The following is a 57,671-nucleotide window of genomic DNA, read 5'->3' as shown; positions in this document are numbered from 1 at the left end:
AGGAAGCCGCTCAATGAATGCGCCGCTGCTGATCGCTCAACCCATGCTCGCGCACGCTCGCGTGCCCGACAGCCCGCAGCTTGCGCATTGGGGCGAGGACATCAAGCGGATTCTGTGCGTGCGGCTCGACAACCTCGGCGACGTGCTGATGACGACGCCGGCGCTGCACGCGTTGCGCGAGTCCGGTCCCGGGCGCCATATCACGCTGCTGGGATCGCGCAGCGGCGCCGCGCTCGCGCCGCATCTGGACGATGTCGACGACGTGATCGAATACGAAGCACCGTGGGTCGCGAACCCGTCAGCGGGTTCGCGCTCTCTCGCCGACGATCAACGCATGGTAGAGCGCTTGCGGCGCGGCAATTTTGATGCGGCGGTCATCTTCACCGTCTACAGTCAGAGCCCTTTGCCCGCGGCCATGCTGTGTTATCTCGCGGGCATTCCGCGGCGGCTCGCGCATTGCCGCGAGAATCCCTATGCCTTGCTCACCGACTGGTTGCGCGAACCCGAGCCGCAGCAGCGCACACGTCACGAGGTGGAACGGCAACTGGACCTGGTCCGCCAGGTCGGTGCACATGCGCCCGACACCAGCATGCGCTTCGCGGTGCACGAGTCGGACCGGCGCACGCTGACGAAGCAACTCGCGGCGCGTGGGCTGCAGGTCGAGGCGAATGGGAGCGCGCCGTGGATCGTGTTGCACCCCGGTGCAACCGCGGCCTCCCGCCGCTACCCGCCGGAGCGTTTCGGTCAGGTGGCTACGCGGCTCGCGCACGAAACCAGCGCGCCCATTCTGATCACCGGCGGCGCAAGCGAGCGGGACCTCGTCGAGGCCGTGATTGCCGCCGCCGCCCCGCGCGTGCGCGCGCAACTACACGATATGAGCGGCGCGCTGACGCTGGGCGAACTGGCGGCGTTGATCGAACGTACGAGCGTGCTGGTATCGAACAACAGCGGACCGGTGCATCTTGCATCTGCGCTCGGCACGCCGGTCGTCGACCTGTATGCGTTGACCAACCCACAGCACACGCCGTGGCAGACGCCGCATCGCGTGCTGTTTCGCGATGTCGAATGTCGCTGGTGTTATCGCAGCGTGTGTCCGCAACATCACCACGCATGCCTGCTCGGCGTGACGCCAGGCGAGGTGGTGACAGCCGCGCTCGAGTTGCACGCAGAAGCCCAATCGCGCGCCGCGTCCCCACGTTGCGCTTCCAATAACGAATCCGCTGCCGATCACACCGACGCGGCGCCGCCGTGCGCCGGTGAACCGGTGGTGCCCTGACAACCCACTCCTACAGCGAACGCTCATGTACACACTCGGAATCAATGCCGTCTACCACGACAGCGCCGCAGCCCTGCTGCGCGACGGTGTGGTGCTCGCCGCCGCCGAAGACGAACGCTTTACGCACGTCAAGCATGCAAAGCGCCCCGTGCCCTTCTCGACTTGGCAACTGCCGTTCGACGCGATCGACTATTGCCTGAAAGCCGCCGGCATCACGCTTGCCGACGTCGACCACGTGGCGTACTCGTACGACCCGAGCCTCTTCAGCGGCATGCCGAAGCGCCCCGGCGCGACCATCGAACTGCCGTTCGATCCGGCCAACACGCGCCTGTCCGATCCCTCTGCATCACCGTGGGACCCGCTATTTCTCAGCTACATTGCGAATGCCAAGGGTCAGTTGCTCGACGGCGCGCCGCATCATCTGCGCAAGCGCTTTCAGGGCGTGGATCGCGATAACGGTTTCAAGTGGCATTTTGTCGAGCATCACCTCGCGCACGAAGCCAGCGCGTTTCTCGCCGCGCCCTATGACAACACCGCCGTGCTCACGATGGACGGCCGCGGCGAAGGCGTGACGACCAGCATGGGCCAGTTCGTCGACGGAGAATACACGCGGCTCAAGCAGGTGGAACTGCCGCATTCGCTCGGTCTTCTTTATGAAGCCGTGACCGACTGGCTCGGCTTTCTGCATTCGTCGGACGAGTACAAGGTGATGGCGCTGGCGTCGTACGGCAAGCCGGAATATGTGGACGTGTTCCGCGACATCGTGCGCTATCGCGGCGACGGCAGCTATACCGTGGACGCCCCGCGCCTCGTCAAGCGCTTTGGCCCGGCACGCGAACGCGGTGGTCCACTCGAGCAGCGTCACTTCGACATTGCGCATTCGTTGCAGCGCGTGCTTGAAGAAACGGTGCTGCAACTCGCAGGCTGGCTGCATGACAAGACCGGCTTGCGAAAGCTCAGCATGGCTGGCGGTGTCGCATTGAACTGCGTGATGAATTCGAAACTGCGCGACGCCGGCCCTTTCGACGAAGTGTGGGTTCAGCCGGCAGCGGGCGACGCGGGCACCGCGCTTGGGGCCGCTCTGTGGATCGACTACCGTCAACGCTGTGAAGCCGGCGACCGCAAGCGTCATTGGACGATGGATCACGCGTACCTGGGTCCCGAGTATCCGGAAGAAGAAATCGAACAGTTCCTGAAATGGTCGAAAGTGCCGTACCGGAGGCTCGACGATATTGCCGGCGAAACGGCAGACCTGCTCGCGAGCGGCAAGGTGATCGGCTGGTACCAGGGGCGCACCGAATTTGGTCCGCGTGCGCTCGGCGCGCGTTCGATTCTCGCCTCGCCGGTCGACCCGCACATGCAGGCGAAGCTCAACGAGATCAAGGATCGCGAGGACTTCCGCCCGGTTGCGCCAGTCGTCATGGAAGAGCATGCGAGCGAATGGTTTGTGAACGGCAACGTTGCACCCTTCATGCTGTTCGTGTTCGACGTTCGCGCGGACAAGGCCGAGCGCATTCCCGCCGTGCGGCATGTGGACGGTACGGCGCGCGTGCAGACCGTCAACCGTTCGCAGCATCCGCTCTACTACGATCTGCTCGCCGCATTCAACCAGCGTACCGGCGTGCCGATTCTCGTGAATACGTCGTTCAACACGCGCGGGGAGCCGATGGTCAACTCGCCGCGCGACGCGGTCGAGTCGTTCTGGACCTCGCCGCTCGACGCACTGGTGATCGGTCCGTTCCTCATCGACAAAACGCGGGGCAGCGCATGAGTTCATCCGCTACGGGACCCCTCGACGTACGAGGCAGCTTCGGCCAGCCGCACAGCGCGGCAGAGCCCCTTGTGGCGGGCTATCCCGGCGTGCTGCTCGCGCACCTCGACATCTCCGTGGTGGTGCCGACTTACCGGCGGCCCGACATGCTTGCCGCGTGCCTGCGCGCGCTCACTGAACAGGAGTTTGCCCCCGGCCGCTATGAGATCGTGGTGTGCGACGACGGTCCGGACGAAGCGACGCGCGCCTGCGTCGCCCGCGTCGCAGCGGAACAGGCGGAGCGCGGCCTCGCGGTGCGCTATGTGCCGGTCACTCGCACGCAGGGCCCGGCGGGCGCGCGCAACGCGGGTTGGCAGCAGGCGCGCTCGCCGGTCATTGCCTTCACCGACGACGACACGCTGCCGGATCCGCACTGGCTGCAAGAAGGGCTCGCAGCGATTCGCCAGGGCGCGGCCGCCGCGGCGGGCCGCATCGTCGTGCCGCTGCCCGCGTCACCGACCGATTATGAGGCCGATGCGAGCGGCCTCGAGCGCGCCGAATTCGCCACCGCCAATGTGTTCGTAGCCCGAAGCTTTCTCACGATGACAGGCGGCTTCGACGAACGCTTCACAGCGGCATGGCGCGAAGACTCGGACCTGCAGTTCACGTTGCTGCAAGCCGGCGGCAAGATCGTGCGCGCCAACGAGGCGCTTGTCGTGCATCCGGTGCGCCCGGCACGCTGGGGCGTGAGCATTTCGCAGCAGAAGAAGAGTCAGTTCGACGCACTGCTCTATAAAAAGCACCCTGAACTGTTCAGGACGCGAATTCGCTCGTCCCCGCCCGTGCTCTATTACCTGATTTTGTGCGCCACGTGCGCTGCGCTGATCGGCGCGCTGGTGGGCGACGCCACCACGTTCATGGTCGGCCTGCTTGCATGGTTTGCGCTGACCGCCTATTTCTGCGTGATGCGTTTGCGCGGGCGCGACCGCAGTTGGCGGCACATTGCCGAAATGGCGTGGACGTCCATTCCCATTCCGTTCCTGTCGATCTACTGGCGGCTTTACGGCGCTGTACGTTACAAGGTGCTCTTTCTATGAATGCAGGCTCATTGCTCGCATCGCTCGCACCCCGGCGCATAGCGGTTTTTCGCGCGCTGCAACTCGGCGACATGCTGTGCTCGGTGCCCGCATTGCGCGCGCTGCGCGAGGCCGCGCCGCAAGCGCATATTGCATTGATCGGCTTGCCGTGGGCGCAGTCGTTTGTCGAGCGTTATGCGGATCTCGTCGACGAGCTGATCGTGTTTCCCGGTGCAGAGGGCTTTCCTGAGCAGCCGGAATCCAACGGCGGCCTGCCCGCGTTTCATGAGCAGATGCGGGCACGACGTTTCGATCTCGCGATCCAGTTGCACGGCAGCGGCGGCGTGGCGAACGACCTGCTGCTGCAGTTCGGCGCAAGGTCTAACGCTGGCTTCGTTCAGCCACAAGAGCAAACGCGCGATGGCGTGTTCATCCGCTGGCCGGACGATCTGCCCGAACCCGAGCGCTATCTCGCGTTGATGAGCGCGCTTGGCGCCGAAACCGCCGAGCGGCAGTTGTGGTTTCCGCTCAGCGAGCGCGACGGCGAAGAATATGCGTCGCTTGTGGCCGCCCACGGTATCGAGGCGCAGCGCCTCGTGCTGATCCATCCGGGCGCGCAGTTGCCCTCGCGCCGCTGGCCGGCCGCGCGTTTCGCGGAAGTCGCGGATCGTCTCGCCGCCGGCGGCTGGCAGATTGCAATCACAGGCACGGCGGCAGAGGCATCGCTGACCGGCGAGGTGCTCGGCGCAATGACCGCGCCCGCGTTGCATCTGGCGGGCGCGACGTCGCTCGGCGGACTGGCTGCGCTCGTCGCACATGCGCGACTGGTGGTCTGCAACGACACCGGCATTTCGCACATCGCCGCAGCGACCGCGACCGCCTCGGTCGTCATCGCTTCGGGTAGCGATACACAACGCTGGGCGCCGCTCGATCACGCGCTACACCGCGTGCTTGCGGATTATCCGCCGTGCCGTCCGTGCATGTTCCGGGAATGCCCATATGGCCATCCTTGCGCGCTGAACATTGGCGTCGATCTGGTGGTGGAGACGGCGCGCGCTCAACTCGCCGACGTTCATGGCGCGCGTCCAGCCGCACCGTACGCATTGCACGCCCAGGCCGAAACGGGGCCCTTAAAGGAGTTGAATCATGCTGCGTAATTGCCGCCGTCTGCGTGTGCTGACATGGCACGTCCACGGCAACTATCTGTATTACCTGACCCAGGCGCCGCACGACTTCTATCTGGTCACCAAGCCGGGCAATCCGCCGGGCTATGCAGGCAAGGTCGGCGTGCTGCCCTGGGGCGACAACGTCCACGAAATCAATGCGGACGACGTGCCCGATCAGGAGTTCGACGTCGTGCTGTATCAACACAGAACTCACTGGGAACACGACCGCGAGCATGTGCTGAGCGAAGCGCAACGGCGCCTGCCGCGCATTTATATCGAACACGATCCGCCGCAGGAAAACCCGTTCCAGCAGTGGCATTGGGTCGACGATCCGGACACGCTGCTGGTGCACGTCACGCACTTTAACCAGTTGATGTGGGATTGCGGCGTGACGCCCACGCAGGTGATCGAGCACGGCGTGGTGGTGCCCGAAGGTGTGCGCTACAGCGGCGAACTGGAGCGCGGCATTGTCGTCGTGAATCATCTTGCGCAACGCGGGCGGCGGCTCGGCGCCGACGTATTCGCCGATTTGCGCACACGTGTGCCGCTCGATCTGGTCGGCATGGATGCGCAGCGGCTCGACGGCATCGGGGAAATCGGCAACCTGGAGCTCGCCGCGTTCACCGCGCGCTACCGCTTCTTTTTCAATCCGATTCGCTGGACGAGCCTCGGCCTCGCAATTGTCGAGGCGATGACGATCGGCATGCCGATTGTCGGCCTCGCGACCACCGAACTCGCCACCGTCATCCGTAATGGCGAAAACGGCTTCGTGCATACCGACATCAACGCGCTGGTCGACGCGATGCACGAGTTGCTGCGTGACCCCGCGCAAGCGCGACGCCTCGGCGAAGGCGCCCGGCGCACCGCGCTAGAACGATTCCATATAGACCGCTTCGCGCAGGACTGGCACGACGCCCTGCTGCAAGTCACCGCATGAGCCGCGAGTCGAACCACCACAAGGACGACGCAACATGAAAGAACTCACCCGCAAGCGGATTCTGGTCACCGGCGGCGCCGGCTTTCTCGGCTCGCACCTGTGCGAGCGGCTCGTCACGCAGGGTCATGACGTGCTGTGCGTGGACAACTTCTACACGGGCACGAAAGACAATATTGCGCATCTGCTGGACTGCGCGAACTTCGAGCTGATGCGTCACGACGTGACATTTCCGTTGTACGTGGAGGTGGACGAAATCTACAACCTCGCGTGTCCCGCGTCGCCGATCCATTATCAGCACGACCCCGTGCAAACCACCAAGACGAGCGTGCACGGCGCGATTAACATGCTCGGCCTCGCCAAACGCGTGAAGGCGAAGATTTTCCAGGCCTCGACGAGCGAAGTGTACGGCGACGCACTCGTGCATCCGCAGAAAGAAGACTACTGGGGCCACGTCAATCCGATCGGCCCGCGTTCCTGCTACGACGAAGGCAAGCGCTGCGCGGAAACGCTCTTCATGGACTACCGCCGCCAGCATGGCTTGTCCATTCGCATCGCGCGGATCTTCAACACGTATGGCCCGCGCATGCACCCGGCCGATGGCCGCGTGGTCTCGAACTTCATGATGCAGGCGCTGCGCGGCGAGCCGCTCACGCTTTACGGCGACGGCTCGCAAACGCGTTCGTTCTGCTACGTGGACGACATGATCGACGCCTTCATCCGCCTGATGAACTCCGCCGACGATCCGGGCGGCCCGGTCAACCTGGGCAATCCGCACGAAGTGAGCATGCGCGAAATTGCGGAGCGGATCGTGGCCATTACCGGCTCGAACTCGCCACTCGAACTGCATCCGTTGCCGACCGACGATCCGTGGCATCGGCAGCCGGACATTTCGCGCGCGCGCGAGCTGCTTGGCTGGCAGCCGCAAACCTCGCTCGATGATGGTCTCGAGCAGACCACGCGCTACTTCCGCGCGCGGATCGAGGCAGGCTTCGCCACAAGTTCCGAAGCGGGCGCCGGAGGCGGTTCGGGGACACACTCCGGAACGGGCTCCAACGCGGGCACCGTCACTGCACCCGCATCTCAGCGCCCCGCTCTTACGTAGCTCGCAAGAAAGGTGCGCGTGCTGCCGTCCGGGAATTGCACAGCCACCTGTTCGCCGCTCGCGAGCGCGACTTCGCCCGCGCCGTAGCGCGGCACTCGCACTGCATCGCCGGGAGCCCAGGCGCGCGGTGTGGGCGGCGCATTCTTCCTGCGCGCGACCTCGTTCTCGGTCGTTGCGCCTGCAACAATATCCTGCTGCGTCACATCGATCTGCGGCGGACGCACACAGTTATCGCATACGCCGCAGCGCTCCACGGCAGGCGTATCGCCGTAATACTCGAGAATCGCGCGCCAGCGGCACTGGCCGGTTTGCGCGTAGTCGATCATCGCCTGCAGCGTTTCGCGGTCGTGTGCGCTCATCTGCTCGAATTGCGCCGCAGCTTGCGCGACGGTGTCGCGTGCCGGCTGCGGTGCGTCGTCACGATCGCGCAGGCGATAACGACGCTGACGATCGCGGCCAGCCACGCGCGCATCGATCAGCATGTTCAACGCGACTTCCAGCTTGCCCGCGCCGACGTCGGGCAACGCGTCTTTGAGCGCCTTCAGCGTAGCGCCCTTCGGGTCTTCGTCGATCCGCGCCGCCAATGTGTCGTACACGCGCTGTGCAAGTTCGACACTCGGATAGCGCCCGGCAAGGAAGAACTGCTGGATGCGCTTGTCGTTCAGATCGAACAGCAGCACGCAGTCGGCAGGCTCGCCATCACGACCCGCGCGGCCTGTCTCCTGATAGTACGCATCGAGGCTGCCCGGAATCTGGTAGTGAATGACGAAGCGAATGTCCGCCTTGTCGATGCCCATTCCGAACGCATTGGTCGCAACCATCAAGCGCGTCGCACCTGACATGAACTGCTCCTGCGCCTCTTCGCGCGCGGCCGCCGCCATCCGACCGTGGTAGCGCGAGACCGATTCGCCGGCTTCCGCCAGCCAGCCGTAGATGCGGTCGACGTCGCGCACGGTGGCGGCATAGACGATGCCGGTGCCCGCAAGCGACGCGAGCAGCGTCGACAGTTGCTCTCGCTTTGCGGCCATCGCGCGCGCGGCACCGTCCTTGCCGCCTGCCGTGCTGACCTGCACTACCCGGTAGCGCAGATTCTCCCGATACGTGCCGGTGCGAACCACGCGCGGCTCACGCAACGCGAGCGAGCGCACAATGTCGTCGATCACGCGCGGTGTCGCGGTGGCAGTCAGCGCGAGTATGGGCGGCTGTCCCAGCAACTTCACCGCCGCCGCGATCTGGAGAAACGCGGGTCGGAAATCGTGTCCCCAATGCGACACGCAGTGCGCTTCGTCCACGACCACAAGGCCGACGCGATTTTCCGGACGCGAGCGCAACGTTTCGATGAACGCCGGCTGCGCGAGACGCTCCGGCGTCACGAACACAATGCCGCTCTCGCCCGCTGCGATGCGTTGCAGCGCTTCGCGCTCGGCACGGCTCTTGAGCGTGCTGTTCACGAGCGTGCAGCCAATGCCCGCCGCGAGCAGCTTGTCGGCCTGGTCCTTCATCAGCGCGATCAACGGAGAAACGACAAGCGTGGTGCCCTCCAGATGCAGCGCGGGCAACTGGTAGCACAGCGACTTGCCCGCGCCGGTCGGCATCGTGGCAAGGGTGTCGCGATGCTCCAACACGCTGCGGATGATGTCCTCCTGGCCGGCTCGCAAACGCGCGATACCGAACATGTCGCGCATGGTCTTGCGCATGCTGCGAAGCCGTTGGTCGAGTGTCATGGTTGGAAGCAGATGTCCTTGCGGGCACGCTTGCCCGCCGTGAGATGAAAGTTGACAGCAATCCGCGTGCAGCGCAGCGCGGGTATCGCGTTTGCTCGATCCATGATGTGCATGAACGAATGCGTGAACCAACCAGAAGGAGGAAGCGATGAATCAGGAACCGTCCGATCCCGTCGAACGCGCGGACCAACGGCGCGAACAGCTTCGCGATGGCGACGTGAAGGTGAAGTCCGACGGCAAAGTCGAACAGCGCCCGCACGGAAACATGGACGCCACGCTCATTCCAAAAGGGAAAGATCATCCGGAAGAAGGGCCCTACACGCCCGAGCACGATCACGTCGATCCGGATCTGGAGCCCGGCGGCGCGAAGGGGCATCCCACCAGTAAAGACGACCTGGAGGCGTAAACCGGCCCGCGCTGCGATACGCGCGGAGCGCCGCAGTCCGTTTAGGAACCCAAACGAAGCGTACCCGTCACAGGCACCGGTACGCTTCGTACCCTTCATACCCCGTCGGTCGCGTTGCCGGCTCGCCCGGCTCCTGCCTGCAACGCTGAAGCGTCGCTCCGCGTGTACGGCGCGAGCGCCTCGGGCGCACGCATGTCACGCGGTATCTCAAAGTCCGCAAGCGCGGCACCGCGCATCTGCTCTGGCGATTGGGCAAAACCCGAACGATCGCCATAGTCGACCGACGGCGCGCGCGGCGTATTGCCGGCGCATTTCGCGGCATACACGTCGAGCGCCGTCACGCACGCAACGTTGAGCGCCGCAACGCTGGCGCGTTGCCGTTCGCGCGCACTCAACCTGTTCGACGACAGCGCCAGCGTGCCGAGGTCGAGCGCATCGCCACCCACGCGTGCCCATAAGAACGGCCGCGGATTGCGCGACGCCAGAATGCCGACACCGCAGGCGAGCTCGCGCAAACCATAGAAACGCATGGCACCAGCGCCCGTCTCCACACCGGCCGCGCGGGCCATCATGCGCGGCGCGAGGAGCTCGGCGACGCCCAGTGCAATGCTGAACCAGCCGAGTCCGCGCGCAACCGAATCGGCTTGCGGCAGCCTTTCTTTCAGCGCGCGAGCGCCCTGCGTAGAGTCACTACGAGAATCCATTTGCATCACCTTCATTCTGGTGAGCCGCGATCAACGCGGCTCCTGTGGCTAGAAACGCTGCGCTTTGCATCTTCGACGATCGGCAAGCCAGCGTGCTCCGCTATCGCCCGCACGCACCGTCAAGGCTTCAGCACGACCTTGATGCAGCCGTCTTCCTTGTCGCGAAACGTCTTGTACATGCGTGGACCTTCATCCAGCGAAACTGTGTGCGTGATCACGAAAGACGGATCGATCTGCCCTTGCTCGATTCGCCGCAACAGGTCGTCGGTCCAGCGATTCACGTGCGTTTGTCCCATGCGCCATGTGAGCCCCTTGTTCATGGACGCACCGAACGGAATCTTGTCCACCAGCCCGCCGTAGACGCCAGGCACGGACAACGTTCCAGCAGGACGGCACACGTAGATCATTTCGCGCAGCACATGCGGCCGGTCCGTTTCGAGCATCACAGCCTGCTTGGCGCGGTCGTACATCGCGTCGAGCGAGCGCGTGGCGTGCGACTCCATGCCCACCGCGTCGATGCATTTCTCCGGGCCCTTGCCGCCCGTTAGTTCTTTCAGGCGCTCAAGCACGCTTTCTTCCTTGAAGTCGATCGTGACGGCGCCGCCTGCGCGCGCCATTGAAAGACGCTCGGGCACGCAGTCGATCACGATCACCTGCCTGGCACCAAGCAGCACGGCGCTGCGGATCGCCATTTGCCCGACAGGGCCCGCGCCCCATATTGCAACCGTGTCGGTTGGCTCGATATCGCATTGCACCGCGGCTTGCCAGCCGGTCGGGAAGATGTCGCCGAGAAAGAGCACCTGTTCGTCGGTGAGACCGTCGGGAATTTTCACGTGCGTCTTATCCGCATACGGCACGCGCACGAACTCTGCTTGCCCGCCGGGATAGCCGCCCGTCAGATGCGTATAGCCGAAGAGACCCGCAGTTGTATGGCCGAACATCTTGTCGGCGACATCCTTATTGCGGTTACTGCGCTCGCACACCGAGAAGTTGCCGCGCCTGCATTGGTCGCATTCGCCGCAAATAATCGTGAACGGCACGACAATGCGGTCGCCCACCTTGAGCGCCGTATTCTCCTTGCCGACTTCCACCACCTCGCCCATGAATTCGTGACCCATGATGTCGCCGGATTCCATGCCGGGCATAAAGCCGTCGTAGAGGTGGAGATCGGAGCCGCATATCGCGCAACTCGAGACCTTGATGATCGCGTCGCGCGGATGTTCGATCTTTGGATCGGGCACGGTGTCGCACCGTATGTCTTTCTTGCCATGCCACCTGAGAGCCTTCATAAATTCCTCCACACTGTACGTACGGTTCATCCGGCTCGCGGCTCAGTTGCACACATTGGACGCACTGCACCGGGCGCACCAATATGCATCGCGAACGGCGTCACGCGATAGTTGCTACATCGCGCGTGTAAATTCGCGGCGCGGCATCGCAGCGCCGCAGCCTGTTAGCGCTGGAATACGCTTCGCGCGGACCGCGTGAGCCACGCCATCACGCTGGTGCGTGCGAGCGTTCCGATCGCCTTGCGCGGCCCGAGCACAACCGCGGCAAGACCGGCCGCCAGCACGAGCGCGACGTATGGCGTATCGGCGAGCGAAGTCATCACGTTGACGGCTGGCACGCCGGCTCTGATCGCCCGATGGGGCGTGCGCAGCGCCAGATTCGCGGACAGCAACTGCGCCCGCGTCATGGCCATGCGCTCCAGAATGACCGCACGGTGTTCCTGATGCCTGCGTGGATCGTGTTTCATTTGAGGGCATCCTTCAGGGCTTCGAGGTCGCTCGACACTTCGTCGCGCAGCACGTGCAACGGCTCGACGGGCTTTTGCATCTTCATCATCGCGAAGGTGGCAAGCGATATGAGCAGCCACGCGCCCGCGACGCCCCACGCAACGGCCACGACGTAGGGCGTATTCCACGCCGTGACGATGATGGCCACGCAAAGAAAAGAGAGGGTGAACATGGCGGCGACCGCCAGCACGACCATCGCAATGACTTCGCGCACCAGCCGTGCTTTGGCCTCGTCCAGCTCCAGCGCCAGAAGCTCGGCGTAATCGACCGCCCGACTGGAACAGAAGCGCGCGACGTTGCGCCACTGGCTGACCTTGGTATGTATCGACATCGTGTATCTCCCGCCAGCAATTGCCGTCACAGACGCTCGCCGCCGGATGTGCGGGCCGGCGGCGAGCGCTTCATCGGAACGATGCAATCGGCTCTGTGCCAACCGTCTCTAACGGTAATCCCTGTCGCCGCGAACATCGCGCGCGGTCGCCGAACGCAGTGCGCCGAGTATGAAGCCGGCGGCCGCCGCAATCGCGAGCGCGGTAAACGGCCGCTCCGTGGTGGTTTCGCGCACCACGTCGGCAAGATCGGCCCACACCTGTTGAGCCTTGCCGCTCAGTTCGCGTGCGGTGCCGGCCATTTGCGTTCCGGTGTCGCCGAGCATTTCGCCAGCCGTCTGTTCCAGCTTGCCGCCGATTTCCTTCACCGTTCCTTCCACTTTGCCTGTTTCCATGTCTTTCTCCGTGGTTTGCGCGCACAAGAGTGCACTGCCTGGTCGCGCTGCCGGAGCTCCGGCATGCGTTGCCGTCACGCCGCAAGAAGCGCGCCTCGTGAGCACTTGTCAAAACCTTGTTGATGAGGACATGGCCGCTACTGGTCAGGCCAACGCGGGGAGACAACAACACAGAAGTGGATTGCGGATCGTCGAAAGGAAGCGGTCGGTTCAGGCGCACACTACGGCCGCGCTGCCGACTGGGAAAAGGACGCCCGTGAAAAATCAGATGCTTCGCGGCTCGCGAATACATCGAAGCATGCACTCGCGCAATCAGGTAATTCGCGACGTGCAACCGGGGAACGCCGGCCGCACCCGAGAACACGTGTGAACAGGGTTAACCCGGCGGCGGCGCGCCGTTGAGAATGCGCTGCAACGTGTCGATCTTGCGGAGATGCACGCCCCATAACTGGCCGCCATCCTTGATGCGCCGCAGACGGTCGTGCCAGTAGCTAAGAGGCAGAGCCGAGTTCTCGCGTGCACTGGCCGCGCAGGACAGCAGCACGTGCTCGATATGGGCAAGATCACGTTCAATCATTGCCTGCCGCATGGAGCCGAGTGCTCCGGTCGGAAAGGTCTGTCGCATGAAGATGGCACGCAGCGGTAAAAAGAACGCATACAGCAAGCCGCATGCCGCGCCGCGCCAATCCACCCGTCCAATAGCGCCGAAATCCATGCAGCGCGCGCAACCGCAGCATGCCAATGCATAAAAAAGCTCACCCGTGATCCCCCGAACGCGCCTTTTGACCGTCCAGAACGGCCTTCGTCCACGCCCTTTTTTACAATGCCCGCGTCCGCTGGCGCTCGCGTTACCGCAGCCTTGGTACTCAAGCTTCCCCGCTGCAAGCCGATAACAAAAAGGTAACGATCCAATTCGTAAGGAGCGTTCGTCACATTAATCGGCTGTCATGGCTCCAACTACGCGCGCTCCCTATTCCATTACGCACCGCCTCGTCGCTTACTCGGTCGCTGGACTGGCAACGCTGTGCTCGCCCGCGGCATTCGCCGGCAACGAGGAGAACGAGAGCGTCACGATGCCCTCGGACACTGCCGAGCTGGCCGCGATGCCGCTTGAGGCGCTGATGCAGGTCACGGTCAACACCGCGTCGCGGTTCGACCAGTCCGTTACCGACGCGCCGGCCGCAGTGGTCGTGCTGACTGCCGACGACATCCGTCAATTCGGCTGGCGCACGCTCTCCGACGCGCTTGCTTCGCTGCCCGGCCTCTATGTAACGAACGATCGCACATACGAATACCTCGGCTCACGCGGATTTCAGCGTCCGGGCGACTACAACAGCCGCTTCCTGCTGCTGATAGACGGTATTCGCACCAACGACGGCGTATACGGGCAGGCGCCCATCGGCTCGGACTTTCCGCTCGACATGGATCTGGTGAAGCGCATCGAGTACGTGCCAGGCCCCGGTTCGTCGATGTACGGCGCCAACGCGCTCTTTGGCGTCATCAACGTGATAACCAAGAGCGGCAGCGATCTGGCCGGCGCTGAAGCCGCGGTCGCGGCGGGCAGTTTCGGCGAAAAGAAGGCGCGTGCATCGTACGGCTGGCACGGCGCGCACGGAGCCGACATTCTGCTGTCTGCCACGGCGTATGGGCGAAATGGCCAGGACCTCTATTACCCCGAGTTCGACACGCCCGATCAGAATCGCGGCATCGCGAACCGGCTCGACTACGAGCGCGCGCAGGACTTTCTTGCGCGGGCCGCGTATGGGGACTTCCGGCTGAGCTTCATCTACGGAAACCGCACCAAGGGCATTCCCGACGCGCCGTACGGGGCAGTGTTCAATGCGCCGTTCAGCGTGTCGGATACCCACAGCTATCTCGACCTTTCGTACCAGCATGCGCTTTCCGACAGCGTCTTACTGGCGTCACAGGTCTACTGGGGCCGTTACGACTACCGGATGCCGGCGGTCATCGGTCCCGAACCGTACGTAACCAACATCGACGGAAGCCATGCGCTGTGGTACGGGGCCGATGTGCACGCAACCATCTCGTCCTTTGCGAGGCATCGCATCGTGATCGGCACGGACTTCGCGAGAGATGCGCGCCTCGACCAGTACAACTACAACGTCGCCCCCGCCTCGCAAATCCTGGACGACCATCACAGCGGCAATCGCGGCGGTGTGTATATCGAGGACGAAATCACGCTGCCCGCGCATTTCACGTTGAACGCGGGCTTGCGTTACGACCAGCAGACCGCCGCGGGCGGCAACCTGAGCCCGCGCATCGGGCTCATCTACAAACTGACGCCGCGCGACACCTTCAAGCTGCTGTATGGCGAGGCATACCGCGCGCCCAACGCCTATGAGATGTACTACGCGATAAACGGCCCGGACGGGCAAGTGGGAAACCGCTCATTGAAGGCCGAGCATATCGCGACGACCGAACTCGTCTATGAAAGAGCAGTGTCCACGACGGGGCGTGCAACGCTGTCACTGTTCCAGTACAACGCGCGCGATCTGATCAGCGAGACGCAGGACTCGTCCGGCCTCTTCATGTTTCGCAACGTGAGCCGCGCGACCGCACGCGGCGCGGAACTCGTTTATGAGCAGCGCTTCGCGCGCGCGCGTCTGCGCGCGAGTTACTCGTATCAGATCGCGCATGACTCCGACACCGGCGCGGCGCTGCAAAATTCGCCAAGGCATCTGGCAAAGCTCAACCTGGCCGCACCGTTCTTCGCCAATGCGTTGATGACCGGGCTCGAGGTGCAGTGCACGTCGTCGCGTCTCGCCCAGGCCGGCGAGGCGGGCGGCTTCTGTCTCGCGAACCTCACGCTCAGTTCACGCCGGTTGATTCGCGGCGCCGAACTGTCTTTCTCGATCTATAACCTGACCGACAAACGGTACGCCGACCCCGTGGGGCCCGGCTTTACACAGGAGACTGTTGCGCAGCAAAGCCGGACCTTCCTCTTCAAGGCCATTTACGGGTTCTGATATGGAGCGCGTTCGCATCCAGATCATTGCGGCGTATGTCCTGTTCGCGTCGCCGCTGATCGTGCACACATCTGTCGATGCCCAGGTCGACCTGCCTGCGCTCGAGGCCGCGTACATCTTCAACTTCGCGCAGTTCACCGACTGGCCCGCGGCACGCCCCACCGACAACATTCTTTCGGTGTGCGCCGATCCTGAAAGCCCGCTCGGCCAGGCTCTTGCGAGACTGGACGGCAAGCGCGGAGGCAAGCAGGCGTGGCGGGTTCGTCCATTGCCGCGCGCGGAAAAAGCAGCGGATTGCCAGCTCGCGGTGCTGACCGCGGGCACTGCCGCCAGTTCGGCGATCAAGGCGCTGCTCGCTTCCGACGCGCCGGTCGTGATCGTCAGCGAGGCGGACGTGATCGACCACGGCTGGGTGATTCGCCTCGTGCGCGAGGGCGATCATCTGAAATTCGACATCAACGTTACCGAGGCTTCACGCCGGCGCATCACGCTGAGTTCGAAACTCATGCGGCTGGCAAGGACGGTTCTATGAAAAGTATCCGGGTCTGGCGTAGATTTGCATGGCCGCGCGAACACGTGAACCTGGTCGGCGTGGCGATCGCGCTGCTTATTTCGAGTGTCGTGCTGCTCGTCTATCAGGCGCTTGCGCTGCGCACTTCGTTGACCAACGACGTCAGCATGCAGGCTTCCGTGCTCGCCGAAAATCTGACTGCCTCGGCAATGTTCGGCGATCGCGATGCCACCGCCGAAGTGCTCGGCTCCCTACGCAAAGTCCCGCACGTTGAAAGCGCCAGTGTGTATACCCCGGACGGCGACCTGTTCGTGCGCTACACGCGCCCGGGCTTGAACCGCATGGAGTCCGAGGAAGGCACGCTGGCGAACATCGGCAGCTCGCCGGGTCTTTCGCTGGAAGATATCTTCGTCGCGGCGCCGATCATTCATAACGACCGCTTGCTCGGCAGCATCGTGATCGTCGCAACGACGGACGCGATCCGGATGCAGCTCGTGCAGTATGGCTGCTTTCTCGTGAGCGCATCGTTGTGTTCCGTGTGGATCGCCTCGCTCGTCATGCGGCGCATGCGCGAGCGCGTCTCGCGCGCGGAGAAGGACCTCGAATATCTCGCCTCGACCGATCCGTTGACGGATCTGCCAAACCGTCGCGCGTTCTACGACGAACTGAAGGCGCGCCTGCACAGGGCGAGCGCGGCTGACAAACGGGTCGCGCTGATGATGGTCGACCTCGACAACTTCAAGACCGTCAACGACACGCTCGGTCATGGCGCAGGCGACGAACTGCTCAAGCAGGTTGCCGAGGCCTTGCGCAATGTAGTGCGGCCCAATGATCTCGTGAGCCGCATCGGCGGCGACGAATTCGCCGTGGTGATCGGCCCCGACGCCAGCCGCATTCGCGCGCGTGCCACGGCGGGGCGCATTGCGCGCAACCTGTCGCGCCCGTTCGTTCTGCACGGCAGCGACTCGGCCGTGACGGCGAGCGTGGGTTTTAGCGTCTACCCCGAGGACACCGGCGAAATGGCCGAACTGGTCAGCAACGCCGACATCGCACTCTACTCCGCGAAAAGCAGGGGTAAGAGCATTGCCGTGGAGTTTCAGAGCGAGATGACGGCGGAAGCCCAACGGCGCGCCCGCATCGAGGCCGAACTGCGCCGGGCCGTCGATCAGGACGGCCTGGATATCGTCTATCAGCCGCAATTCGACTGCCTGTCGGGCCGGCTAGTGGGCGCAGAAGCGCTGCTGCGCTGGACGCATCCTTCGGAAGGACCTATTTCGCCGGCTGAATTCGTGCCGATTGCGGAGAACAGCGACCTGATCGTGACGCTCGGCCGCTGGGTTTTGTGGCGCGCGTGCCGCGACGCGGCAAGCTGGAACGCGGGCCGCCAGGCTGGCGTGCATGTGGCCGTCAACATTTCGGCCCGGCAGTTGCGGGCCGAAGGCTTCACCAGGGAAGTGTGCGATGCGCTGCAAAAAAGCGGCCTGCCTGCTTCGCTGCTCGAACTGGAGCTCACCGAAAGTCAATTGATGTCCAACATGTCGGTAGGCATTCAGGCCATGCAGGAGTTGCGCACGGCAGGCGTGCGCCTCTCGCTCGACGACTTCGGCACCGGTTACTCGTCGCTGTCGTACCTGCAGTCTTTCCCGGTGCACAGCATCAAGATCGACCGCAGCTTTATCTGTCCATTGCCGAACGGCGGCCAGCCTATCGTCACGGCCATCATTTCGATGGCGCATAGTTTCGGGCTGCTGGTGGTCGCCGAAGGCGTCGAATACCCGGCGCAACTGGAATGGCTGTGCGATGCACGCTGCAATGTAGTGCAAGGCTTTCTCACTGGTCGCCCGATGTCGCTCCAGCAGCTCCTCACCATCATTCGCGCGGAAGAAGCGCCCGAAGAAAACAAGCCGGCGAGCCGCCGCGCGCCGCTCGAAGCCCGGCCACAACGCGCCCCGATCGCCTGAGCTCGCACTTGACCGCCGCGATATACAAAGGTACCCTACGCAGGTAACCTTCGTATATTGTTTCGGCACGCATGAGCAAGAACGATCCGCCGCTCGACCTCAACTCCCTGCATGTATTGGCTGAAGACCTGCGTGTACTGAACGGCAAGCTGCGCCGCCGTCTGCGCGAAGAGGCGCATCTTGGCGACTTCACCCCTTCGCAAATCCAGGTTCTCGGTCTGCTCGAGCGCGACGGCCCGGCAACGGTTACTGAACTCGCGCGTGCACAGGGCATGCGTTCGCAGTCCATGAGCGAGACGCTCTCGGTGCTGAAAGCCGCCGGCCTCGTGAGCGGCGCGCCCGATCCCAACGACGGCCGGCAAACCGTGCTGTCCCTCACCCCCGCCTTCCGCAAGAAAATCAAGGCGAGCCGCGCCGCGCGCGAAGACTGGCTTTTCCGCACTATTCAGACGCGCTTTTCGGCGGCCGAGCAAAAGCAGCTCGCCACCGGCGTCGCATTACTCAAACGCCTGATCGAGTCGTGACGCATCGGGCGGCAACCTCACCAGGAGCACGCATGGCACTGACGACACTCGATGCAAGAACCGCACTGGTCGTGATCGATTTGCAGCAAGGCATCGTGGCAATGCCCACGGCGCATCCCACCGCGGAGGTCGTGCAACGCGCGGCCGCGTTAGCCGACGCATTCCGGCACCACGGTCTTCCGGTGGTACTCGTCAATGTGGCGGGCGGCGCACCGGGGCGCGCGGAACAGGCGCGCCCGAGCGGCAACTTCCCGCCGGGATTCACGGATCTCGTGCCCGAACTGAACCGGCAAGCGTCGGATCACCTTGTGACCAAGCGCACATGGGGGGCGTTCACCAACACGGATCTCGAGGCGTATTTGCGCGAGCAAGGCGTGACACAAATCGTGCTGACGGGTGTGTCCACCAGCATCGGCATTGAATCCACGGCGCGTTTCGCGCACGAGCTCGGTCTGAACATCGCATTCGCCGTGGACGCAATGACAGACCTGCACCTCGACGCTCACACCAATAGCCTCACGCGCATTTTCCCGCGGCTCGGCGAAACGGGTACGACACAGGAAGTACTCGACATGCTGGAACAGACTCGCGCGTCAGCATGAGCATAAGCATTGGCAAGACGGTGCGCCTTCGCTGCGCACCGCATCGTACTCACGCGCATGCGCGCAACGGCTTGCCATGAGCAGCACGTTCCGTTCGCTGCGCAACTTCAATTACCGGATGTGGGCAAGCGGCGCCATCGTCTCGAACGTCGGCACGTGGATGCAGCGCACCGCGCAGGACTGGCTCGTGCTCACGGAACTCACGCAGCACAATGCGACTTCCGTGGGCATCGTCATGTCATTGCAGTTCGGCCCGCAAATGCTGCTGTTGCCGCTCACCGGCTATGCAGCGGATCACTTCGACCGCCGCAAGCTTCTGCTGGTCACGCAGGCAGCCATGGGCAGTCTCGCGCTGGGCCTCGGCCTGCTCACCATCACCGGCCTGGTGGAACTGTGGCATGTGTATGTTTTCGCGGGACTGCTCGGCTGCGTGACCGCGTTCGATTCGCCCGCGCGTCAAACCTTCGTGTCCGATCTCGTCGGCGAAAGCGATCTGTCGAATGCGGTCGCGCTCAATTCCACGTCGTTCAACGCAGCGCGGATGATCGGTCCGGCGGTGGCCGGCTTGCTGATTGCATCGGTCGGAACCGGCTGGGTGTTTCTGATCAATGCGCTGTCATTTATCGCGGTGCTCGGCGCATTGCGCATGCTGCGCGTGCGCGAACTGCACGCAAAGCCCCTTGCGGTACGCTCGCGCGGCAGTTTCGTGGAAGGCTTCAAGTATGTATGGAAGCGCCCCGATCTGAAAGCCGCATTGTTGATGCAATTCCTGATCGGCACGTTTGGGCTCAACTTCCCGATCTTCATTTCGACCATGTCGGTCAGCGCTTTTCATGCGGGTGCGGGCGAATACGGCGTGCTGAGTTCGACCATGGCGGTGGGTTCTGTCACCGGCGCACTGCTCGCCGCACGCCGCGCGCGGCCGCGGATGGCATTGCTGCTCGGCGCTGCAGCGATTTTCGGCGTGGGCTGCACGGCCGCTTCGCTAATGCCCAACTATGTGCTGTTCGGCATGGTCCTCGTCTTCATCGGCGTGTCGACGCAAACCTTCAACACGTCGACCAACAGTCTCGTGCAACTCTCCACGGAACCCGCGATGCGCGGCCGCGTGATCGCCATTCTGCTGGCCATTGCGCTTGGCGGCACGCCGCTCGGTGCGCCCGTGGTCGGCTGGGTCGCGGATCGTTTCGGCCCGCGCTGGGCGCTCGGCGTAGGCGCGGCGTCGGGGTTCGCAGCCGCGCTGGTAGGCCTGCTGTATCTCGTCAGATACCGCGGTCTGCGTGTGTTTGTCGACGCCGGACGGCTTCGCTACAGCATCGACGAGCCGCGTCAGGCGCCGCCCTACGTGAGCCCCGCAACGGCCGTACAGAACGCGGTCCTCGATGAGGCGGAAGAAGAGTCGTCGTCGGGTGTTTGAAGTTGAGATGAAAAAAAGCCGCGGCTTTGAGTTTCAGCCGCGGCGTTTCTGCTGCGAGGATTGCGCGTATCGCGCCGGTTGCGCGAATTGCATTGTTTGCACTGCTTGCGCTGCTTGCACTGCTTGGGCCAAAGCTGCGCCAATTGCATTTGTTGCGAGACTCGCTCGACTCCCTCGCCTCGCAAGTTACTTCGCTACAGGCATCGTAAACTCGGCGCCCTTGGCGATGCTGTCCGGCCAGCGCTGCATGATGCTCTTGTAACGCGTGTAAAAACGCACGCCCTCTTCGCCGTACGCATGATGGTCGCCAAACAGCGACTTCTTCCAGCCGCCGAACGAGTGCCATGCCATGGGCACCGGAATGGGCACATTGATGCCTACCATGCCCACCTGAATCTGCCGGCCGAATGCGCGCGCAACGCCGCCGTCCGAGGTAAAGAGCGACACGCCGTTACCGAACTCATGCGCGTTGATCAACTCTACCGCGCTCGCGAAATCGGGCACACGTACCACCGCCAGCACGGGACCAAAGATCTCTTCCTTGTAGATCTTCATCTGCGTGCCGACGTTGTCGAACAGCGTTCCGCCGATGAAGAACCCCTCTTCCTGCGCAACCGGATGGGCGCGGCCATCCACGATAAGCGTAGCGCCTTCTTCCACGCCGGAAGCGATATAGCCCGCCACTTTCGCCTTGTGCTCCGCGGTTACGAGCGGGCCCATCTCGGCGTCCAGGTTCTCTCCGTTCTTGATGACGAGCGACTTCACGCGCGGCACGAGCTTTTCGATCAACTTGTCGGCGACATTGCCCACGGCCACCGCCACCGAAATCGCCATGCAGCGCTCGCCGGCGGAGCCATAGGCGGCGCCGATCAGCGCGTCCACGGCCTGATCGAGATCGGCGTCCGGCATCACCACGAGGTGATTCTTCGCGCCGCCGAGCGCCTGCACGCGCTTGCCGCGCTTCGACGCCTCCGTGTGAATGTACTGCGCGATCGGCGTCGAGCCGACGAACGACAGCGCCGCGACGTCCGGATGTTCGATCAGTGCGTCCACGGCCACCTTGTCGCCGTTGACCACATTGAATACGCCGTCCGGCAAACCGGCTTCCTTCAGCAGTTCGGCAATGCGCAGCGACGCCGACGGATCGCGCTCTGACGGCTTCAGAACGAACGTATTTCCGCAGGCCAGCGCGACGGGGAACATCCACATCGGCACCATCACCGGGAAATTGAACGGCGTAATGCCCGCTACCACACCGAGCGGCTGACGCAGATTCCAGTTGTCGATGCCGCCGCCAATCTGGTCGGTAAAGTCGGTTTTCAGCAGGTTCGGAATGCCGCATGCGAACTCGACCACTTCGATACCGCGCACCACCTCGCCTTGCGCGTCGGTGAACACCTTGCCGTGCTCGCGCGTGATAAGCATGGCGAGTTCGTCGTGGTGCTGGTTGAGCAGTTCCTTGAACCTGAACAGAATGCGGGCGCGTTTGAGCGGCGCGGTTTCGCTCCATGCCGCAAACGCCGCCCTGGCTGCTTTCACTGCCGCATCCACTTCCTCGACGGAGGCGAGCGCAACCGCGCCCGTCACCTTGCCGGTGGCGGGATTGAACACGTCCTTGAAGCGGCCGCTGGCCGGCGCAACCATGGCGCCGCCGATATAGTGGCCTAACTGCTGCACGGACAGCTTGTCCTGCTCGCTTACTGCATTCATTGCGTACCTCACGTTCGGGAAGGGCCGGGCGCCGGGCGCCGGGCAGGCAGGCGGATTCGAGACCACCAACTGTATCGACGCTGCGCCGCTTATTCCCTATACAGCAAAACAGAACCGCACCTCACTGTATTGTTTTTTGTGTCGCAACTGTATTGGAGCGCCGCGCGGCTGCGCATCCACTGCGCCGCAGAGCAAGCCATGCAAGCGGGTTGAGCAGCATCGCGATGTGCCGTTGCATCGCCGTATAAGTCCTGGGTTGCATAGTCGGCGCGCCGGACGCCAAATGGAGCGGCCGCGCGGGCTTTTGTTAGCACCCGTCGAGGAGGCGCGACATGGCAACGAACACATCGGCGAGTGGCCGCAAGCATCGCGGACAGGCCGGCAAGGCAACTGCCAGCGGCTGGATCGGCTCAGCCCTCGAGTACTACGACTTCTTCATCTACGCCCAGGCAGCGGCGCTGATCTTCCCCCAACTGTTCTTTCCGTCGGGCAATCCGAAAATCGCGATCGTCGCCTCGCTTGCCACTTATGGCGTCGGCTATGTCGCGCGACCCATCGGCGCGTTCGTGCTCGGACACTGGGGCGACACGCACGGCCGCAAGAACGTCCTGCTGCTATGCATGTTCCTGATGGGCTTTTCGACGATGGCTGTCGGCCTCCTGCCCACGTATCAGCACGTCGGCCTGCTCGCGCCGACGCTGCTCGTCCTGCTTCGTTTGATTCAAGGCTTTGCGGTTGCAGGAGAAATTTCGGGCGCAAGCTCGATGATTCTCGAACATGCGCCATTCGGACGACGCGGCTATTACGCGAGCTTCACGCTGCAAGGCGTGCAGGCCGGACAGATTCTCGCCGCTGCCGTGTTCCTGCCGCTCGCGTATTACATGGAAGAAAGTTCGTTCAATTCGTGGGGCTGGCGCATTCCGTTTCTGCTGAGCGCGCTGGTGCTGGTGGCGGGCTACATTATCCGTCGCGAAGTCGACGAAACACCGGCTTTCACGCAAGAGGACACGAGCGGCGGCGTGCCGAGGTCGCCGATTGCCGAGGCCTTCCGCTATAACTGGCCCGACATGCTGCGCGTAGTCGGTTGCTCGTTGATGAATGTCATTCCTGTTGTTGCGACGATTTTCGGCGCTGCGTATGCAGTGCAGGCCTCTTACGGCATAGGCTTTTCGAAGAGCGTGTACTTGTGGATTCCCGTGATCGGCAACATTGTCGCGGTGCTCGTGATTCCGTATGTGGGTAATCTGTCCGACCGGATCGGGCGGCGCCTGCCGATCATTGTGGGCGCACTCGGTGCGGGACTGCTTTCTTTCGCATACCTGTACGCGATCAGCATTCACAACGTCGCGCTCGCCATGGTGATGTCGATCCTGATGTGGGGCGTAATCTATCAAGGCTATAACGCGACGTTCCCGAGCTTCTACCCGGAACTGTTTCCGACCCGCTCGCGCGTCTCCGCGATGGCGATCGGGCAGAACATCGGCACCACGATCACGGCGTTGCTGCCGGCGTTGTTCGCTTATGTCGCGCCACCGGGCTCGCACAACGTTCCGGTGACGATCGGAGCGATCACCTTCGGCATTACGATTATTGCGGCCGTCACCGCGTGGAGCGCGCGCGAAAACTATCGCGTGAGACTCGGCGATCTGGGCCAGCCCGATGCAGTGCCGCTCGACAAAACAAGCTACGACCAGTTAAGGGCCGAGACCCTGGCCCATGCGAAAAAACCCGCTGCTTCCTGATGCCTGGTGTAGCCAGCTTTCTGGCGCTCAGCGCCATTGCGCGGTCAGCTCGTTCGCAAGCACCATTTTTTCGCGCACCCGTTCGACAAAGGCCGCGTCCACGCCGCTTTGCATTTTGAGGAATTTGAGCGCCGCCGAATGAACGCCACGCATCGCCTGGCCGTCTATTCCGCTGACACGCGCGGCGCTGCGGCGCGTTTCCTCTACGAGATCGCGCGCGCTGCTGAAATCCGGCGACAGTGCGCTGTGCGCTTCAAAGCCGGCTCGCAGTCCGGCCGCGTATTCACGCGACTGTCCAAGCAGATCCATATCCACGACCAGGTCGACGCCTTGCCCCATTCGGTACGCACCGAGCACCCACAGCGCGACAAACGCACGATAAGCGTTGCTGCCTTCCGCGCTGCGTGCATAGTGTTCGCACGCTATCGCGTAGGCGTCGTCGGAAGCTGGCGCGGCGGGCGGCAATTTCACATCGCATAGCTCGATGATCTGCCTGGCCAGCGGTTCATTGCGGTTCAAGCCGAGCACGCGAAACGGCGCGGCCACGAAGAACGGATTGCGCCACTGCTGGTTCAGAAGCCAGCCGGACGCAAACTGCGATGCGGGATTGCGCAGCACGCCCACATGCATTGCGTCGGCAAACGCATGCCTGAGCCACTGCACTCTCCCGGACGAGCGACAGAACTTGAGGACTGGCACCCTGCCCTGTTGAGCCGAGTGCTCGCAAAGGCCGCGCAAATAGCTCTGTAGCGCGGGGAATTCGGCGTCTGGCTGCTCGCTGAAACGGTCGATACTGAAAGCTCTCCGATATCCGCTCACACCGCGCGTGCCTTCGTGCAAGAACGCCTTGTATTCGTCGAAGTAAGGCGCCTCGAGCGGCGGATGTCCCGATGTCAGCGTGGGGCGGCTGGCAGCAACCTCCGCGAAACCCAGATCGGCGAGCACGTTGCTGAGCGGCTCGTAAAACCCGGTCGCACCGTCGAGCGCACGAAGACGCGACCACACCCAGGTGCCCGCGCTGCGCCAGCCGGTATGCAGAAATATGGCCTTTTTCAGGGTACGTTTCGATGTGACGTCGGCCTCGAGTGACAAGGGCATCGGACTCTCTTCAATGAAAGCGGTAATGAACGATGTTGCGGTACGTTAGCGTGTCGCGGCATGGTCAATCATGTACTGCGCGCTCCTTCAGTCGTCTTCCTGCTCGAGACCCGCCAGCAGATCGTCTACGGCGCGATACACACGCTCGACAATCTCCGGTCCCACCTTGCGCTCGAGTTCGCGGTACTGCGCCTCCAGGTCTTTCGATAGCGCGTGCACCAGTTCCACGCTTGCATCGGTTAGCGAAACCAGCACGCGGCGCTGGTCTTCCGCGAAACGCTCCTTGGTTATCAACTCCATGCTTTCCATGCGTGCGAGCACGCCAGCCATACTCGGGCTCGAAATCGTGCAGATGTCGGAGATCTGGCGCGGCTCCATCGGGCCGTGCTCATTGAGTGCACGAATGACGCGCCATTGCTGCTCGGTCAACCCGTGCGCGGTAATCAATGGACGAAAGCGCTCCATCATTTTTTCCCTGGCGCGCAGCAGCAGCATAGGCAGGTTGCGATGCAAAACTCGTGTGGAAGCGGACGAAGACATATTGGACGATGATTGAAAGCAGCCGTCGAAACTTAAGGGAAAACCCGCGATCAGCCGACTGGCTATTGACCCTGGATCATATCAAGCGCAATACTACTAACATGTTAGTGTTTATGTCGAGTCCCCCTCAGAGGCATAGCCAGTCATGTTTGCACTTGCCGATCATCTGCTGCACCCGGAAGGCGACGCGTTGCCTCGCGATGTGGATGCGCACGCCGCCGCGGCGCTGCTCGCACGCGGCATCGCGTGCCGTGCGCCCGTCAGCGGTTCTGTCTACGCAACCTTGCTCAACGACCGTGCCGCGCTCGCGGCGCTCGGCGACGCCATGCACGCCGCGCCGTACAAGGCGCCGCCCAAAGCGCCGGTCCTGTATCTGAAGCCGCGCAATACGCTGGCCGGACATTGCGCGAAAGTGGCCGTGCCTGACAACGACGTGGGCGTCGAGGTCGGCGCGTCGCTCGGCATCGTAATCGGGCGCACGGCAACGCGCGTGAGCGCCACGCGCGCGTTGGACTACATTGCAGGCTATACGGTGGTGGCCGATCTGAGCGTACCGCACGCAAGCGTGTATCGCCCTTCGGTCCGATTCCGGGCACGCGACGGTTTCTGCGTGGTCGGCCCGGCCGTTGTCGCGGCGCGCCATGTTGCCGATCCGGATCAACTTGCCATCGCGGTGTCGCTCAACCGGGAGCAGACCTTCGCGGCGAGCACAGCCTCGTCGGTACGCAAGGTGGCGGTACTGCTCGCGGATGTCACCGACTTCATGACGCTTGCGCCCGGCGACGTCATTACGACAGGTGTGCCGCACGGCTCGCCCATCGCGCATATCGGCGACGATGCGACGCTTTCGATCGGCGGGTTGCCGCCGCTACGCATGTCGTTCGTCGGTGCAACGCAAGCGCGCGGAGATCAGCGATGATGCGCGGCCGCGTAGCGTATGCAGGTGCAATTCACGAAGCCTATCCGCACGCGCAAGGCGTGCAGCTTGCGGACGGACGCGTGTGCCGCGAAGACCAGGTGGTCTGGCTCGCGCCCGTCGAAGTCGGCACCGTGTTTGCACTGGGCCTGAATTACGCCGAACATGCGAAGGAACTGCAATTCAGCAAGCAGGAAGAGCCGCTCGTATTTCTTAAAGGACCGGGAACGGTGCTCGGTCATCGCGGCTTCACACGCCGTCCTGCCGATGTGACTTTCATGCACTACGAGTGCGAGCTTGCGGTCGTGATCGGGCGTACCGCGCGCAATGTTCAGCGCGACAATGCAATGGAGCACGTGGCCGGCTACATGATTGCGAACGACTACGCAATCCGCGACTACCTCGAGAACTATTACCGCCCGAACTTGCGCGTGAAGAATCGCGACGGCGCCACCGTGCTCGGCCCCTGGTTTGTCGACGCGGCGGATATTCACGACGTTACGCAACTGGAATTGCGCACCTTCGTGAACGGCACGCTGCGGCAACGCGGCAACACGCGCGATCTGGTAACCGATATTCCCGCGTTGATCGAATACCTGAGCGGCTTCATGACGCTCGCGCCGGGCGACGTCATTCTTACCGGCACGCCGGAAGGCGTTGTGAATGTGAATGCCGGCGACGAAGTGGTGTGCGAGATCGACGGCCTTGGCCGCCTCGTCAACACGGTCGCATCCGACGCGGATTTCGGCCGTACCTGAGCCGCCGTACCTGAGCCGTAGGCGCAGCGCAACAGCGAAGTACAAACGCAAGGACCACGCAATGCGAATAGACCATCTGATCAACGGCAAGACGGCCGGTGCGAAAGACTACTTTGAAACCGTCAACCCGGCGACGCAGGAAGTGCTCGCCGAAGTCGCACGCGGCGGCGCGGAAGAAGTCCACGCCGCAGTGCGGGCCGCCAAAGAGGCGTTTCCCGCCTGGGCAGCAAAGTCCGCCTCCGAGCGCGCGAAACTTGTTCGCAGGCTCGGTGAGCTGATTGCGAAAAGCGTGCCGGATATTTCGGAAACCGAAACGAAAGACACCGGCCAGACGATTTCGCAAACGCGCAAGCAACTGGTGCCGCGCGCAGCCGACAACTTCAGCTACTTCGCCGAAATGTGCACGCGTGTAGACGGCCACACCTATCCGACCGACACGCACCTGAACTACACGCTGTTTCAGCCGGTGGGCGTGTGTGCGCTGATTTCGCCGTGGAATGTGCCGTTCATGACGGCGACATGGAAAGTCGCGCCATGCCTCGCGTTCGGCAACACCGCGGTGCTGAAGATGAGCGAGCTGTCGCCGCTCACTGCGTCGATGCTCGGCACGCTTGCGCTTGAAGCCGGCATTCCGGCGGGCGTACTCAACGTGGTGCACGGCTTCGGCAAGGAAACCGGCGAGCCGCTCGTCGCCCATCCGGACGTGCGCGCTGTGTCGTTCACCGGCTCCACCGCCACGGGCAACCGGATAGTGCAAACCGCCGGGCTCAAGAAGTTCTCTATGGAACTGGGCGGCAAGTCGCCATTCGTGGTTTTCGACGACGCCGACTTCGAACGCGCGCTCGACGCCGCCGTATTCATGATCTTCTCGAACAACGGCGAACGCTGCACTGCCGGCTCGCGAATTCTCGTGCAGAAGTCTATCTACGCGAAGTTCGCGCAACGCTTCGTGGAGCGAGCGAAGCGCCTCGAGGTGGGTGATCCGCTGGCGCCGAGCACGATTATCGGGCCGATGATCAGCCAGGGGCATCTGGCCAAAGTGCGCAGCTATATCGAACTCGGTCCCAAAGAAGGCGCCACGCTTGCGTGCGGCGGCCTGGCCACACCCGAACTGCCCGACCCCCTGCGCAAGGGCAACTACGTCATGCCGACGGTTTTCGTGGACGTGGATAACCGCATGCGCATCGCGCAGGAAGAGATCTTCGGCCCGGTCGCGTGCCTGATTCCATTCGACGACGAAGCCGACGCTATCCGGCTCGCAAACGACATTTCCTATGGTCTGTCGAGCTACATCTGGACCGAGAACACCGGACGCGCGCATCGCGTCGCAGCCGCCGTCGAAGCCGGCATGTGTTTCGTCAACAGCCAGAACGTGCGGGATCTGCGCCAGCCGTTCGGCGGCACCAAGGCATCGGGCGTGGGACGCGAAGGCGGCACGTGGAGCTACGAAGTATTCCTCGAACCGAAAAACGTGTGCGTGTCGCTCGGCTCGCATCACATTCCGCGCTGGGGCGTGTGATTCGCCAGCCATATCGTGCCGGGCGCAGTGCGTCTCGCAGTACAGAAAGGAGGAGGCAAGGATGGGCAAGCTCGCGCTGGCAGCAAAAGTAACACACGTACCGTCGTTGTATCTGTCGGAGCTCGACGGTCCGCACAAGGGTTGCCGTCAGCCTGCTATCGACGGTCATCATGAAATCGGCCGGCGTTGCCGTGAGTTGGGCGTGGATACGATTGTCGTGTTCGACGTGCATTGGCTCGTCAATAGCGAGTACCACATCAATTGCGCGCCGAATTTCGAAGGTGTTTATACGAGCAACGAACTGCCGCATTTCATCAAGAACATGCCTTACGCGTATCCCGGCAATGTCGGGCTCGGACATCTGATCGCCGAAGTCGCCAACGAAATGGGCGTAAAAAGCCGCGCGCATAGCGAAACCACGCTCGAACTCGAATACGGCACGCTGGTACCCATGCGCTATATGAATAGCGATCAGCATTTCAAGGCCGTATCCGTTGCCGGCTGGTGCATGTGGCATCAGCTCGAAACGAGCGCGCGTTTTGGCCTCGCGGTGCGCAAGGCAATCGAAGAGCGATATGACGGCACGGTGGCGATTCTCGCGAGCGGCTCGCTGAGTCACCACTTTGCCGACAATGGCACGGCCGAGCAATTCATGCACAAGGTATGGAGTCCATTTCTCGAGCAGATGGACCGCCGCGTGGTCGAATTATGGCAAGCCGGCGACTGGAAAACCTTTTGCGCAATGCTGCCGCTTTACAACGAAAAGTGCTGGGGTGAAGGTGGCATGCACGACACAGCCATGCTGCTTGGCGCGCTAGGCTGGGACCGCTACGACGGCAAAGTGGAAGTCGTCACGCCGTATTTCGGCAGTTCGGGAACCGGCCAGATCAATGCGATCTTTCCGGTCACGCCGCTGCCCGCCTGAACCGAAACGCGAATCGACAACGGAGAACTTATCGTGCCGCATCTGACACTCGAGTACAGCGCCAATCTCGCTGACAATGAAAGTATTGGCCGCCTGTGCAATACGCTCGCTCAATGTCTTGCCGAACAGCGCGAGAACGGTCAGCGTGTCTATCCGCCCGGCGGCATTCGCGTGCGCGCACTGCGCTGCGAACACTATTGCATTGCGGACGGGCGCGCCGACGCAGCCTTTCTGCACGCGAACCTGAAGATCGCCGCTGGACGCTCTGACGTCGTGAAAAAAGCTACCGGCGACGCCTTGTTCACGCTCATCAAGGAGCACTTCGCCGCCGAGTTCGCACAGAGTGGGCTCGCTTTGTCGCTGGAACTCAACGAATTCAGCGAGGCCGGCACCTGGAAACACAACAACCTCCACGCGCGGCTCAACGCCCATTAGCGAGCCGATGCACACTCGTTGCGGCTCAATAGAGAATTCATTATGTTAGACATCCAAACCATTCGCGAGCTCGCTGCGCAACTCGACCACGCCGAGAAAACCCGCACGCAATTGCGCCACTTTTCCGCCGCCTATCCGCAGATGACGGTTGAGGACGGCTACGCGATCCAGCGCGAATGGGTCAAGCTCAAACTCGCCGAAGGCCATGCAATCAAAGGGCGCAAGATCGGACTCACGTCGCGCGCAATGCAGCGTTCGTCGCAAATCGACGAGCCGGACTACGCGCCGCTCCTCGATAGCATGTTTATCGAAAATGGTCAGGACATTCGCGCGGATCGCTTTATTGCGCCGCGCGTAGAAGTGGAACTGGCGTTCGTGTTGAACAGGCCGCTCAAAGGCCCCGGTGTCACGCTGTTCGATGTACTGGATGCGACTGCGTACGTCACGCCCGCCGTGGAGATCATCGACGCGCGCATCGAACAATTCGACCGCGAGACGCGCGCGCCGCGCAAGGTGTACGACACGATTTCCGACTTCGCGGCCAATGCCGGCGTCGTGCTGGGCGGACGCCCCGTGCGTCCGCTGGATGTCGATCTTCGCTGGGTCGGCGCGCTGCTGTACAGGAACGGCGCCGTCGAGGAAAGCGGGCTCGCGGCGGCCGTGCTGAATCATCCGGCCACGGGCGTAGCGTGGCTCGCGAACAAGATTGCCCCATACGACGAAATGCTCAACGCAAACGACGTCATTCTGAGCGGCTCGTTCACGAGTCCGATTGCCGCAAAGGCAGGCGACACATTCCATGTCGACTATGGTCCGCTCGGCGGCATTGCTTTGAACTTCATTTGAGTGCGCTGATGTCTTTACCGCAAAACACCTTCAAGCGCGCGCTGCGCGAAGGCAAGCCGCAATTCGGGCTGTGGGCCGCGCTTGCCGACGCGTACGTGACCGAGCTGCTCGCCACCGCCGGTTTCGACTGGTTGCTGATCGACAACGAACACGCGCCGAACGACGTACGCAGCACGCTCGCGCAATTGCAGGCCGTCGCGGCCTACGCATCGCATCCGGTCGTGCGGCCGGTGCGAAGCGACAGCGCATTGATCAAGCAACTGCTCGACATCGGCGCGCAGACGCTACTATTGCCGATGATCGACACCGCCGACGAGGCCGCCGCCGCGGTCGCGGCAACACGTTACCCGCCGCACGGCATTCGCGGGGTGGGCAGTGCGTTGGCGCGCGCGTCACGCTGGAACCGTGTGCCCGACTACCTCGATTGCGCTGCCGACGAACTGTGCGTGATCGTGCAAGCCGAGACGGTGCGGAGTATGCAGAACCTGCCGGCGATTGCGGCAGTGGAGGGCGTCGACGGCGTGTTTTTCGGGCCTTCGGATCTGAGCGCGTCGATGGGACTACTCGGCAAGCCAGGCGATGCAAGCGTGCGCGCGGCGATTCGCGACGGCATAGAAACCGTGCGGCATGCTGGCAAAGCAGCGGGCGTGCTGGCGCCGGACCGCGCGATCGCCGAGGAGTATCTGGCCGCGGGGGCTTTGTTTGTGGCAGTGGGAACCGATACTGGTTTGCTGAGCCGCGCGGCGGGGGAACTGGCGGCGTCGTATAAGCGGGGAGCGGGTTCCGATGGCGCCGTGGCGGGCGGCTACTGACTGAATGCCTCTGGCGAACACATGGTCAGATGCAGTTACCCCGAAGGCACAAACCGGTGTGATTGCACACTCCGCCATGTACGGCGGATAAAGCCCAACGCCCTTGCGCGCCTGGCTGCCCCTCACTCCCCCGCCGGCCACGGCAGCCCTTGCGCGGACCAGTCCAGCTCCACGCCGATCACCGAGCGCTCATCGGCGAACTGCACGGCGAGCGTGACCGCAATGCAAGGCCGGCCGCTCGCGAGAGAAAGGTAAGGATTACTAGCGACCGCCACGCCCGGGAGCAGCACCGCATTGCGATAATACGGCCGATGGTCCCAGCGCGCGTCGCGTGGGTTGGCCACTGGCTGCAGCGACGCGCCGTCCTTCACCCATGCCGGGCCCGGCACTTCCGGCCCGATCTGCCGCCCTGAATCGTCCAGCATGAAGCAGCTCACGGAACGCTCGAACGTCGCGAGAGTGGCGAACGCGCGCGTCATGTCGGCGCCCGCCTGCAATGCGGCTGCGGCCTCGCGCAATGCGACGCGATACGGCTCCACCTCGGATTCGAACAGCGCATGCTGATGCGCGCGGCCTTGCGCGATTACGTCGAAAGCATCGTCTATACGCACATGCACCGAACCCGGCGGTGTGATCTCGGGGGCTGGCCGCCCGAGCAGATAGCCTTGCGCGAAGTCCACGTTCGATTCGACCGCGAGTATCAGTTCCTCGGTTGTCTCTACGCCCTCCACCACCACCAGCATGCCGGCCTGATGCAACAGCGACACGAGCTTCGGCAGAATCGGTTGGCCTGTGCCGTGGCCGGTCGCGCGTATCAGTTCGCCGTCGAGCTTGACGATGTCCGGACGAATGCGCAGCAGCCTGTCGAGGTTCGATTGGCCCGCGCCGAAGTCGTCAACCGCGATCACGAAACCGTGCTCGCGGTACAAGGCCGCCGCGCGCGACATGTCGTCGACGCTGCCGCCGTGCGATTCGAGAATCTCCAGCACCAGTTGCTCCGGCGCGAGCCCCACTCTCTGCACGATGCCGGCCAGTTCATCGGCATAGCCTTCGGCGACGAAGGTGGCCGGCAGAATGTTGAGGAACAGCCAACCTTCGCCGGGCAACGAAGCGCGCGCATTGGCCAGATGCACGGCGTGGCTCGCGCGGTCGAGCACGCCCTCGTCGCTCGACGGCTTGGGTGCGAACAGCACGGCCGGCGGCAGCAGCGTGCCGTCTTCCAGTTCGCCGCGCAGCAGCGCCTCGAAACCAATCTGCTTCTGATGCGACAGGCTGAAGAGCGGCTGAAAGTGCGAGGTCAGGTAATAGTCCTCCCATTTATGCCGCAAGCCGGCGGTGCCCGCTGCGCCGCAAGCGTCTTCGATCAGCGTTTGCAGCGGGGCGTCGGGTAAAGGGCGCTCGGCGCACACGCGGTTGCGGCCGGAATGCTTGGCGCGCAGCAAGGCTTCGTCAGCGCGATCGAGCAGCACCATGATGTTCTCGCCGCTGCGGTGCTCGGCCACGCCGAAGCTGGCAGTCAGATTGCCGTCGGGTCGCTCGAGCGCCGCAATCGCGCCGCGCAATTGCTCGGCGAGCTCGAGCGCGCCGTCAAGTCCTTCGCTTGACAGCACCGCGAACTCCTCGCCGCCGATCCGGCTCACGCTGTCGGTGCGCGAGGTGCCATCGAGCAGAACCTGGGCGACCTGACGCAAAGCGAGATCGCCCACCGCATGTCCGAAGCGGTCGTTCAGCGACTTGAAGTTGTCGATGTCGAGAAAGATCGCGCTCACCTGCCCGCCCTGCGCGATGTCGGCAAGGCGGCGCTCAGCCTGGGTAACGAATGCACGGCGGTTTTGCAGGCCGGTCAGCGGATCGGTGGCGGCCAGTTGCGCGAGTCGGTCCTCGAGCAAAAAGTGATTGCGGCGGAACCAATAAAAGCCGAAGTGAAAAACGACAGCGGTCGGCATGCCGATCGCCGCGACCCACATCCACACCACGACATTCAATTCGGCCGTGCGCGGCGCACCGAGCAGCAAACCGGCCGCAGCCGCATAGAAAAACGCGCTGCCGACGAAGAAATGCGTGGGCGTAAGCCACAGCGGCGCGGCGCAGACCGGTATGACGACCAAAGCCGGCAAGCTCCACAGCAGCGGCTGTTGCACACCTGCCACGTTGAGCGCCAGGCCGACCACGAGCGTGAGCGAGAATGCCACGCCGATCGCGCCGAAGGTCCAGGTGGACCGCGTGCGCGGGATGGCGAGCACCAGCAGCGCCAGCACCAGTGCGCAGCCGAGCCGGTATGCCAGCGGCTTTGCCGGCTCGTCGGCAAGGCCGCGCGCCGCCACAAGACAAAGAAAGGCGACGACCGTGAACGCCATGGTCACCGTCGAAAGCGGACGCTGATGTTCGAGCGAGCGCTGGTGGAAGCGCTCGCGCAGTCCGGCATCGGCGGATTGCTGCGGCAAGGTCAGGAACATAGCGATGGCTAGGGGCGGGTCCGGTCACTTTACCTATGTATATCGGCAAACGTCTGACGAATGTTTAGCCTTTACGACATTATTCGGCAATTAATACAGGGAGGCTTTCAGCAGGCGAGGCGTTCGGGCTGTCACGCAGCGGACATCCGGTTATGCCGATTGGGGACCGCATTGTTAAAGATCATACATTCTGTGCCCGGAAATTAATTCCGACGGTATTATTGCGCGCTGCATTTTTACGACGGTTGTGGTGGCGCAAGCACAGCCTTAAAGAACCGGCGAGATGCCGACGTTGATGCCGCCTCGACGCTGCGAACTGCACAACGGCCGGCTCTGCAAGGCGTCGACGGGGCCACGCATGCTGGCGATGTGTTCGTCGGGCAACCGTTTCGCGTGTATCGGCCAGGTGACCGAAAGTGGCTAAAAGTTAATGTCTTAAGTAGACTGCTCCAAAGTGTGCGGAAGCGCCTGGTTATTTCGGCAAAAGTAACTTGGGCCCGCGTGCAATGCGCGATTTATACGAACACCTTTCTCCTGCACCCGGTCGTCGGCATCTGCGCTATGCAGTTTCCCGCGACGGCCATTCTCCAGACAACATGGCTGCAATCCTCGATTACCTGCTGGAACGTCAACTGTCACCGCAATGGCGAGGCATGCTTTCTGCACTGGCCTCAGAGTTCGAAGCGCAGATTGGTCGCGCCGAGTTGCGTCAGCTGATGCACCGGGTGGGCAGCCGCTTTGCGGCCGCGCATCCGCTGCCTGCCTGCGACTCGACGGCGGACCTCGCGCGCACGCTTAACGCGCGCTGGCAGGCGATCGATTGGGGCTATGTTGAACTGGCGGACGTACGCGAGTCGCTACGCATCGTCCATTACTGCGCGCCGCTGCCGGCATTCGGCGACAGCGCGCTCGCGTGGACGCCGGCCTTTCTCGAGGGCGCGTATCAAACGTGGTTGAGCGCGCTGGGCGCGCAGGGTCTGTCGGTCGTGCAGACCGGCGACTATGCGGACGATACCGCGCTGGAATTCCGGCTCGGCCGTCACCCGTTGTGACATAACAACAGCGGAAAAAATAACAGCGACAAGGGCTGGCGGCGTGCAGGACCGGTGCGCGCCGCCAGCCGGTTGGTAATCGGTTTGGGTCTGCGGCGGCTGCGCATAAAGACCGGGTAACGCGGGTCATGACAAGAATGGCGGCATCATGAGTTCATCAAGCGACATCGAAAAATTATTCGATCATTTCGGCGGCGACGCCAACGCGTACCAGGAAATCGGTCGCGAAAACGAAGCACATACGGCGCGCACGCGCTGGCCGCTGCTGGTCACGCTGGATCTGCGGCAACCGCCGATTCCCGCTATCGGGCCGCACGCGCAGACCAGCACGAGGCCGCAGCCCGCCGACGACGAGCCCGCCGCAGCAGCGCCTGCCGCCGCGCGTGAGGACGCCGCGCCGAAAGACGCCGTCTCGGTCATGCGCGCAAAAGCGCCGCTTTTCACGCGATCGCCGCGGCGCGACATTCCGCCGGTTGTCGCGGCGGCGGCGGCAGCGCCGGCCGGGCCGCGCGGCGCGGCGCGCTTCGGCGCGCTGGATACCAGCGGCACGACGGCGCGGGTGTCGCCTTTCGGATCGGCGGATGCAGTGCCGCCGGTGACGGGTGATCCGGCGGCCGCGCCGGCAGAAGCGCACGTTCAGGCGCAGACGCACTTGTTTGCCAGGGCTGGCACTCCGGCTCCCGGGACGGCGCAGACTGCGGCGCCGGCTGTTGCGCCGATGTCGGCGCCGATGTCTTCGTCGGTGTCCGCGCGGATGTCCGCGCCGATGTCGGCGTCGGTGTCTTCGTTGATGGACGCGCCGACAGCCAGGTCCGCGTTGCCGCCGGTGCCCACCTTCGCGTCGGCACTGGCTCCCGCGTCGGCGCCCGCCTTCGCGTCGGCGCCCGCGTCCGCACCTGTGGCAGCGGCAACCCCAAAGTTCGAACCCACGCCAGCCGCAACCCATACACCTCCACCGCCCCCAGCCTCCATCCTCGGCAAACTTTTCAGCCGCCAGGATGAGTCCGCGCCCACCCGCGCCGCTGCGCCCGCGGCGGAACCCGTCGCGCTGCAGTCGCTGTTCGACCGTCTGCGCGGCACGCCGCACGGCACCGCCGCCGCGTCCGCGCGCCCGCCCGAAGCCCCGGCGCCCAACTCGTGGCTCGTCAACGGCCCGCGTCGCTCATGAAGGTCATCGCGGTGGTGTCCGCCAAAGGCGGCGTCGGCAAGACCACGCTTGCCGCCAATCTCGCTTCCGTGCTGGCCGCGAGCGGCCGTCGCGTGATCGCGCTCGACCTCGATCCGCAGAACGCGCTGCGCCTGCACTTCGGCGTGCCGCTCGACAGCATCGACGGCCTGTCGCGCGCCACGTTGACCGGCGACGCGTGGCAGTCGGTAATGTTCGACGGCGTCGACGGCGTCACCGTCCTGCCCTACGGCGCCGTGCTCGAAGAAGACCGCCGCCGCTTCGAGGCACATGTCGACCAGGACCCGCTGTGGCTCGCGCACGCGCTGCGCAGCTTGCGGCTCGACGCGTCCGACGTGGTGATCGTCGACACGCCGCCGGGTTCCTCCACGTACGTGCGCGCCGCGTTGTGCGCGGCCACCTTCGCGCTGAACGTGGTGCTCGCCGACGCGGCGTCGTACGCGGCCATTCCGCAAATGGAGCGGCTGATCGACACCTACGCGGCGCCGCGCGCGGAGTTCGGCGGCGTCGGCTACGTGGTGAACCAGATCGACCAGTCGCGCCAGTTGACCAAGGACGTGCTGAAGGTTCTGCGCCAGATGCTCGGCGACAGACTGTTCCCGGGCGTGATTCATCTGGACGAAGGCGTGAGCGAAGCGCTTGCCTGCGACACCACGCTCATCCATTACGACCCGTTGAGCCAGGCCGCCGCCGACTTCCGCGCCTGCGGCACGTGGCTCATGGCGGCGGTCGACGCCATCGCGGTCTCGCCGAGGAACGTGGCATGAGCACGCCGCAATCGCAGCCCATCGAAGCGGTGGAACCGTCGCGGCTCGAACGCCTCGTCGACGCGCGCTTCTGGAACAGCCGCATCGTCACGGGGCTGGTCACGCTGTTCGCGCTCGTCACGCTGTACTTCGTCTTCACGGTGCCGCTCGCGTTTTACGAGCAACTCACGTTCGCCACCTGCTGCTTCATCACGGCGCTGCTGTTTCGCCGCCTGCAAGGCCGTTACGCGACGATGGTGATGATCATGCTCTCGGTGGTCACTTCGGGCCGCTATATGTACTGGCGGCTCACCGCAACGACCTACTGGGAGCATCCGCTCGACGCAGCATGGGGTCTGCTGCTCGTGTCCGCCGAAGTTTATTCGACGCTCGTGCTGCTGCTCGGCTACTTCCAGACGGCCTGGCCGCTCAAGCGCAAGCCGATGCCGCTGCCCGCCTCCCGCGACGCGTGGCCGACCGTCGACGTGTTCATTCCCACCTACAACGAACCGCTCTCGGTGGTGAAGCCGACCATCTACGCGGCGCTCGCACTCGACTATCCGGCCGACAAGCTGTCCATTCACGTGCTCGACGACGGCCGCCGTCCCGAGTTCAAGGCGTTCTGCGAGGAAGTCGGCGTCAACTGGACGATCCGCACGCACAACCGCCACGCGAAGGCCGGCAACATCAACGAGGCGCTCAAGATTACGAGCGGCGAATACCTCGCCATTTTCGACTGCGACCACATTCCGACCCGCTCGTTCCTGCAGATCGGCCTCGGCTGGTTCCTGCGCGACAAGCTGCTGTCGATGCTGCAAACGCCCCACCACTTCTTTTCCGCCGACCCGTTCGAGCGCAACCTCGGCACCTTCCGCAAAGTGCCGAACGAAGGCGAGCTGTTCTACGGGCTCGTGCAGGACGGCAACGACCTGTGGAACGCCACGTTCTTCTGTGGTTCGTGCGCGCTGTTGCGCCGGAGCATGGTGGAAGAGATCGGCGGCATTGCAGTGGAAACCGTCACCGAAGACGCGCACACGGCGCTCAAGCTGCACCGGCTCGGCTACACCACCGCTTATCTGGCGATTCCTCAGGCCGCCGGGCTCGCCACCGAAAGCCTGTCAGGCCACATCGGCCAGCGCATCCGCTGGGCGCGCGGCATGACGCAGATTTTCCGCATCGACAATCCGCTCACCGGCAAGGGCCTGAAGCTCGGTCAGCGGCTGTGCTACCTGAACGCGATGATGCACTTCTTTTACGGCATCCCGCGTCTGGTGTTCCTGACGGCGCCGCTGTCGTATCTGTTCTTCGGCGCGCACGTAATCGAGGCCGCCGCGAGCACCATTGCGATCTACGCGCTGCCGCACATGATGCACGCGAGCATTACCAATTCGCGCATGCAGCGCTCATTCCGTCATTCGTTCTGGGCCGAGGTGTACGAGTCGGTGCTGGCGTCGTACATTACCGCGCCCACGCTGCTCGCGCTGATCAACCCGAAGCTCGGCAAGTTCAACGTCACGGCCAAGGGCGGCCAGATCGAAAAGAACTATTTCGACTGGGCGATCTCGCGGCCGTACCTGTTCCTGCTGTTGCTGAACCTGATCGGCTTCTGCGTGGGCATCGTGCATATCTACCTGAACTGGCACACGCGCAGCGTCGTGCAGACCACGCTGCTGAACCTGGGCTGGACGGTCTACAACATGCTCATTCTCGGCGCGAGCGTGGCCGCGGCAAGAGAGCGGCGGCAGATTCGCGCGGTGCACCGCGTCGCGATGGAAATGCCGGTCATGCTGAAGTTCTCGACGGGCCGCACGCTCGCGTGCCGCACCATCGACTATTCGGAAGGCGGCGTGGGTGTCGCGCTGCCGGCCGCGATTCAGGTGCCGATGCACGAGCGCGTCACCGTTTCGCTGTTTCGCGGCGACGAGGAATACGCGTTCCCCGCCACCGTAGGCTTCACCGCGCCGGGCCGCGTGGGACTGCGCTTTTCCGCGATGACGCGCGAGCAGGAATACGAGTTCGTGAAGACCACCTTTGCGCGCGCCGACGCCTGGACCGGCTGGGCTGAAGGACGCCAGCAGGACACGCCGCTGCGCGGCCTCTCGCACGTGCTCACGGTCGGAGCGCGCGGCATCGCGGGGCTCTTCGAGCACCTTTACAGCGACGTGCGAAGCTCGCTGAAAAGCCGTCCGGTGGACGTCAAGAAGCTAAAAACCAAAGACTGATCTATGCGCAACAGGATGGCGAAGGGAAGCACCAAACGCTCGAAGCACGAGCGCAACGACACGCGCAGCGATACACACTGGCAGCCGCGCGGCGCGCAACATAGCCGCGCCTCGCGCCTCGCGCGCGGGGTCGCATGCGGGGTCGCATGCTGGCTCGCGCTGCAAACCGCAATCGCGGCGCCGCTCGCCACGGCGGCGCAAGCGGCGGCTGCCGCCGCCAGTCCGACCAGCGGCGCGGCCCCCGGCACAGCCGCGGGCAACGTCGCGCCGCCGGGCCCCGCGGTGCCCTACGATTCCGCAATGATCGCCCAGGCGCCGCTCGCCACGCCGACCCCAGCGCTCGCCGCATCGGCCGTGAAGGCCCTCGGCGTCAAGACGCCCACCACGGCCGAGCCGGGCACGCTGGTGCCGGGCGGCCGCCGCCAGACCCTCACGTTCGCCGACCTGGGCGCGCTCGACCCGCTGCAACTGCGCGGCACCGACGGCCAGAACGGCGTCGCGTTCTCGGTGCGCGGCGACGAAGTGGTGACCGGCGCCACCCTGCATCTGATCTATAGCTACTCGCCCGCGCTGCTGCCGAACCTCTCGCAGTTGAAGGTGCTGGTGAACGGCGAGGTCGCCGCCACGCTGCCCGTGCCGCGCGAACAGGCCGGCATGATGGTCGCGCGCGACGTTTCGATCGACCCGCGCTTCGTCACCGAATTCAATCACCTGAACGTCCAGCTGATCGGCCATTACACGACGAACTGCGAAGACCCGGCGAACTCGTCGCTGTGGGCCACCGTCAGCAATGCGAGTTCGCTCGATCTCACGTATGCGTCGCTCGCCAGCAAGCCGGATCTCGCGGCCTTGCCGCAGCCGTTCTTCGACCGCCGCGACGTGCGCCGCCTCGAACTGCCGTTCGTGTTTCCGCAAAAGCCCAGCGCCGGCACGCTCGAAGCGGGCGGCATCGTGGCCTCGTGGTTCGGCGCGCTCGCCGGCTATCGCGGCGCAGTTTTCCCGGCGCAGCAGGACAACGTGCCGCTGTCGGGCAACGCCGTCGTGTTTGCCACCGACGATCAGCGTCCCGCCGGTGTGAAGATTCCGCCCATCTCGGGCCCGACCGTGGCAGTGGTGGAGCGCGACGCGCCTGCGCGCGGCAAGCTGCTGCTGGTGCTCGGGCGCAGCGACGCCGAGCTGAAAATCGCCGCGCGCGCGCTTGGCATCGGCCGCAACATGCTGACGGGACAAAGCGCGACCATCACGGGGCTGACCGAACTCGCGAAGCGCGCCCCGTACGACGCGCCGAACTGGCTGCCGACCAACCGCCCGGTCCGCTTCGGCGAACTCGCCGACGCGAGCGACCTGACCGTGTCCGGCTACGATGCCGACGCGGTCCACGTGAACCTGCGCGTGCCGCCCGACCTGTTCATGTGGCACACCAAGGGCGCGCCGATCGACCTGCGTTACCGCTATACACCCCGGCCGCTGCGCGACCGCTCGTCGCTGAATGTGAGTGTGAACAAGGGCTTCGTGCAGTCGCTGCCGATTCCGGCCGAGTCGAGCTCCATGTTCGAATTGAGCCATTACTTCGCGCGGGTGCTGCCCGACAAAACCGCCGAGGCGCGCCGCACGGTGCATATCCCGCCGCTTCTGCTGACGCCGCGCGCACAGTTGCGGCTGCACTTCTATTACGACATTCCGAACACCGGCGAATGTCATGGCCGCCTGCTGCAAAACGTGATTGGCGCGGTGGACCCGAACTCGACCATCGACCTCTCGTCGTTCCCGCACTACATGGCGCTGCCGGATCTGGCGGCGTTCGCGAACAGCGGCTTTCCGTTCACGCGCATGGCCGATCTGTCGGAAACCGCGGCGATCCTGCCGCAGGACGCGGACTCGAGCGACTACAGCCTGTATCTGCTGACCATGGGCCGCATGGGCGCCTCGACCGGCTATCCGGTAGCGGGCGTGACTGTGGGCACTGCCGACGACGTCGACAAGTACGCCGACAAGGACCTGCTGATTTTCGGCGCGCCGGGCAAGCAGCCGCTTTTGCAACGCTGGGCGAAGTCGATGCCCTTCTCGAGCAACGGCGACTCGCACACGTTCCAGATCTCCGACATCGTTTTCAAGCTCGAGGACTGGTGGCACGGCGAACGCGGCGTCGAGCGCCTGCCCGCGCGCGCGGACCTGACGCTCGTCAGTTCGAACGGCGACGCGCTCCTCACCGGCTTCGAGTCGCCGCTCAAGAAGGGCCGCAGCGCGGTCGCGCTGATCAGCGCGGCCGGCCAGTCGGACGCCGATCTGTCCGCCGCGCTGCTCGACGCCGACATGCTGCCGGAAATCCAAGGCGCGATGGCCGTGATTCACGGCCGCACGGTGACCATCGCCTCGAACGGCGAAGCCTACTATGTCGGCCATCTGTCGCCGCAGGAGTACCTGCGCTGGGCGCTGTCGTCGCATCCGCTTCTGCTGATGCTGGGCGGCGTGCTCGCCGCGCTGATCATCGCCGGGCTGTTCTACCGGATGCTGCGCTCCATTGCGGCGCGCCGTTTGAACGATTCACAGGACTGATATGCGGTTTCGAATCAACAGGAAACAGGGCCTCGCGCTGGCGCTCGGCCTGACGCTCGGACTCGCCGCATCGGCGGGATTCGCGCGGCTCGTGAAGGCCGCGCAGCCGGCCGCAGCGCCGGGCGCCTGCGGCGACTGGAGCGGCTATCGCACCTTTGTCGAACGCTTCGTGCAGGCCGACGGCCGCGTGATCGACTACTCGACGCCGACCCAGCAGACCACCTCCGAAGGCCAGTCGTACGGCCTCTTCTTCGCCCTCGTCGCGAACGATCGCGCGACCTTCGACCGGCTTCTGAACTGGACGCGCACCAACCTCGCGGGCAATCAGTTCGATCCGCAGAACCTGCGCCTGCCGGCCTGGCAATGGGGCCGGAAAGCGGACGGCTCGTATGGCGTGCTGGACCCCAATTCAGCTTCCGACTCCGACCTGTGGATCGCCTACGACCTGCTGCAGGCCGGACGCCTGTGGCACGAGCCTGCTTACACGCAACTCGGCCAGGCACTCGCGGCCCGCATTGCTCGCGACGAGATGACGAACCTGCCAGGTGTCGGTCCGATGCTGTTGCCCGGACCGCAAGGCTTCAAGGACGGCGGCGTCACGCGGCTCAATCCGAGCTATCTGCCGCTGCCCGTGCTGCGCGCGCTCGCGCACGAGTTGCCCAACGGCCCGTGGGCGAAGCTCGCGGAGAGCGCCTACCGATTGATCAAGACCACTTCGCCGCAAGGCTTCGCGCCCGACTGGGCCGCGTGGCAGAACGGCCAGTTCGTGGTGGATCCGAAAAGCGGCGACACCGGCAGCTACGACGCGATCCGCGTCTATCTGTGGGCCGGCCTCGCCGCGCCCGCCGATCCGCTCGCGAAGCCGTGGCTCGCGGCGCTCGGCGGCATGCGCGCGCGAGTCGCGCAAAACGGCTTTCCGCCCGAGAAAGTTTCGTCGACCAGCGGCAACGCAAGCGGCGAAGGTCCGCTCAGCTACTGGGGTGCGCTCGCGCCGTACTTCAAGGCGCAAGGCGACGCGCACGGGCTCGGCCTCGCGCGCGCGCACCTGGCCGCGCTCGACGCGAGCGTGCCGGGCCGCGAACCGGTGTACTACGACAGGGTGCTGGGCTTGTTCGGCACGGGTTTTATCGACGGGCGCTATCGCTTTGACGAAAGCGGCCGTCTCGTGCCGAACTGGAGGAACGCATGCGACTGAGCGCCCTCGCATGGTCGCTGCGCTTCGCGCTGAGCGCGCCGCTCGTGTGCTGTCTGGCCGCCGCCGCGCCCGACGCGCTGGCGCAGGCGTCCAAAGATCCGATGAGCGTGCTGATCGACCAGGGCAAGTACTGGCAGTCGCATCAGCGTGGCGACCTCGCCGAACAGGCGTGGCTCAAGGTTCTGCGCATCGACCCGAAACAGCCGGACGCGCTGTTCGGCATGGGCATGGTGCTCGCGGACCGCAAGGACGGCGCGGGTGCGCAGCAGTATCTATCGCGGCTGAAGGCGGTTGCGCCCGACTACCCGCGTCTGGACGACCTCGGCCGGCGGCTCGGCGAATCGAGCCTGCGCGATCAGACCGTGAACGACGCGCGGCGGCTCGCGCAAAGCGGTCAGAGCGCGAGCGCGGTGCAGGAGTATCAGCGGGCTTTGACCGGCAAGCCGGCCACGCCCGAATTGCAGCTGGAATACTACCAGGCGCTCTCGGCGACGCCGCAAGGCTGGGACCAGGCGCGCCGCGGACTCGAACAGCTGGCGCGCGACAATCCCGACGATGCGCGTTACGCGCTCGCTTACGCGCAGCATCTGACCTATCGCGACGTCACGCGCCGCGACGGTATCGCGCGGCTGCAAAAGCTGGCGGGCGACAGCACAGTGGGCGCGTCGGCCAAAAAGAGCTGGCGCCAGGCGCTGCTCTGGCTCGACGCGCGTCCCTCGGATGCCGCGCTGTACCAGGCCTACCTGCAGGGCGCGAGCGACGACGCCGCCGTGAAGGCGCGTTTCGATTCGATGGTGCAGCAGGACAAGGCTGCGCGTGAGCGCGCGCAGGAAAACGCCAGCGTGGACGCGCGCGGACGCCTGATCGCCGACGGTTTCGCCGCGCTCGATCGCAACGACCCGGCCGGCGCGCGCACGAAGTTTTCGTCGGTGCTGGCCAATAGCCCGAACGACACCGACGCGCTGGGCGGCATGGGCATCGCCGCGCTCAAGCAGGAGCATTTCGCCGAGGCGCGCAACTACCTGGAGCGCGCGTCGCGCAACGGCAATCCGGCGCGCTGGAAAACCGCGCTCGACAGCGCGAGCTACTGGACCTACACGAGCGACGCGATCGGCGCGCGCAGCAACGGCGAGTTCGCGAAAGCCAAAGCGCTGTTCGAACGCGCAATCGCGCTGAATCCGTCGGACGTCACCGCGCAGGTGCTGCTCGGCGAAATGCTGCTCGCCAACCATGACGCCGCGGGCGCCGAACAGGCGTACCGGATGGCGCTGCGCCGCCAGGCCGACAACCCCGACGCGATTCGCGGACTGGTCGGCGCCCTCGCCGCTCAAGGCCGCGGCGACGAAGCGCTGCAGTTCGCCAATCAGTTGAACGCGGAACAACAGTCGAAGGCGGGCGGCATCAACCGTCTGCGCGGCGAAGCGCAGGCCGCGCAGGCGCGCGCGGCCGAAGCGCGCGGCGACCTGGGCAGCGCACGCAGTCTCTTCGAAGACGCGCTGCTCAACACGCCCGACGACCCGTGGCTGCGCCTCGACCTCGCGCGCATCTACGTGCGCCAGGGGGCGGTCGCCAACGCGCGCAGCATGATGGACGGCATCCTTGCCGCGCATCCCGACATGACGGATGCGCTGTACGCGAGCGCGCTGCTGTCCGCGGAAACGCAGGACTGGTCGACCGGTCTAGCGCAACTCGAACGCATACCGGCGCCGCAACGCACCGACGCGATGGCGTCATTGCAGCATCGCCTGTGGGTGCATCAGCAGGCGGAACTCGCGACTCGTATGGCAAACGCCGGCCAGACGCAACAGGCGCTGGCGACGCTGCGCGCCGCCGAGCCGGTGGCGGGCAACAGTCCCGAACTGATCGGCGTGCTCGCGGCCGGCTACCAGCAGGCCGGCGACCCGAACCGCGCGCTGACGCTCGTGCGCGGTGCGATGAGCGCGGCGCCCGGCAACACCGACCTGCTGCTGCAATACGCAGGCATTCTGTCGGCCACGCAGCAGGAGTCGGAACTCGGCATGGTGATGCGGCGGCTCGCGTCGATGCCGCTGACGCCGCAGCAGCGCACGGACTTCGGCAATCTGAACGTAGGCATCGTCATCAAGCAGTGCGACCTGGTACGTCAGCGCGGCGATCTCGCCAGCGCCTATGACGTGATCGCGCCGTGGCTCGCCGCAATGCCGGACAACCCCGATCTGCAGGCGGCGCTCGGCCGTCTGTATGCGACTGCCGGCGACGACCGCAACGCACTCGAAAGCTACCGCGTCGCGTTGCGGCGCAAGCCCGACGATCTGAATCTGCTGCAGGCGGCCATTTCCGCTGCGTCGGGCGCGAAGCAGTTCGACTACGCGGAAGCGCTCGCGAAAGACGCGTTGAAGGCGGCGCCCAACGACCCCGGTGTGCTCGCCACGGTCGGGCGCATGTATCGCGCCGAGGGCAAGCTGTCGCTTGCGTCGACGTATCTGCAACGATCGCTCGTCGCCGCGAATACACCGTTGATGGCGAACGCGCCGCGCACCAGCGCCGCGAGCAACGTGCCGCGCGGCTGGGAGACGGCGATGCGGCGCATCGGCGCGACGCCGCTGCCAGGCACCAATCCCTTCGAAGGAAAAACCGCGACGGTCGCGCCGACCGATGCCGATAATGCCGCGCTCGGCTTCAATGCTTCGGCGAATGCCGCGCGCGCTTCGCTTCCGTACTCGCAGTCCTCATTGCCGACACAGACCGTGCCGAACTATCCGCCGCCCACGCAGCCTGCGCCGTATGTCGCCCCGTATGTCGCCCCGTATGTCGCGCCGTATGTCTCTCCTTCCGTCGCTCCTTATCCGGCGCCTGGGCAGCCGTACGTGCAGCCAACTTCGCAGCGAACCTCACAGCCGTACGTGCAGCCACGCTCGCAGCCTTATGCGCCGAACGGCGCGTCGGCTGCGCTGCCGTATAACGCGCCTCGCCAGAATGCCGACACGGGCGGCTACGGTCAGGAGAGCAACGGTTCGAGCCAGTCCGGTGCGCCGTTGCAGCCCTACCCTGGACAGGGCCGCGAAGCAGGCTCGCCGCAGATGCCGGCTTCGGCGCCGATGCAGCAGATGCCGGGCGCGGCGCCGATGCAGCAGCCGTACAACCCGGCTTATGGCCAGCAGCAGGCCCCGTATACGCAGCAGTACGGCCAGCAGCAGGCGCCGTATCCACAACAGTACGGCCAGCAGCAGGCGCCATATCCGCAGCAGCAGTACGGCACGCCGGACGGCTACGTGCCTACGCCGTGGCCCATGTCGCCCGCCGCGCGCGCGGCGCAGGCCAACGCCGGGACTATGCAGCCTTACGGTGCGCCCACGAGTGGCGCGGCCAACGGCAAGCGCACCACGAGCAAGAAGCAAAGCGCGTCGAAAAGCAGCCGCAGTGCAGCGGGTTACGCGCCGCAGCAGCCGTATTACGGGCAGCGGGGTTATGCGCAGCAGCCTTATCAGCAGTATCCGCAGCAGCAGGCGTACGCGCAGCAGCAGCCCTATGCGCAGCAGCAGCCTTATCCGCAGCAACAGCAATATGGACAGCAGCCATACCAACCCTACCCGCAGCAGCCGCAGGCTTACGGCAATCAGGGCTACTACGCGCAACAGCAACCATACATCCCGCAACCGCCCACCGGCTACGCGCAAGCGTATTACCCGCAGCAGCCGGGCGTGAACGGCAACGGTGCCAATTACGCGCAGCCGAATGTCGCCAATGCGCAGACGCTCGGCGTGGCCGAGGAACTGGCGCAGGTCAATCGCGAGCAGGCGAGCACCGTCTCGGGCGGCATCGTGTTTCGCAATCGCAGCGGCGAGGACGGGCTGTCCACGCTCACCGACATCGAGGCGCCCGTCCAGGGCCGCATCAAGGCGGGCAACGGCCATGTCGTCGTGACGGCGACGCCCGTCACACTCGATGCGGGGACGGCCTCCGGCAACGTCTCGACGCTCGCGCGTTTCGGCGCGGGCCTGTCGAACAGCACGTCTGCCACGGCCGCCGTGGCCGGCACCAACAACTATGGCAGCCAGACGGCGAGCGGCGTAGGGCTCTCGGTCGGATACGAAGGCCGCTCCCTGTCCGGCGACATCGGCGTGACGCCGATCGGCTTTCGCCAGACCAACCTTGTCGGCGGCGCGCAGTACAACGGCGGCATCAGCGACAAGGTGTCGTATTCGCTGGCCGTCGCGCGGCGCGCGGTGACCGACAGTCTGCTGTCATACGCGGGCACGCGCGACGCTGCATCCGGTCTCGAATGGGGCGGCGTGACGTCGACGGGCGGCCTCGCGAGCCTCGCCTGGGACGACGGCACCAACGGTCTGTACGTGAACGCCGCGTACCAGTACTACCAGGGTCACAACGTTGCGAGCAACAACGCGGTGAAGGGCGGCGGCGGGGTTTATACACGCCTTCTGAAGGACGCCGATCAGACGCTCACGGTCGGCGTGAACACGACGCTCATGCGTTACAACAAGAACCTCTCGTACTTCACGTATGGCCAGGGCGGTTATTTCAGCCCGCAACAATACGTGATCCTGAATCTGCCGATCGAGTGGACCGGCCGCAACGGCGCCTTCACGTACGACGTGAAAGGCTCGATTGGTGTGCAGCATTACCGCCAGGACGCATCGAACTACTTCCCGCTCGGCGACTCCGGCGGCCTGCAAGCGGCAGCTGCGGCGAACGCCGCGCTGATCGGCAACAGCGTCGACAGCAACGCCCAGTATCCCGGCCAGAGCAAGACCGGCGTCTCCTACTCGCTGAGCGCGGTCGGCGAATATCAGCTCGCGCCGCAACTGGCATTCGGAGCAACGGCATCGCTCGGCAATGCTTATCAATATCGCGAGTGGCTGGCCGCCGTCTACATGCGCTACAGCTTCACGAAGCAGACGGGGCTCCAGCCGTTCCCGCCGACGCCGCTCAGCTCGCCGTATCTGTCGCTGTCCAACTAGCGGACGAAGGCGCGCTGCGCCCTCGTCGCTGCTTCGTCACGGGTCGGCGCGCTGCGAGTTAGCCGCCGTCACTCCGACAGTCCGACACTCCGACGCTGTGACTTGCACGGGGGCAACGCGGCGTCAGCACGTAGCGAGGCTTTCTTCTGAAGGATTCTGTAAGGACGGGTGCAGCTTTTTTTGCCGTTCGCGCAAACAAGCCCGCGCCCCGCAGAGGTAAAAGTTGCGCGCATTCCGGTGCGTGCACAACTAATCGGCGCGCATCGCGTATCGGCCCTTTACGCGGACAATGTGAACCGGCAGACTGGAGACCCCACTCAACAACGCGATCTCGTGGAGCGCAGCATGCCATTTCCGGCACAAGATCACGGCTGTTCAGGCTGGAGCGGTGAGATGGCGCGGCGCATCAGTGAATTCGACTGGTCGGCCACCGGCATCGGCGCGATTGCGGACTGGCCGCGCAGTCTGACCGCCACGGTGCAGTTGCTGCTCGCTTCGCCAGTGCCCCTCGTGCTGCTGTGGGGCAAATCTGGCTACATGATCTACAACGACGCATACGCCGTTTTCGCGGGCGGGCGGCACCCGTATCTGCTCGGTTGCCCGGTCGAAATTGGCTGGCCCGAGGTCGCCGAATTCAATCGTCATGTAATGCAGACCTGCCTTGCCGGCGGCACGCTCTCCTATCGCGACAAGGAACTCGTACTGCTGCGCGAGGGCAAGCCCGAGGACGTGTGGATGGACCTGTACTACAGCCCGGTCGCCGACGACAGCGGCGCGCCCGCGGGCGTGCTGGCCGTCGTGGTCGAAACGACCGAGCGGGTGCTGACCGAACGCTGGCGGCAACGCGCCGAAGCGGATCTGCACGAGACCAACGAACGCCTGCAACTCGCGCTCAATACCGGCGCCGTGCTCGGCACGTGCGTCGCCGATATGCAGACCGGCAAGATAACAGGCGACGAGCGTTTTGCGCGCACCTTCTCTTTCTCCGTGGAAGAAGCCGCCCGCGGCGTCGATCACAGCGCCGCGACGCGGGTGATTCACCCAGACGATCAATCGCTGCTCGAACGTTTGCGCAGCGAGGCGCTGCAACCAGGCAGGCCGTTTCGCGCGGAGTACCGGATTCGCCGGCCCGACGGCGAGTATGTATGGGTGCAGGCAAACGGCCAGTGCGAGTTCGACGAACACGACCAACCCACCCGGTTTCCGGCTGTGCTGATCGACATCCACGAGCGCAAGATCGCCGAGCAGTCGCTGCGCCAGTTGACCGAGACGCTCGAGCAGCGCGTTGCCGATGCGGTCGCCGCACGCGCACTCGCTGAAGAACAGCTGCGTCAGGCGCAGAAAATGGAAGCGATCGGCAGCCTCACGGGCGGCGTCGCGCACGACTTCAACAACGTGCTGCAAGTGATCAACGGCAATCTGCAGATGATGGCCGCGGACGCGGGCGACAACCAGGTGACGTTGCGCCGTTTGTCGGCGGCAACGGATGCGGTCAAGCGCGGCGCGAAACTCGCCGCGCATCTGCTCGCGTTCGCGCGGCGCCAGCCGCTCTCGCCCACTGTGCTCAACCCGCGCCGCCTGCTTGCGGGCATGAGCGAGATGCTGCATCGCGCGCTCGGCGAAACCGTGCGGATCGAAACCGTGTTCAGCGATTACCTGTGGCACGTGCAGGTCGATCGGAACCAGCTCGAAAACGCGCTGCTCAATCTGGCCATCAATGCGCGCGACGCGATGAAAACAGACGGCACGCTGACCGTGTGCGCCGCGAACCGCGTGCTGGATGCAGCCTTTTGCAGCGACAAGCCCGAGCTTGCGCCGGGCGAATACGTGGTGTTTTCGGTGACGGATACGGGTGCGGGCATGCCGCCCGACGTGCTTGAGCACGTGTTCGAACCGTTCTTCACGACCAAACCGCACGGGCATGGCACAGGCTTGGGCCTGAGCATGGTGTTTGGCTTCGTGAGGCAAAGCGGCGGGCATACGTTGATCGAAAGCACGGTGGGACATGGCACGACGGTGTCACTGTTTTTCCCGCGCTGTTGCGAGCCGGAAACCGCCGAAACCGCCGACGAAACGAGCGCGCCCGTGGGCGGCGGCGAAACGGTGCTGGTGGTCGAGGACGATGCGGACGTGCGCCTGACCGCGGTCGAAATGCTCGTGCAGCTCGGCTATAAGGTGCTGACTGCATCGAGCGGCGACGCGGCACTCGAGTTGATTCATAGCGACGTGCCGATCGATCTGTTGTTCACCGACGTAGTGATGCCCGGCAAGATAAAAAGCGTCGAGCTGGCGCGGCGTGCCGCGGCGCGCATGCCCGCCGTGCCGACGCTGTTCACGTCGGGCTATACGCGCGACGAAATCGTCCATCACGGCAAGCTCGACGCGGGCATCACGCTGCTGTCCAAACCGTATCGCCGCGACGATCTCGCGCGCAAGGTGCGCGGCGTGCTGCGCGCCGCGCGTGCGCCGGCTGCCGGCGCCGCGTCGGTCGGCAAGATGACCGACAGGGAGATCGCCGCGTGCGTGCCCAGCGTCGCGTACGACCCGCCGGGCAGTGAGATGAGCAAGAGTGAAGTGCCGGCCGAGCGCGAGCTTCAGCGCGACGCCGCGCCGCAAGCTGCACCGGCGCGCGCACCGGCCCACGTGCTGCTCGTCGAGGACGACGCCGATTCGCGCGAGGCGCTGAGCCTCCTGCTCGGCACGCTGGGGCTCGACTGCACAGCGGTAGGGAGCGCCGAAGAAGCGCTGCCACTCGTGCCGGCGCAACGCTACGACATACTCTGCACGGACATTACGTTGCCTGGCATGTCGGGCGACAACCTCGCGCGCGCAGTGCTGCACGCGCAGCCGGACGTGCATGTCTTGCTGGTATCCGGCTATGGCGCGCATGCGTCGATCGGCGAGAGCATTCCCGGCGCGCGCATACTGGGCAAGCCGTTCGACTTCGCGCAGTTGCGGCATGAACTCGCGCGCTGGCTCGATCCGATCGAAGCCGCGTCGTGACGCTGCGCGCAAGCTTGGCGGACGTGCGCTTTCTGGCACCGTAGGCCGGAATGCGGCATATATTGGTTTACGACGATGCGAGCACCGCGGGGTGCACTGCGTTGCACATGCGGCCCCTGGTATGATGCTGGGCGTGCGCTTTTTGTTGCGGCTGTGCCGTCGTGGCCGCACTTGTTGCCCGTTGTTGCCGTTGCGGTGGTTGCAGCAGTTACCGCAGTTGCAGCGGTTGCTGTAGCGGCGGTTGAATGCGCACCTTACTCTGCGCTGCTTATTTGTCACGAGATCCATCATGCCTGCCCAACACGATCCCGCCCCCGCCGCGAGCACGAGTCCCGCGAAGGCGAGGCGCAAAGAGCTATCCATTACCGTGCGTAATGTTCTGATGGTAGCCGTCGGCGTAATCGTCTTCGCGATCGTCGCGGGCGTGGTGCTGTATCAGCCCATCGTCTATGGCGACCAGATCCCGAACTTCGGCATCATCCTGATGCTGACCGTGCCGGTGATTGCCGGCGTGGCGTTCCGCGTGGGACTGGATGCGTGGCTCGATCGCCAGTGACGCTCGCAAGGCCATGCTTTTGCGTTGTGACGTTTGCGCCCTCGCCACAAGCCCCTGCTCGTGCCCGCCGTTCGCCACCTGCCCGCATCGTCCCGCGTTAGCCCGCAGCGCCACCCACACTTCCGGTCCATCGTCTTCGCGCGCCTGAAAACTCCACTCTGCCGCCGTGCAGTCGCGCGATTCTCCCGATAATCGCAAGCCCCCGCCACTTGCCGCCGCTATGCGAGCGCGCATTCGGCCCGCGCTGGAACGGCGCTTTGAGCTGCTCCAGTTCTTCGGCCGATAAACCCTTGCCCCGATCGCCGACCGCCACATAGACGAGCTCGCCGCTCGCCCAACTGCGCACCGCGAGCCCGCTGCCGCCGTAGACGACGGCGTTCTGCATCAGATTCATCAGGAGCCGCATCATGCTCACCGGCCGATAGTCGACGAGCGGCAAGCGCGCCAACGACAACTCAGCGTGAACTCAGGCTCCGTGAAGTCCGGTCCCACGCTTATGCAAGCGGCGTGCGCGGCGCTTATCGACACGACGATCGATGCACGCGCAAGACGCAAACGGTGGGGCGTCGCGAGTCGTGTTGGCATTCGCAAACCGCGATTGCAACTGCGCAACCATGCGCTGAACGCGCTGCGGATTGGCGCCTTGGGGAGCCGCCTGCGCGAACGTGGCGGTGGATGCGCAGCACAACAGAATGGCAGCGAGCAATTTTTTCATGACCGACTCGTTACATAGAGCCACCGAGTGTCGCCAGCGGGTGCGGCGATCCGTTCAATGACTGGTCGAATTCTTGTGGATGCGCTGCCGCAAGGCAATTGCAGAATGATGTCGCCCGATGTCATGAACCGGCCGCCCGAGCGCCAACCGCCGGAGGCCATACCACCTATGCTGCGGCTGCTGCAAATGCCTTTGCTGGAGGATGGACATGTCGGCGGCGGAACGCCTGGTGAATTCCCGTTGTCCTGACGAAATGGGGAACGGCTATTGCTCCCCATGAAGTGACGCGCAACAGCCGCCCTGACTGCCGCGCAATGTGGTCCCCGCCTTATCGCCTGTTATCGGACATTTCACATGAGCTACCAGAACCTGGACAGGGAGATCGCCCATCTCGAAGTGGTGTTCGGGCGTCTCTCAGTGAATGATTCCCTTCCGCTTTCCTACTGGGACAGCCGTTTGCGCGCGCTGTCGGGCGCACCGCTCATGCCGGCGCAGCGAGCCCGCGTCGCCCGTCTCGCAGCTACGCTTGCCGCACTGCGGGAGCCGGAGGAAGCGGTCTGCGACGTGCCGCCCCCACGCTGGAAGGAGGCTCGCTGATGACCGAAGCGACGCGCGACAAGGCAAGCCAGTCGTCCGCCGAAGCGGCCCACTCACAAGCGCCTCGCGCCGAGGACGCGGGCGCCGATTCTCCCCATCTGAACGAAGGCGAGCAGGATCAGGCGGCGCACCACACCGCCCCGCATGCGCTCGTGCTGCATGAGATAGTCCGTGCCGAAGGCGAAGCGGCCCTCGAACGGACCCTTGGCGCGTTGATCTGGTCGTCGCTTGCAGCAGGGCTTTCGATGGGCTTTTCGTTTCTCACGCAAGCGGTGCTCGAAGCCGGCCTGCCCGATACCTCGTGGCGTCATCTGGTGTCGAGCTTCGGCTATTCGATGGGCTTCGTGCTGGTCATCATGGGGCGGCAGCAGCTTTTTACCGAAAGCACCCTGACGGTCGTCCTGCCCGTATTGACGCGGCGCGATCCGGGCACGCTGCTGCGGGCCATGCGGCTATGGGCTGTCGTGCTGTTCTTCAACCTGGTCAGCACCTGGATTTTCGCCGCCATGCTGCGCATTCCCGATGTATTCGCGCCCGCCGTGGTCGATGCCTTGGGCGAAGTCTCGCGCGCGGCGGTCGGCTCCGAGCAGATGCTGCCGACCATGGTGAAGGCGGTGTTTGCCGGCTGGCTGATCGCATTGATGGTGTGGCTTTTGCCGAGCGCGCGTTCGGGCCGCCTGTTGACGGTGCTGCTGATCACCTATGTGGTGGCCGTGAGCCATCTGTCGCACATCATCGCGGGGTCGACGGAAGTGGCTTATGCGCTCCTCAGCGGCGACGCCAGCCTGCGTGACTATTTTCTGCGCTTTCTTGTGCCTACCCTCGTGGGCAATACGGTGGGCGGCATGTCACTGGTGGCGCTGCTCAACCATGCGGCGATTGCGCCTGAGATCAACGGCCCGCGCTGACTCTTGCAGGTGGGGCCGCTCTGCATTTCGCGCGGCGGCCCCGCGAGCCGCCGGCGGTTGACCCATGAGCCGATCGGTCGGTCAGCCGATCAGAATGCGTGCGCCGAGCGCAAGCACGAGCGCCGGCAGCATCACGACCACGCCCACCTTCAGGAACTTCATGAAGCTCACGTCTTCGCCTTCGCGACGAATCGCGTTGAGCCAGAGAATCGTGGCAAGCGATCCGGTAATCGACAGGTTGGGCCCGAGGTCGACGCCGATCAGCAGCGCGTCGATCACGCGCTCGGGACTGTGCGCCTGCATCACAGTGGAACTCGCTATCAGGCCGGCCGGCAGGTTGTTCATCAGATTGCTGCCAATTGCGATAGCGGCGCCCGCCCAGCCCGCGGTGCCCGCTTCGTTGTGCGCGGCCGCGGCTCGCGTCAGCGCGGCGAGCAGGTTGATCACACCGGTATGGTCCAGCATTTCGACCAGCACGAACAGCGCGGCCACGAGTGGCAGGACGCTCCACGATATTTCGCGGATCATCGGCACGGGCGACTTGCGTTCCTGGACCAGCACGACCACGGCGGTCAACGCACCGAGTATCGCCGTGGGCAGGCCGAGCGGAACGTCGAAGGCGGAGACCGCGAGCAGCACGATTGCCGTCACGGCAATGCCCGCCAACGCGACGCGGCCACTGGACGAGAGCCGCAGCGGCTCGAGATTCGCCTCGCAGGTGCCGGCAAGAGCCTCGCGCTGCCTCCAGCGCAGCAGCACATAAGTCGCGCCGATCGACAGCAGCGACGGCAACGCGAAACGCATCAGCCACGGCCCGAGCGCGGGCGTGTGGTTGCCGTACAGCACGATGTTGGCCGGATTGGAGATCGGCAGCACGAAGCTGGCCGCATTGGCAATGAACGCGCAGACAAAGAGCAGCGGCAACGGGTCGGTCTTCGCTTTCTTCGCGGCGGCAAACACGGCGGGCGTGAGGACGACCGCAGTCGCGTCGTTAGAAAGAAACGCCGTGATCACCACGCCGACCAGATACACGAGCATGAAGAGCTTGCGCGGCGACCCCTGCGCGTGATTGACCGCGAGCACCGCGACCCAGTCGAAGAGCCCTTCGCGGCGCCCGACTTCCGAAAGCAGCATCATGCCGAACAGGAACAGATAGACGTCCGTGCCCTTGCCGACCGCCTCCATCGCCAGATTCAGCGGTAACAGCCCCAGCGCCACCAGCAGCACCGCGCCGGCCACCGCCCATACCGCCTCGGGCCACTTGAAAGGACGGGTGATCACGCCGGCGGTCGCGAACGCGGCAATACCCCATGAAAGGAAAATCGAAGTCACAACAAAAACCTTGAATGGATGGTTGTACGTGGGCAACGCCCGGTGCGCAGGATAACCCAAGCCGGCGTGACTCCCGCATTTCTGCCTTTTTCGAGGCAGCCGGCAAGCCCCAACGCATTCACTTCGCCTGTGACTTCACCATTGGCGTCACCAGTAGAACAATGTGTTCTCTCGCCTGCGCCTATTCGGTTCTCTTCGACATCCCTACTATTCGCACTGAACGCGGCAACGCACTAACGGCCCGCCAGAGCTGATTCGCTACGACATGTTGGCAATCAAATTCCCCGCTGTGTGCAATTAGCGCACATGAGTTCGATAGGATGCGTACCACCATGAAAACCAAACTCCATCACACCGTTCTCGCGGGCGCCGCGGCCCTTGCGCTGTTCGGCACGAGCCTCGCGCATGCCGACGTCGACACCAGCAAAAGCACCGTAATCGCGACGACCAGACAGATGAACGTGCCGGTTGACGGCAAGTTCAGGAAGTTTTCCGCGCAACTGTCGTTCGATCCGGCCAAGCCGACGGCGGGCAGTGCCAGCGTGTCGATCGACACGCGCAGCTACGACCTCGGCGCGGACGACTACAACAAGCAGGCGCAAGGCAAGGAATGGTTCGACAGTGCGACCTATCCGGCCGCGACCTTTGTGTCGAGCGCAATTGCGCCGGCGGGCGGCGACCAGTACAAGATCACCGGCAAGCTGACCATCAAGGGCAAATCACAAACCGTGGTCGTGCCGGTCACCATCGCGAGCCAGGGCTCGAGCCAGACCTTCGATGGTTCATTGCCGATCAGGCGCTCGCAATTCGATGTGGGCACCGGCGAGTGGAAAGATACCTCGGTGGTCGCGGACGAAGTCGTCATCAAGTTCCACCTCGTCGCCTCGAAGAAGTGATAAGCAGCCTCAAAGCAGAAAACCCAAGCAGAACATCCAAGCGTCACAGCACTTTTCAAAACCTGGAGAACATCTTGAAGAAGCAATTCCTGCTCGCCGCGGGCGCACTGGCCGCCGCATTGTCGTTCAACGCGATGGCCGCCGATACGTATCAACTCGATCCGATGCACACGGCCCCGAGCTTCGAGGCCGACCACTTCGGCGGCGTCTCGATCTGGCGCGGCAAGTTCAAGAAAAGCAGCGGCAGCGTCGTGCTGGATCGCGCAGCAAAGACCGGCACCGTCGATGTGACGATCGACATGAGCTCGGTGGATATCGGCAACGACAAGCTCGACGCGGAACTGGTCGGCGACAAGTTCTTCGACGTCGCGAAGTACCCCACCGCGACCTACAAGGGCACGCAAATCCGCTTTGAAGGCGATAAGCCCGTGGAAGTGATCGGCACGCTGACCATGCATGGCGTGACGAAGCCGGTGAATCTGAAGATCGAGTCGTTCAAGTGCTTCGTGAACCCGATGCTCAAGCGCGAAGTGTGCGGCACGGAGTCCACCGCGACGTTCAACCGCGACGATTTCGGCGTCGACTTCGGCAAGACCTACGGCTTCAAGATGCAGACCACGCTGCACATTCAGGCCGAAGGCATCAAGCAGTAAATTCTAAGGCGGGCGCAACCGCGCCCGCCTCGCAGCACGGTTTTACGCTCAGGCGCCTGCCAGCGAGCGGAAATCGTCGATGGTTTCGGTGTAAGTCGCCGTCTTGCCATTCGACGTAACGGTGATGATCACCGTCGACTCGTCCTTCGGCATAATGCTTTCCACCGTGTCGCTCGTGGAAAGCTGAATCACGCCGCCTTGCACCTTGCCGCCGTTTATCGTGACCGGCGTCGGCGTCGACACCGCAAAGGCGATCGTCGCGTCGGCCGCGTTCACGCTGATATTGCCGCTCGTCGCGAGCGTGTCCGTGACCGGATCGGCGCCATGCAGGCGCGAATACATCAGCCCGGTGATCGTGATCTGCCCGCTAATGCTGCCCGAACCCGCCGTTTGCGTGCGGTCCAGCGTCACTGTCGGGCTGCTTGCGGTGGTCGTGGTGATGCCGGTAGCGGCGTCGTAGCTCATCGTATAGTTCACCGTACCGTTGACTACCGTCTTGCCGTTCGTCGAAACCAGCGTCAACGCATTGGCCGTTTCGGTCGCGCTGTACGACCAGTTGTTCGACGCGTTGCCGACAATTCCCTGCACGTTCTGGATCTGCACGCTGACGGTGCCGGTGATCGACGCACTGCCCGATACGCCCGGCGCCTTCACCTGCCCCACGCATTGATTGAAA

The 57,671-nt window shown here is 64.3% G+C and carries 48 protein-coding genes and 2 pseudogenes (2 of these 50 running past the window's edge); 35 read left to right on the top strand and 15 right to left on the bottom strand.

Annotated features, from left to right (window positions below; all coding sequences use genetic code 11):
- The 7 genes in view from F757_RS0101270 to F757_RS0101240 are tightly spaced (at most 34 nt apart) and all read left to right on the top strand, a layout consistent with a single transcriptional unit that may run on beyond the window.
- Positions 1–17, top strand: partial view of a D-glycero-alpha-D-manno-heptose-1,7-bisphosphate 7-phosphatase gene (locus F757_RS0101270; RefSeq protein WP_027209786.1) — the end only. Its footprint begins 589 nt before the window's first position; the window shows 17 of its 606 coding nt (coding positions 590–606); its start codon lies off the left edge, out of view; it ends in the stop codon at positions 15–17.
- Positions 14–1,276 carry a lipopolysaccharide heptosyltransferase II gene (gene waaF, locus F757_RS0101265; RefSeq protein WP_027209785.1) on the top strand — a complete coding sequence of 421 codons (1,263 nt, stop codon included), beginning with the start codon at positions 14–16 and terminating at the stop codon, positions 1,274–1,276. The genes F757_RS0101270 and waaF overlap by 4 nt, the downstream gene beginning before the upstream one ends.
- A gap of 25 nt (positions 1,277–1,301) precedes the next feature.
- Positions 1,302–3,047, top strand: a complete 1,746-nt coding sequence (locus F757_RS0101260) for a carbamoyltransferase family protein (RefSeq protein ID WP_027209784.1) — start codon at positions 1,302–1,304, stop codon at positions 3,045–3,047.
- The gene (locus F757_RS0101255) at positions 3,044–4,123 is read left to right on the top strand and encodes a glycosyltransferase (RefSeq protein ID WP_035466031.1); all 1,080 of its coding nucleotides are present in this window, start codon (positions 3,044–3,046) and stop codon (positions 4,121–4,123) included. Before F757_RS0101260 ends, F757_RS0101255 begins: the two co-directional genes overlap by 4 nt.
- A complete protein-coding gene (locus tag F757_RS0101250; protein WP_027209782.1) occupies positions 4,120–5,259 on the top strand; it encodes a glycosyltransferase family 9 protein in 1,140 nt (379 codons plus the stop codon). Before F757_RS0101255 ends, F757_RS0101250 begins: the two co-directional genes overlap by 4 nt.
- The gene (locus tag F757_RS0101245; protein WP_027209781.1) at positions 5,249–6,205 is read left to right on the top strand and encodes a glycosyltransferase family 4 protein; all 957 of its coding nucleotides are present in this window, start codon (positions 5,249–5,251) and stop codon (positions 6,203–6,205) included. The genes F757_RS0101250 and F757_RS0101245 overlap by 11 nt, the downstream gene beginning before the upstream one ends.
- Positions 6,206–6,239: 34 nt before the next feature.
- Positions 6,240–7,307 carry a UDP-glucuronic acid decarboxylase family protein gene (locus F757_RS0101240; protein ID WP_027209780.1) on the top strand — a complete coding sequence of 356 codons (1,068 nt, stop codon included), beginning with the start codon at positions 6,240–6,242 and terminating at the stop codon, positions 7,305–7,307.
- On the opposite strand, the gene F757_RS0101235 is transcribed toward F757_RS0101240, so the two are convergent.
- Entirely contained in the window at positions 7,286–9,031 is a 1,746-nt protein-coding gene (locus F757_RS0101235) for a RecQ family ATP-dependent DNA helicase (RefSeq protein WP_027209779.1), read from the bottom strand. The genes F757_RS0101240 and F757_RS0101235 overlap by 22 nt on opposite strands.
- Before the next feature lie 148 nt (positions 9,032–9,179).
- On the opposite strand from F757_RS0101235, the gene F757_RS0101225 reads away from it, so the two are divergent.
- Entirely contained in the window at positions 9,180–9,437 is a 258-nt protein-coding gene (locus F757_RS0101225) for a hypothetical protein (protein ID WP_013341539.1), read from the top strand.
- A gap of 95 nt (positions 9,438–9,532) precedes the next feature.
- Here F757_RS0101225 and F757_RS0101220 read toward each other — a convergent pair whose 3' ends face one another.
- The 6 genes from F757_RS0101220 to F757_RS32835 form a co-directional block, all read right to left on the bottom strand.
- On the bottom strand, positions 9,533–10,141 hold the full coding sequence (locus tag F757_RS0101220) for a hypothetical protein (RefSeq protein WP_027209778.1): 609 nt from the start codon (positions 10,139–10,141) through the stop codon (positions 9,533–9,535).
- 119 nt (positions 10,142–10,260) lie between these two features.
- Entirely contained in the window at positions 10,261–11,430 is a 1,170-nt protein-coding gene (locus tag F757_RS0101215) for a zinc-dependent alcohol dehydrogenase (RefSeq protein ID WP_027209777.1), read from the bottom strand.
- A gap of 164 nt (positions 11,431–11,594) precedes the next feature.
- A complete protein-coding gene (locus F757_RS0101210) occupies positions 11,595–11,897 on the bottom strand; it encodes a hypothetical protein (protein WP_027209776.1) in 303 nt (100 codons plus the stop codon).
- Positions 11,894–12,268 (bottom strand): phage holin family protein, encoded by a 375-nt coding sequence (locus F757_RS0101205; protein ID WP_027209775.1) that lies wholly within the window; start codon positions 12,266–12,268, stop codon positions 11,894–11,896. Before F757_RS0101205 ends, F757_RS0101210 begins: the two co-directional genes overlap by 4 nt.
- Before the next feature lie 108 nt (positions 12,269–12,376).
- Positions 12,377–12,661, bottom strand: coding sequence for a CsbD family protein (locus tag F757_RS0101200; protein ID WP_027209774.1), 285 nt, complete (start codon positions 12,659–12,661; stop codon positions 12,377–12,379).
- 376 nt (positions 12,662–13,037) lie between these two features.
- On the bottom strand, positions 13,038–13,325 hold the full coding sequence (locus F757_RS32835) for a hypothetical protein (RefSeq protein ID WP_232221317.1): 288 nt from the start codon (positions 13,323–13,325) through the stop codon (positions 13,038–13,040).
- A gap of 283 nt (positions 13,326–13,608) precedes the next feature.
- Between F757_RS32835 and F757_RS0101190 the strand changes: the two genes are divergently transcribed.
- The 6 genes from F757_RS0101190 to F757_RS0101165 all read left to right on the top strand — a co-directional run bounded on the left by F757_RS0101190 (position 13,609) and on the right by F757_RS0101165 (position 20,663).
- Positions 13,609–15,648: a TonB-dependent receptor plug domain-containing protein gene (locus F757_RS0101190; RefSeq protein WP_027209772.1), complete on the top strand. Its 2,040-nt coding sequence runs from the start codon at positions 13,609–13,611 to the stop codon at positions 15,646–15,648.
- Between the two features lies 1 nt (position 15,649).
- Positions 15,650–16,180: a YfiR family protein gene (locus F757_RS0101185; RefSeq protein ID WP_027209771.1), complete on the top strand. Its 531-nt coding sequence runs from the start codon at positions 15,650–15,652 to the stop codon at positions 16,178–16,180.
- Entirely contained in the window at positions 16,177–18,120 is a 1,944-nt protein-coding gene (locus F757_RS0101180) for a putative bifunctional diguanylate cyclase/phosphodiesterase (RefSeq protein ID WP_027209770.1), read from the top strand. The genes F757_RS0101185 and F757_RS0101180 overlap by 4 nt, the downstream gene beginning before the upstream one ends.
- Before the next feature lie 71 nt (positions 18,121–18,191).
- Positions 18,192–18,644, top strand: a complete 453-nt coding sequence (locus tag F757_RS0101175; RefSeq protein WP_027209769.1) for a MarR family winged helix-turn-helix transcriptional regulator — start codon at positions 18,192–18,194, stop codon at positions 18,642–18,644.
- Positions 18,645–18,676: 32 nt separating this feature from the next.
- On the top strand, positions 18,677–19,246 hold the full coding sequence (locus tag F757_RS0101170) for an isochorismatase family protein (RefSeq protein WP_027209768.1): 570 nt from the start codon (positions 18,677–18,679) through the stop codon (positions 19,244–19,246).
- A 76-nt stretch (positions 19,247–19,322) separates the two neighbouring features.
- Positions 19,323–20,663: an MFS transporter gene (locus F757_RS0101165; RefSeq protein ID WP_027209767.1), complete on the top strand. Its 1,341-nt coding sequence runs from the start codon at positions 19,323–19,325 to the stop codon at positions 20,661–20,663.
- Between the two features lie 186 nt (positions 20,664–20,849).
- Here the strand turns inward: F757_RS0101165 and F757_RS0101160 are convergent, their stop codons facing one another.
- A complete protein-coding gene (locus F757_RS0101160) occupies positions 20,850–22,373 on the bottom strand; it encodes a CoA-acylating methylmalonate-semialdehyde dehydrogenase (protein ID WP_027209766.1) in 1,524 nt (507 codons plus the stop codon).
- A 332-nt stretch (positions 22,374–22,705) separates the two neighbouring features.
- Here F757_RS0101160 and F757_RS0101155 point away from each other — a divergent pair, with 332 nt between their 5' ends.
- The gene (locus F757_RS0101155; protein WP_027209765.1) at positions 22,706–24,115 is read left to right on the top strand and encodes an MFS transporter; all 1,410 of its coding nucleotides are present in this window, start codon (positions 22,706–22,708) and stop codon (positions 24,113–24,115) included.
- Positions 24,116–24,142: 27 nt separating this feature from the next.
- Here F757_RS0101155 and F757_RS0101150 read toward each other — a convergent pair whose 3' ends face one another.
- Both F757_RS0101150 and hpaR read right to left on the bottom strand, forming a co-directional pair.
- Positions 24,143–25,213 (bottom strand): hypothetical protein, encoded by a 1,071-nt coding sequence (locus F757_RS0101150; RefSeq protein WP_027209764.1) that lies wholly within the window; start codon positions 25,211–25,213, stop codon positions 24,143–24,145.
- Positions 25,214–25,300: 87 nt separating this feature from the next.
- Positions 25,301–25,708 (bottom strand): homoprotocatechuate degradation operon regulator HpaR, encoded by a 408-nt coding sequence (gene hpaR, locus F757_RS0101145; RefSeq protein WP_035466027.1) that lies wholly within the window; start codon positions 25,706–25,708, stop codon positions 25,301–25,303.
- A 190-nt stretch (positions 25,709–25,898) separates the two neighbouring features.
- On the opposite strand from hpaR, the gene F757_RS0101140 reads away from it, so the two are divergent.
- The 7 genes from F757_RS0101140 to hpaI all read left to right on the top strand — a co-directional run bounded on the left by F757_RS0101140 (position 25,899) and on the right by hpaI (position 31,964).
- Complete coding sequence (locus F757_RS0101140) at positions 25,899–26,672, top strand: fumarylacetoacetate hydrolase family protein (RefSeq protein ID WP_027209762.1); 774 nt, start codon at positions 25,899–25,901, stop codon at positions 26,670–26,672.
- Positions 26,669–27,427, top strand: coding sequence for a fumarylacetoacetate hydrolase family protein (locus F757_RS0101135; RefSeq protein WP_027209761.1), 759 nt, complete (start codon positions 26,669–26,671; stop codon positions 27,425–27,427). Before F757_RS0101140 ends, F757_RS0101135 begins: the two co-directional genes overlap by 4 nt.
- A gap of 61 nt (positions 27,428–27,488) precedes the next feature.
- Positions 27,489–28,946 carry a 5-carboxymethyl-2-hydroxymuconate semialdehyde dehydrogenase gene (gene hpaE, locus F757_RS0101130; protein WP_027209760.1) on the top strand — a complete coding sequence of 486 codons (1,458 nt, stop codon included), beginning with the start codon at positions 27,489–27,491 and terminating at the stop codon, positions 28,944–28,946.
- A 61-nt stretch (positions 28,947–29,007) separates the two neighbouring features.
- Positions 29,008–29,871, top strand: a complete 864-nt coding sequence (hpaD, locus tag F757_RS0101125) for a 3,4-dihydroxyphenylacetate 2,3-dioxygenase (RefSeq protein ID WP_027209759.1) — start codon at positions 29,008–29,010, stop codon at positions 29,869–29,871.
- A 33-nt stretch (positions 29,872–29,904) separates the two neighbouring features.
- On the top strand, positions 29,905–30,306 hold the full coding sequence (locus tag F757_RS0101120) for a 5-carboxymethyl-2-hydroxymuconate Delta-isomerase (RefSeq protein ID WP_027209758.1): 402 nt from the start codon (positions 29,905–29,907) through the stop codon (positions 30,304–30,306).
- A 42-nt stretch (positions 30,307–30,348) separates the two neighbouring features.
- Positions 30,349–31,152, top strand: a complete 804-nt coding sequence (hpaH, locus tag F757_RS0101115; protein ID WP_027209757.1) for a 2-oxo-hept-4-ene-1,7-dioate hydratase — start codon at positions 30,349–30,351, stop codon at positions 31,150–31,152.
- Positions 31,153–31,160: 8 nt separating this feature from the next.
- The gene (hpaI, locus tag F757_RS0101110; RefSeq protein WP_027209756.1) at positions 31,161–31,964 is read left to right on the top strand and encodes a 4-hydroxy-2-oxoheptanedioate aldolase; all 804 of its coding nucleotides are present in this window, start codon (positions 31,161–31,163) and stop codon (positions 31,962–31,964) included.
- A gap of 122 nt (positions 31,965–32,086) precedes the next feature.
- Here hpaI and F757_RS0101105 read toward each other — a convergent pair whose 3' ends face one another.
- Positions 32,087–34,420, bottom strand: a complete 2,334-nt coding sequence (locus F757_RS0101105) for a bifunctional diguanylate cyclase/phosphodiesterase (RefSeq protein WP_027209755.1) — start codon at positions 34,418–34,420, stop codon at positions 32,087–32,089.
- A gap of 596 nt (positions 34,421–35,016) precedes the next feature.
- Between F757_RS0101105 and bcsD the strand changes: the two genes are divergently transcribed.
- The 9 genes from bcsD to F757_RS0101055 all read left to right on the top strand — a co-directional run bounded on the left by bcsD (position 35,017) and on the right by F757_RS0101055 (position 51,894).
- Positions 35,017–35,472 carry a cellulose biosynthesis protein BcsD gene (gene bcsD / locus F757_RS0101095; protein ID WP_027209754.1) on the top strand — a complete coding sequence of 152 codons (456 nt, stop codon included), beginning with the start codon at positions 35,017–35,019 and terminating at the stop codon, positions 35,470–35,472.
- A gap of 148 nt (positions 35,473–35,620) precedes the next feature.
- Entirely contained in the window at positions 35,621–36,640 is a 1,020-nt protein-coding gene (gene bcsP, locus F757_RS0101090; protein WP_027209753.1) for a cellulose biosynthesis protein BcsP, read from the top strand.
- Positions 36,637–37,425: a cellulose biosynthesis protein BcsQ gene (bcsQ, locus tag F757_RS0101085; protein ID WP_027209752.1), complete on the top strand. Its 789-nt coding sequence runs from the start codon at positions 36,637–36,639 to the stop codon at positions 37,423–37,425. The genes bcsP and bcsQ overlap by 4 nt, the downstream gene beginning before the upstream one ends.
- Positions 37,422–39,626, top strand: a complete 2,205-nt coding sequence (gene bcsA / locus F757_RS0101080) for a UDP-forming cellulose synthase catalytic subunit (protein ID WP_027209751.1) — start codon at positions 37,422–37,424, stop codon at positions 39,624–39,626. Before bcsQ ends, bcsA begins: the two co-directional genes overlap by 4 nt.
- A gap of 3 nt (positions 39,627–39,629) precedes the next feature.
- Positions 39,630–42,182, top strand: coding sequence for a cellulose biosynthesis cyclic di-GMP-binding regulatory protein BcsB (bcsB, locus tag F757_RS0101075; RefSeq protein WP_027209750.1), 2,553 nt, complete (start codon positions 39,630–39,632; stop codon positions 42,180–42,182).
- A gap of 1 nt (position 42,183) precedes the next feature.
- On the top strand, positions 42,184–43,377 hold the full coding sequence (bcsZ, locus tag F757_RS0101070; protein ID WP_027209749.1) for a cellulose synthase complex periplasmic endoglucanase BcsZ: 1,194 nt from the start codon (positions 42,184–42,186) through the stop codon (positions 43,375–43,377).
- Entirely contained in the window at positions 43,368–48,335 is a 4,968-nt protein-coding gene (locus F757_RS0101065) for a cellulose synthase subunit BcsC-related outer membrane protein (protein WP_027209748.1), read from the top strand. The genes bcsZ and F757_RS0101065 overlap by 10 nt, the downstream gene beginning before the upstream one ends.
- 345 nt (positions 48,336–48,680) lie before the next feature.
- The gene (locus F757_RS0101060; protein WP_027209747.1) at positions 48,681–51,338 is read left to right on the top strand and encodes a hybrid sensor histidine kinase/response regulator; all 2,658 of its coding nucleotides are present in this window, start codon (positions 48,681–48,683) and stop codon (positions 51,336–51,338) included.
- Positions 51,339–51,627: 289 nt separating this feature from the next.
- The gene (locus tag F757_RS0101055; protein WP_027209746.1) at positions 51,628–51,894 is read left to right on the top strand and encodes a hypothetical protein; all 267 of its coding nucleotides are present in this window, start codon (positions 51,628–51,630) and stop codon (positions 51,892–51,894) included.
- A 90-nt stretch (positions 51,895–51,984) separates the two neighbouring features.
- On the opposite strand, the pseudogene F757_RS0101050 reads toward F757_RS0101055, so the two are convergent.
- Together F757_RS0101050 and F757_RS36395 are read right to left on the bottom strand one after the other, a co-directional pair.
- Positions 51,985–52,351, bottom strand: a pseudogene (locus tag F757_RS0101050) (sensor histidine kinase); the annotation flags it as partial.
- 108 nt (positions 52,352–52,459) lie between these two features.
- A pseudogene (locus tag F757_RS36395) lies at positions 52,460–52,609 on the bottom strand (EF-hand domain-containing protein); the annotation flags it as partial.
- Positions 52,610–52,963: 354 nt separating this feature from the next.
- Between F757_RS36395 and F757_RS0101040 the strand changes: the two are divergent.
- Positions 52,964–53,206: a hypothetical protein gene (locus F757_RS0101040; protein ID WP_027209743.1), complete on the top strand. Its 243-nt coding sequence runs from the start codon at positions 52,964–52,966 to the stop codon at positions 53,204–53,206.
- Positions 53,206–54,114 (top strand): formate/nitrite transporter family protein, encoded by a 909-nt coding sequence (locus F757_RS0101035; RefSeq protein ID WP_027209742.1) that lies wholly within the window; start codon positions 53,206–53,208, stop codon positions 54,112–54,114. The genes F757_RS0101040 and F757_RS0101035 overlap by 1 nt, the downstream gene beginning before the upstream one ends.
- An 81-nt stretch (positions 54,115–54,195) precedes the next feature.
- Here the strand turns inward: F757_RS0101035 and F757_RS0101030 are convergent, their stop codons facing one another.
- Positions 54,196–55,446 (bottom strand): arsenic transporter, encoded by a 1,251-nt coding sequence (locus tag F757_RS0101030; protein ID WP_027209741.1) that lies wholly within the window; start codon positions 55,444–55,446, stop codon positions 54,196–54,198.
- A 332-nt stretch (positions 55,447–55,778) separates the two neighbouring features.
- On the opposite strand from F757_RS0101030, the gene F757_RS0101025 reads away from it, so the two are divergent.
- On the top strand, positions 55,779–56,342 hold the full coding sequence (locus F757_RS0101025) for a YceI family protein (protein WP_156923475.1): 564 nt from the start codon (positions 55,779–55,781) through the stop codon (positions 56,340–56,342).
- Positions 56,343–56,416: 74 nt separating this feature from the next.
- Entirely contained in the window at positions 56,417–56,995 is a 579-nt protein-coding gene (locus tag F757_RS0101020; RefSeq protein ID WP_027209739.1) for a YceI family protein, read from the top strand.
- 48 nt (positions 56,996–57,043) lie between these two features.
- Here F757_RS0101020 and F757_RS0101015 read toward each other — a convergent pair whose 3' ends face one another.
- On the bottom strand, positions 57,044–57,671 hold the 3' portion of the coding sequence (locus F757_RS0101015; protein WP_027209738.1) for a hypothetical protein. 356 nt of this gene lie beyond the right edge of the window; only the last 628 of its 984 coding nucleotides appear in the window; the start codon falls outside the window, past its right edge; its stop codon occupies positions 57,044–57,046.

It is taken from the genome of Burkholderia sp. WSM2232 (genome assembly GCF_000472545.1).
In the GTDB taxonomy this organism is placed as follows: Bacteria; Pseudomonadota; Gammaproteobacteria; order Burkholderiales; family Burkholderiaceae; genus Paraburkholderia.
The sequence above is the reverse complement of the archived record's forward strand: the minus strand, read 5'-3'. Positions and strand labels throughout refer to the sequence as shown.

What these genes read in the sequence shown, in the direction of transcription:
- F757_RS0101240 (WP_027209780.1), top strand. Translation starts at nt 6,240, where the DNA reads ATGAAAGAACTCACCCGCAAGCGGATTCTGGTCACCGGCGGCGCCGGC.
- F757_RS0101225 (WP_013341539.1), top strand. Translation starts at nt 9,180, where the DNA reads ATGAATCAGGAACCGTCCGATCCCGTCGAACGCGCGGACCAACGGCGC.
- F757_RS0101190 (WP_027209772.1), top strand. Translation starts at nt 13,609, where the DNA reads ATGGCTCCAACTACGCGCGCTCCCTATTCCATTACGCACCGCCTCGTC.
- hpaI (WP_027209756.1), top strand. Translation starts at nt 31,161, where the DNA reads ATGTCTTTACCGCAAAACACCTTCAAGCGCGCGCTGCGCGAAGGCAAG.
- F757_RS0101175 (WP_027209769.1), top strand. Translation starts at nt 18,192, where the DNA reads ATGAGCAAGAACGATCCGCCGCTCGACCTCAACTCCCTGCATGTATTG.
- F757_RS0101135 (WP_027209761.1), top strand. Translation starts at nt 26,669, where the DNA reads ATGATGCGCGGCCGCGTAGCGTATGCAGGTGCAATTCACGAAGCCTAT.
- F757_RS0101205 (WP_027209775.1), bottom strand. Translation starts at nt 12,268, where the DNA reads ATGTCGATACATACCAAGGTCAGCCAGTGGCGCAACGTCGCGCGCTTC.
- F757_RS0101025 (WP_156923475.1), top strand. Translation starts at nt 55,779, where the DNA reads ATGAAAACCAAACTCCATCACACCGTTCTCGCGGGCGCCGCGGCCCTT.
- F757_RS0101040 (WP_027209743.1), top strand. Translation starts at nt 52,964, where the DNA reads ATGAGCTACCAGAACCTGGACAGGGAGATCGCCCATCTCGAAGTGGTG.
- F757_RS0101245 (WP_027209781.1), top strand. Translation starts at nt 5,249, where the DNA reads ATGCTGCGTAATTGCCGCCGTCTGCGTGTGCTGACATGGCACGTCCAC.
- F757_RS0101180 (WP_027209770.1), top strand. Translation starts at nt 16,177, where the DNA reads ATGAAAAGTATCCGGGTCTGGCGTAGATTTGCATGGCCGCGCGAACAC.
- bcsZ (WP_027209749.1), top strand. Translation starts at nt 42,184, where the DNA reads ATGCGGTTTCGAATCAACAGGAAACAGGGCCTCGCGCTGGCGCTCGGC.
- bcsQ (WP_027209752.1), top strand. Translation starts at nt 36,637, where the DNA reads ATGAAGGTCATCGCGGTGGTGTCCGCCAAAGGCGGCGTCGGCAAGACC.
- hpaR (WP_035466027.1), bottom strand. Translation starts at nt 25,708, where the DNA reads ATGCTGCTGCTGCGCGCCAGGGAAAAAATGATGGAGCGCTTTCGTCCA.
- F757_RS0101150 (WP_027209764.1), bottom strand. Translation starts at nt 25,213, where the DNA reads ATGCCCTTGTCACTCGAGGCCGACGTCACATCGAAACGTACCCTGAAA.
- F757_RS0101220 (WP_027209778.1), bottom strand. Translation starts at nt 10,141, where the DNA reads ATGGATTCTCGTAGTGACTCTACGCAGGGCGCTCGCGCGCTGAAAGAA.
- hpaH (WP_027209757.1), top strand. Translation starts at nt 30,349, where the DNA reads ATGTTAGACATCCAAACCATTCGCGAGCTCGCTGCGCAACTCGACCAC.
- F757_RS0101250 (WP_027209782.1), top strand. Translation starts at nt 4,120, where the DNA reads ATGAATGCAGGCTCATTGCTCGCATCGCTCGCACCCCGGCGCATAGCG.
- F757_RS0101055 (WP_027209746.1), top strand. Translation starts at nt 51,628, where the DNA reads ATGCCTGCCCAACACGATCCCGCCCCCGCCGCGAGCACGAGTCCCGCG.
- F757_RS0101235 (WP_027209779.1), bottom strand. Translation starts at nt 9,031, where the DNA reads ATGACACTCGACCAACGGCTTCGCAGCATGCGCAAGACCATGCGCGAC.
- hpaD (WP_027209759.1), top strand. Translation starts at nt 29,008, where the DNA reads ATGGGCAAGCTCGCGCTGGCAGCAAAAGTAACACACGTACCGTCGTTG.
- F757_RS0101165 (WP_027209767.1), top strand. Translation starts at nt 19,323, where the DNA reads ATGAGCAGCACGTTCCGTTCGCTGCGCAACTTCAATTACCGGATGTGG.
- F757_RS0101210 (WP_027209776.1), bottom strand. Translation starts at nt 11,897, where the DNA reads ATGAAACACGATCCACGCAGGCATCAGGAACACCGTGCGGTCATTCTG.
- F757_RS0101060 (WP_027209747.1), top strand. Translation starts at nt 48,681, where the DNA reads ATGCCATTTCCGGCACAAGATCACGGCTGTTCAGGCTGGAGCGGTGAG.
- waaF (WP_027209785.1), top strand. Translation starts at nt 14, where the DNA reads ATGAATGCGCCGCTGCTGATCGCTCAACCCATGCTCGCGCACGCTCGC.
- bcsP (WP_027209753.1), top strand. Translation starts at nt 35,621, where the DNA reads ATGAGTTCATCAAGCGACATCGAAAAATTATTCGATCATTTCGGCGGC.
- F757_RS0101170 (WP_027209768.1), top strand. Translation starts at nt 18,677, where the DNA reads ATGGCACTGACGACACTCGATGCAAGAACCGCACTGGTCGTGATCGAT.
- bcsB (WP_027209750.1), top strand. Translation starts at nt 39,630, where the DNA reads ATGCGCAACAGGATGGCGAAGGGAAGCACCAAACGCTCGAAGCACGAG.
- F757_RS0101155 (WP_027209765.1), top strand. Translation starts at nt 22,706, where the DNA reads ATGGCAACGAACACATCGGCGAGTGGCCGCAAGCATCGCGGACAGGCC.
- bcsD (WP_027209754.1), top strand. Translation starts at nt 35,017, where the DNA reads ATGGCTGCAATCCTCGATTACCTGCTGGAACGTCAACTGTCACCGCAA.
- F757_RS0101215 (WP_027209777.1), bottom strand. Translation starts at nt 11,430, where the DNA reads ATGAAGGCTCTCAGGTGGCATGGCAAGAAAGACATACGGTGCGACACC.
- F757_RS0101160 (WP_027209766.1), bottom strand. Translation starts at nt 22,373, where the DNA reads ATGAATGCAGTAAGCGAGCAGGACAAGCTGTCCGTGCAGCAGTTAGGC.
- hpaE (WP_027209760.1), top strand. Translation starts at nt 27,489, where the DNA reads ATGCGAATAGACCATCTGATCAACGGCAAGACGGCCGGTGCGAAAGAC.
- F757_RS0101260 (WP_027209784.1), top strand. Translation starts at nt 1,302, where the DNA reads ATGTACACACTCGGAATCAATGCCGTCTACCACGACAGCGCCGCAGCC.
- F757_RS0101185 (WP_027209771.1), top strand. Translation starts at nt 15,650, where the DNA reads ATGGAGCGCGTTCGCATCCAGATCATTGCGGCGTATGTCCTGTTCGCG.
- F757_RS0101140 (WP_027209762.1), top strand. Translation starts at nt 25,899, where the DNA reads ATGTTTGCACTTGCCGATCATCTGCTGCACCCGGAAGGCGACGCGTTG.
- F757_RS0101105 (WP_027209755.1), bottom strand. Translation starts at nt 34,420, where the DNA reads ATGTTCCTGACCTTGCCGCAGCAATCCGCCGATGCCGGACTGCGCGAG.
- F757_RS0101200 (WP_027209774.1), bottom strand. Translation starts at nt 12,661, where the DNA reads ATGGAAACAGGCAAAGTGGAAGGAACGGTGAAGGAAATCGGCGGCAAG.
- F757_RS0101255 (WP_035466031.1), top strand. Translation starts at nt 3,044, where the DNA reads ATGAGTTCATCCGCTACGGGACCCCTCGACGTACGAGGCAGCTTCGGC.
- bcsA (WP_027209751.1), top strand. Translation starts at nt 37,422, where the DNA reads ATGAGCACGCCGCAATCGCAGCCCATCGAAGCGGTGGAACCGTCGCGG.
- F757_RS0101065 (WP_027209748.1), top strand. Translation starts at nt 43,368, where the DNA reads ATGCGACTGAGCGCCCTCGCATGGTCGCTGCGCTTCGCGCTGAGCGCG.
- F757_RS0101035 (WP_027209742.1), top strand. Translation starts at nt 53,206, where the DNA reads ATGACCGAAGCGACGCGCGACAAGGCAAGCCAGTCGTCCGCCGAAGCG.